The sequence below is a fragment of the Streptomyces sp. MMS24-W38 genome (assembly GCF_059889265.1).
Genome location: NZ_JCBCPP010000001.1, coordinates 3,490,786 through 3,545,108, shown reverse-complemented (window position 1 = coordinate 3,545,108; position 54,323 = coordinate 3,490,786). Strand labels below are relative to the sequence as shown.

Genomic DNA, 54,323 nt, shown 5'->3' with positions numbered 1-54,323 from the left:
GAGAAGCCGGTGCGCGCCGGTGTCGTCGGGGGCGGAGCGACCGCTCCAGACGACGGGGCGCCGCCGGGGCGCGGCCCCGCCCGGGGCGCCCATGGTGGTGACGACGGGGATGCGGGGCGCGCCCTGGGCGACGCTGAACTGCCGTGCGATCCGCGGGGATCGGGCGCGTCGCGTCGAGGCGCCCAGCTGCACGCGGAAGCTGGCGTGATTGACGATGACCTGCGCCGGATCGCTCGGCACCTTCACCATGCTCAGCGCGGGAGCGTCGTCGAGTCCCGACGAGCGGTCCCCCGTGGGTGTGCGGGGTGTTCTGGTGTCCACACTCATCTAACCGAGTGACGTGGTGATAGGACACTGTCTTGACGCGCCGGATGTGTCCGGACCGCGTCAAGCTTGTCCGGACCACCCGGAATACCCCGTGTGGGTGATGACGTCGAACGCCCGTTCAGGCGCGGCGGCGTGCCGCCTCGTACAGCACGACACCCGCCGCCACACCGGCGTTGAGCGATTCGGCACCGCCCGGCATCGGGATCCGCACCCGGAAGTCGCAGGTCTCGCCGACCAGTCGGGACAGCCCCTTGCCCTCACTGCCGACGACGATCACGACCGGGCCCGCCAGCGCGTCCAGTTCGCCGATCTCGGACTCCCCGTCGGCGGCCAGCCCGACGACCACGATCCCCGCCTTCTTGTACGCCTCCAGGGCGCGCGTCAGGTTGGTGGCGCGGGCGACGGGCGTACGGGCGGCCGTGCCGGCGGACGTCTTCCAGGCGCCGGCGGTCATCCCGGCGGCCCGCCGCTCGGGGACGACGACACCGTGGCCGCCGAAGGCGGAGACGGAGCGGACGACGGCGCCGAGGTTGCGCGGGTCGGTGACTCCGTCGAGGGCGACGATCAGCGGGTCCTGGCCCTCGTCGTGGGCGCCCGCGACGAGGTCCTCCGGGTGCGCGTACTCGTACGGCGGGACCTGGAGGACCAGGCCCTGGTGGTTCAGCCCGTTGGTCATCCGGTCGAGTTCGGGGCGGGGGGCCTCCATGAGGTTGATGCCGCCGCGCTCGGCCGCGAGCTGGAGCGCCTCGCGCACCCGCTCGTCGTTGTCGATGAACTGCTGGACGTACAGCGTGGAGGCGGGCACGCCCTCGCGCAGCGCCTCGACGACGGGGTTGCGTCCGACGACGAGTTCGGAGGTCGAGCGGCCGCCGCCGCGCCGCTGCGGGGCGCGTCCGGCGGCGCGGCGTGCCTTCGCCTGGGCGGCGCGCTGCTTGGCGTGCCCCTTGCGCATCTCGGCGGGGGGCGTGGGCCCCTTGCCCTCCAGGCCCCGGCGCCGCTGGCCGCCGCTGCCGACCTGCGCGCCCTTCTTGCCGGACATGCGGCGGTTGTTCGCGGCCATGATGTACCCGTCTCCGTGAAGTCGTCCGTGCGTGCCTGCGTGCGTGCTCATGTGCGTCCGTCCGCAGGTACCCACGCGTGCGTGTGTGTTACGTCTGTGAAGTGTGCCGCCCGGAGGCCCGGACGGCACAACCCGATCTTGGGGAACCCGGAGGTTCCAGGAGATTTCAGGAGGCGCCTCCTCCTGCCTCAGCGCGGGCCGAGGCTCCAGCGCGGTCCCTGCGGGCTGTCCTCGATGACCAGTCCGGACTGGCCGAGCTGGTCCCGGATGGCGTCCGCGGTGGACCAGTCCTTGCGGGCGCGGGCGGCCTCGCGCTGGTCGAGGACCATGCGGACGAGGGTGTCGACGACGCCGCTCAGCTCCTCGCCGCGGTCGCCGTCGCCTGCCCAGTACGCGTCGAGGGGGTCCAGGCCGAGGACCGCGAGCATGGCGCGCACCTCGGCGAGGCGGGCGACGGCCGCTTCCTTGTCGTCGGCGGCCAGCGCGCTGTTGCCCTGCCGGACGGTGGTGTGCACCACCGCCAGGGCCTGCGGTACGCCGAGGTCGTCGTCCATGGCCTCGGCGAAGGCGGGCGGCACCTCGGTGGCCGGCTCGACGGCGCCGGGGGTGCCGGTCAGCTCGCCCACCCGCTGGATGAAGCCCTCGATCCGCGCGAACGCGGACTCGGCCTCACGCAGGGCGTCCTCGCTGTACTCGATCATCGAGCGGTAGTGCGGGGTGCCGAGGTAGTAGCGGAGCACGATGGGCCGCCAGCGCTTGACCATCTCGGAGACCAGGACGCTGTTGCCGAGCGACTTCGACATCTTCTCGCCGCTCATGGTGACCCAGGCGTTGTGCACCCAGTACCGGGCGAACTCGTCGCCGTAGGCCTTGGCCTGGGCGATCTCGTTCTCGTGGTGCGGGAAGACCAGGTCGAGGCCGCCGCCGTGGATGTCGAAGGCGGTGCCGAGGTACTTGTGGGCCATCGCCGAGCACTCCAGGTGCCAGCCGGGACGCCCGCGGCCCCACGGGGTCTCCCAGCTCGGCTCGCCGGGCTTGGCCGCCTTCCACATGGCGAAGTCGCGCGGGTCGCGCTTGCCGGTCTCGCCCTCGCCGGAGGGCTGGAGCAGGTTGTCGAGCTCCTGGTTGGACAGTGCCAGGTACTCGGGGAACGAGGTGACGGCGAAGTAGACGTTGCCGTCGGCCTCGTAGGCGTGGCCGCGCTCGATGAGGCCGCGCATCATCTCGACCATCTCGGTGATGTGGCCGGTGGCACGCGGTTCGTAGGTCGGGGGGAGGCAGCCGAGGACCTGGTAGCCGTCGGTGAAGGCGCGCTCGTTCTCGTAGCCGATGGACCACCAGGGGCGGTTCTGCTCCGCGGACTTCGCGATGATCTTGTCATCGATGTCCGTGACGTTGCGGATGAACGCCACCTTCAGGCCGCGGTACTCGAACCAGCGGCGCATGATGTCGAAGTTCAGCCCCGAGCGGATGTGCCCGATGTGCGGTGCCGCCTGGACGGTGGCACCGCACAGGTAGATCGAGACGCAACCCGGCTGGAGCGGGGTGAAGTCACGGATCTGCCGGGCGCTGGTGTCGTACAGGCGAATAGTCACCCCTCCAGGGTAGTCGGCCCGGGGCGGTGCCTCGCGCCCCTTTCCCGGCCCGTGTCGTCCTCCCGGCCCGTGCCGTCAGCCGGTGTGGACGACGAGGGCGGTGGCGACGGCCATCAGTCCTTCGCCGCGGCCGGGGAACCCGAGTCCGTCGGTGGTGGCGCCGGAGACCGAGACCGGGGCGCCGGCGGCCTCGGTGAGGATCTTCTGGGCCTCGTCCCGGCGCTTGCCGATCTTGGGCCGGTCCCCCACGACCTGCACCGCGACGTTGCCGATCCGGAAGCCGGCCGCCCGTACGATCCGCGCGGCCTCGGTCAGCAGGGTCACACCGGAGGCGCCGGACCACTCGGGCCGCCCGGTGCCGAAGTGCTGCCCCAGGTCACCGAGGCCGGCGGCGGAGAACAGGGCGTTGCAGGCGGCGTGCGCCACGACGTCGGCGTCGGAGTGCCCGGCGAGTCCGGGGCCCTGGCCCTCCCACTTGAGGCCGGCGCACCACAGTTCCCGGCCGTCCTCGAAGGCGTGGATGTCGGTGCCGATGCCGACCCGCGGGAGCACCGGCAGGGGCTCGGAAGCCGACGCGAAGACCGACTCGGAGTCCGGCTCGGAGGCCAGGGGCTCAGAAGCCATCGTTGAGCCTCCTGCGGGCCAGGACCGCCTCCGCGAGGACGAGGTCCAGGGGCCGGGTGACCTTGAAGGCCTCCTCGTGGCCGGGGACGGTGACGACGGTCCGGCCGAGTTGCTCGACCATGCTCGCGTCGTCGGTGACGTCGTCGGTCACCGTCTCGTGCGCGTGCACCAGGGTGGCCCGGTCGAAGCCCTGCGGGGTCTGCACGGCACGCAGCAGGGACCGGTCCGGAGTGGCGACCACGGGCTCCGGCTCGCCGGGGGCGGCGGCCGGTTCGACCTGCTTGACGGTGTCGGCCAGCGGCAGCGCCGGGACCACGGCGGGGGCGCCGTCGCGCACGGCCGCGACGACGGCGTCCACGGTGTCCACGGGGACGAGCGGGCGGGCCGCGTCGTGCACCAGGACGATGTCGAAGCCGGGCGGCAGGGCGTCGAGGCCGAGCTTCACCGACTCCTGGCGGGTCTCCCCTCCGGGCACGACGACGAAGTCGGTGCGGTCGGGCAGCGCGTACGCGTCGAGCAGCGTCTTGACCTCCGCGGCGCCCTCGGGCGGGGCCACGACGACGACCAGGGAGACGGCGCGGGACGCGGCCATCGCGCGGACCGCGTGGATGAGCATGGGCGTGCCGCCCAGCGCGCGGAGTGCCTTGGGGGCTCCCGGCCCGAGGCGCACGCCCCGGCCGGCGGCCGGGATCACGGCCGCCGTGCGGGCGGTCGTACGGCCGGATGCGGGGTTCTGCGCCGGCGGAAGGAGCGGATCGTCAGACATCGGTTCCTGTCAGGTTGGTGTGCTCGGCCCGGGGAGTTTGACGACAGGGCCTGGGTGGGTATGGCCTGGGCGTAGCCCCTGCTCCCGGAGTGGGGGGAGTGCCGGGCGTACCGCCTTGACCAGCCCCTTCCGTGACTCTGGTCGGGCCGGCCGCCCGGACCCGCACGCCAGGGGCGGGGACACGCGTGGTGACACTTTCCCGGCGCGGCGCACGTGCCGGGAAGCGCTGCGGGGTGCGGAGCGGGTGTGTACGGCGCAGGGGTGCGGCGTACGGACCGGCTGCGGAGTACGGGTGCCACCCGGGGACGGACATGCCGCAGCGCCCGGCGACATCACATCCGTCATCGGGCACCGCGGCATTTCGACGCACTTCGACGTACGTACTGGCGACGTGAAGCTCCGCCTGCCTCGTCCGTCTCGCCTTACGAGGCGAGAACCTCGTCGAGGAGAGCCTCGGCCTTGTCCTCGTTGGTCTTCTCCGCGAGGGCGAGCTCGCTGACCAGAATCTGGCGCGCCTTGGCGAGCATGCGCTTCTCACCGGCGGAGAGGCCGCGCTCACGCTCACGACGCCACAGGTCACGCACGACTTCCGCGACCTTGATGACATCACCCGAGGCGAGCTTCTCCAGGTTTGCCTTGTAGCGACGGGACCAGTTCGTGGGCTCCTCGGCGTACGGTGCGCGCAGCACCTCGAAGACCCGGTCCAACCCGTCCTGACCGACCACATCACGTACGCCGACGAACTCCGCATTGTCCGCTGGCACACGCACCGTCAGGTCACCCTGGGCGACCTTCAGCACCAAGTAGGTCTTGTCCACGCCTTTGATCTGGCGAGTTTCGATAGCCTCGATCAGCGCGGCCCCGTGATGGGGATAGACCACGGTGTCGCCAACCTTGAACGTCATGTGACAGGTACCCCTTCCGTGGCTATCCAGGGTAACACGGATACGGCGTGTTCTGAATGACGTTTTCGCAGGTCAGGGCCATTCTCGGGGCTTGACAACAGCATCAGGAACGTGCTGCGACCACTGAGCGGAAGCACGTATTCGCAGGTCGGAGGGGCCCTCCGGGGCAGGCGAAACGCGTACGTTACACGCACCCGAAGCCCCCCGCAGGCGACCAAACGTCCCCATATGTCCACTCTCAAGCACTCGACTTCCGCTACTCCGTTCGGTGTGCGCGACAGGGTTCCGGCCGAATCCGGAATTGATCACACGCCCTCCGGGACGAGCGGCAGGTGATCAATTTCCGGACCGCCCCGGCATTTCCCGGTCCGCCGCCGCATTCCTTCACGAAATATGCGCCACTCCGAGAAGGCGCCGCGGACGATCCCGACCGCACTTATGTGAATGTCGGATGAGTGCGCGGCCGAAGTAACCGGCGAGTCACTTACTCGAGTCATCCACGGCGCCCTCTGCGGCGTCGTCCGCGGGGAGGCGTCCGCGAGTCGTCCACGGCCCCGCAGACGCCTGCGGAAACGACTGGTGATCGAGTGACGGCCGCGGTCCGCGCGCACCTTCCGGGGGAACGGCGGTCCTCTCAGGGAGGGTCGGGTGCGGGCGCGCGGGAACGGCTCGATAGCCTGAGGCCGCTGACAGACATTTGAAGGCGGCCGACCCGGTCGCCACCGCTCGCTCGAGTCCAAGGAGTTGCCGCCGCCGTGAGCAGCAGCCTTCGACGCGGCGCCATCGCCGCCGCCGCCATCGCGTTCTCAGTCGCCTCGCTCTCCGCGTGCACATCCGGCAACAACGCCCAGTCCCTGCAGATCCAGCCGGACAACGCCGCGACGAGCGTGGGCGACATCAAGGTCCAGAACGCCATCGTCGTCACCCAGCCGGACCGCGAGTCCACGGGCCCCGCCGTCGTCGCCGCGACCCTGTTCAACGAGGGCCGCACCGACCAGACGCTGGAGTCGATCACCCTCCCCGGCACCGGCAAGACCGTCGCGCTCACCCCCGCCAAGGGCGGCAGCCTGACCGTCCCGGCCGGCGGCTCGCTCATCATCGGCGGCGCGGGCAACGCCTCCGCCGTCCTGCCCAGCAGCCGTGAGGCCATCCAGGACGGCAACGCGCAGCCGGTCACGTTCACCTTCAGCAAGACCGGTGACGTGAGCCTGCGCGCGTTCGTCCACCCCGCCGAGAGCTTCTTCAGCGAGTGGGGCCCGAGCGAGATCCCGGCCGCGCCGGGCACCTCGACGGAGCCGTCGGCGGAAGCCTCCGGTGCGCCCGCCGACAACGCCTCGGGCACGCCGAGCGCCTCCGCGACCGAGGGGGCCGACGGGGCCGAGGGCTCCGCCGGCTCCGAGGCCCCGGCGGGCGCCCCGTCCGACGCGGCCTCGGCCAGCCAGTCGGCCGGCAACTGAGCACCGGCGGCACAGCCGCACACGACGGTGGGCGGGATCCCTGCTCAGGGATCCCGCCCACCGTCGTACCGACGAGTGCCGGCCACGGGTGCCGGGCAACGGCCGCCGTGGCCCGGCCGGGGTCTCAGGGCTCGAACTTGTAGCCCAGCCCCCGGACCGTCACCAGGTAGCGCGGCGCGCCCGGGTCCGGCTCGATCTTGGCGCGCAGCCGCTTGACGTGGACGTCGAGGGTCTTGGTGTCGCCCACGTAGTCGGCGCCCCAGACCCGGTCGATGAGCTGCATCCGGGTCAGCACGCGCCCGGCGTTGCGCAGCAGCATCTCCAGCAGGTCGAACTCCTTGAGCGGCAGGTCGACCTTGGTGCCGCCCACGGTGACCACGTGCCGGTCGACGTCCATGCGGACCGGGCCGGCCTCCAGGGCGGCGGGGGCGACCTCCTCGGGCTCGCCCCTGCGGCGCAGCACGGCGCGGATACGGGCGACCAGCTCGCGCGAGGAGAACGGCTTGGTGACGTAGTCGTCGGCGCCTATCTCCAGGCCGACCACCTTGTCGATCTCGCTGTCCTTGGCGGTCACCATGATGACGGGGACGTTGGAACGGCCGCGCAGCTGGCGGCACACCTCGGTGCCCGGCAGGCCGGGCAGCATCAGGTCGAGGAGGACGAGGTCGGCGCCGTTGCGCTCGAACTCGTCGAGGCCGTCGGGCCCCGTGGCCGCGACGGCGACCTCGAAGCCCTCCTTGCGGAGCATGTACGACAGGGCGTCGGAGAAGGACTCCTCGTCCTCGACGACGAGCACTCGGGTCACGGAAGGACCTCCGGGGAGGGAAGCGTTTCGTACGCGGATGAATCGGAAGCGTGGGGGGATCGGGGGGATGAGGAAGCGGACCGTCCGGCCTCGCCGTCGAGGCCTTCGGGTTCGTCCTGGTGGGACGACGGGGGGCCGCCGAGGCCGCCGCCGCGGGTGGGGGCCGCGGCGGCCTCGGGGAGTCGCAGGGTGAACGTGGAGCCCTGGCCTTCGGCGCTCCACACCGTGACCTCCCCGCCGTGCGAGGCGGCCACGTGCTTGACGATCGCGAGGCCCAGACCCGTACCTCCCGTGGCACGGGAGCGGGCCGGGTCGACGCGGTAGAAGCGCTCGAAGACGCGCTCCTTCTCCTTGTCGGAGATTCCTATGCCCTGGTCGGTCACGGCGATCTCGATCAGGTCCCCGCCCTGCTGGGCGACCCTGCGGGCCGCGATGCCGACGCGGGTGCGGGCGGGTGAGTAGTTGACGGCGTTCTCGACGAGGTTGCCGAGGGCTGCGGCGAGCTGGCCGCGGTTGCCCCACACGCGCAGGTCGACGGTACCCGCCTGGGGCCCACCGCCCTCCTGACCGGCTCCTTCGAGCCCCTCGGTCCTTTCGGGCCCGCCGGGCGCCCACACGTTCGAGGCCATGGTGATCTGCTTGGTGCCCGCCGCGTGGCGGCAGCGGTCGACGGCCTCGGCGACCAGCTCGTACACGGGGACGGGTTCGGCGTCCTCGAGCGGGTCGTCGTTCTGGACGCGGGAGAGGTCGATGAGCTCCTGCACCAGATTGGTGAGGCGGGTGGCCTCGCCCTGCATCCGGCCGGCGAAGCGCTCCACGGCCTCGGGGTCGTCGGAGGCGTCCATGACGGCTTCGGAGAGCAGGGAGAGCGCGCCGACGGGGGTCTTGAGCTCATGGCTGACGTTGGCGACGAAGTCGCGCCGTACCGCCTCGATGCGACGGGCCTCGGTGAGGTCCTCCACGAGCAGCAGTACGAGCCGGGAGCCGAGGGGCGCCACCCGCGCGGAGACGGCGAGGGCCTCGCCGCGCCCGGTGCCACGGCGGGGCAGATCCAGTTCGACCTGCCGTATCTCGCCGTCCCGCCGGGTGTCGCGGGCCATCTGCAGCATGGGTTCCACGGCGAGCTTGCCGCCGCGGACCAGCCCGAGGGCGTACGCGGCGGAGCTGGCCTTGACCACGCCGTCCGCCTCGTCCAGGACGACGGCGGAGGAGCGCAGCACGGACAGCACGGTGTCCACGCCCGGCGGAAGCACCGGGTCCGTGTGCAGCGAGGAACGCGTGGGGCGCCGTTGTTCGCGCTCGCTGAAGCGGAACGCCAGCACGGCGAAGGCTCCGGTGAGCACTCCGGCGATCGCCGCCGCTGCGGCGACCGCCGCGTTCACGTCCATGTGTCCAGGTTAGGCATGCGCCGACCGGTGGCCACAGCCACGAGAGGGCAAGCTCGAACACTCGTCGCTCAGAGTTCACCTTGGAGCCAGGGATGGTTCATTTGGGGTGGCGGAACCGGACGCGTAAGGATCGGAACGTGGGAGCGTGGGGTTTCGCACCGTCGGTCGCGCGGGGTTCGCGCCGTCGACTGCGTGGCGGAGCACCCGCCCCGGAACCCCGCGGGAGTCCGGCTCCCGAAGCCCCGAGTAGACGCATGAGAGGAACCCTGATGCGGGACGCGTACCACGAGGAACTGGATTCGATCGGCGACAGTCTGGTGGAGATGGCCCGGCTGGTCGGGTCGGCGATCGGGCGCGCCACGACGGCCATCCTCGACACCGACCTGAAGCTCGCCGAGCACGTGATCGAGGGCGACCAGAAGGTCGACGAGCTCCAGCACGACCTGGAGGCCCGTGCCATAACCCTGCTGGCGCGCCAGCAGCCGGTGGCGACCGATCTGCGGATCGTCGTGACCTCGCTGCGCATGTCGGCCGATCTGGAGCGGTCCGGCGACCTGGCGCAGCACGTGGCGAAGCTGGCCCGGCTGCGTTTCCCGGAGCGCGCGGTTCCGCAGGACCTGCACGCGACCATCCTGGAGATGGGCCAGCTGGCCCAGCGCCTGATGGCCAAGGCGGCCGAGGTGATCATCACCAAGGACGTCGACCTGGCGCTCCAGCTGGAGCAGGACGACGACGAGATGGACCTGCTGCACCGCACCCTCTTCCAGCACCTGATGGACGACCGCTGGAAGCACGGCATCGAGACGGCCGTCGACGTGACGCTGCTGGGCCGCTACTACGAGCGCTACGCCGACCACGCGGTCTCGGTCGCCAAGCGGGTGGTCTACCTGGTCACGGGCGAGCACGCGGACGAGATCCAGCCGGACATCCAGCCCGACATCCAGCCGGTGCCGGGGGCGCAGGAAGCCTGACCGGACGGCGTGAGGGGGGCGCGGGAATCGGCCGAGGGCGCACATGAGCCCCAATGCGCCGTTGATGCGCCCGCTGGAGCGGGCATCCAATGGGCACAGGCACGGCGCCAGTCTCGAGGAGGGACCCATGGCCGATTCCCCCAGCTCCCCCGGCACGACGCCCGATCCCACGCAGGAGCGGGAGACGGAGCAGCCCGCCGAGATCAGGAGTCTGACCCTGGTCGCCGCGTGCGGCTGCGGCTCCGGCTGCAGCTGTGGCTGCCAGTCGGGCAGCCCCTGCCAGTGCTGAGCACGCCCGCTGGTTGCTCGTCGCTCGTTGGAACACCCGTCCCGAAGGCCCCGGCGACCGCCGGGGCCTTCGGCATGCCGGGCGGCCGGTGCGGGCGCAGCATGGAAGTACGTACGCCCCGAGTCGGTACGTACGGCCCGGAGTGGGAAGGAGGTGCGAGGCCGTGACCCAGTTCATGGACATCCACCACGGCATGCAGGGCATCACGGCGGACCAGCTGCGGCAGGCGCATGAGGCCGACCTCGCGATACAGGAGGAAGAGAGCGTCTACTTCCGGCAGGCCTGGGCGGACCCGGAGTCCGGCACGATCTACTGCCTCTCGGAGGCACCCTCCGCCGAAGCGGTGCAACGCGTTCACGAGCGCACCGGCCACAAGGCCGACGAGATCCACGCGGTGCCGCTGTCGGTGCAGTAGGCGGACCCGACCCCGCCGGAGGCGGCGCCCCTCAGGGAGCACTGACCTCCGGCGTCTGCTGAACCCCGCCGGCCTTGCCCCCGCCGGCCTTGCCCCCGCCGGCCTCCCCCGCGTCGGTCGCGGTCTCCTCGACAGACAGGCGCCGCATCAGCAGCCCGTACCCGAGTCCGGCCACGGTGCCGATGACGGCGCACAGGCCCCACAGCCACCGCGCCCCGAGCCGGTCGATGACGAACCCCGACATCAGCGGGGCGACGAGCGCGGCGACGGCCCAGGACATGGTGTACATGCCCTGGTAGCGCCCGCGCCCGTGGGCCGGCGACAGCTGGACGACCAGCCCGGTCTGGGTGGGCGCGTTGACGATCTCGGCGAGCGTCCACACGCAGACGGTGAGGGCGAAGACGCCGACCGACCCGGCGAAGGCGGTGAGGCCGAAGCCGTACCCGGCGAGGAGCGAGGAGATCACCAGCAGCCGTCCGGGGTCCCGGTGCTCGATGAACCGGGTCACCGGAATCTGCAGCGCGACGATCAGCACACCGTTGACCGCGATGGCCATGCCGTAGTCGGCCGGGGTGAACCCGGCCGCGCCCATCGCGACGGGCAGGCCGACGGACCCCTGCTGGAAGACCAGCGCGACGAGGAAGGAGAGCCCGACGACCCCCATGAACCGCCCGTCCCGCAGGACGGTCCCCAGCCCCACGGAGTCCTCCCGCGCCTCCTCGGCACTCCGCACGGGCTTCGACTCGGGGAGCTTCACGAAGACGACGACGGCGCACACCATGGTCATCGCGGCCTCGATGAGGAACCCGGCGAGGTAGCTGTACTCGGCGATGAACCCGGCGGCCGTGGCGGAGACGGCGAAGCCGAGGTTGATGGCCCAGTAGTTGAGGGAGAAGGCGCGGATACGGTCCTCGGGCCGGACGATGTCGGCCATCATCGCCTGGACGGCGGGCCGGGACGCGTTGCCGGCCATGCCGACGAGGAAGGCGACGGCGGCGATGGAGACGGGGTCGCGCACGAAGCCGAGGGCCGCCACGGACACGGCGGTGGAGGCCTGCGCGATGAGCAGCGTGGGCCGCCGGCCGATCCGGTCGGTCATCACCCCGGCGCCCAGCGAGGAGATCACCCCGCCGAGGCCGTGCACGGCGACGACGACACCGGCGTAGGTGGCGGAGTAGCCGCGGTCGAGGGTGAGGTAGAGCGCCATGAAGGTGGCGACGAAGGCACCGAGCCGGTTGACGAGGGTGCTGGTCCACAGCCACCAGAACGCCGGGGGCAACCCGGACACGGTCTCCCGCACCGCACGCCGGACACGGACGACGGACACCACGCAACCCCCCGATGTAAGCACCTGAAAAGGTGATCACACCTTACAGAGGAACCGGAGGAGTCCTCCACTCGATTAACGGGTCCCGCCGGCCGTCCGCCCAGCGAGCGGGGGCACGGCCCGCTCACGGCTTCGATTACGCTCGGACCCATGGCCGACGTACCGTACAAGCTGATCCTCCTCCGCCACGGCGAGAGCGAGTGGAACGCGAAGAACCTGTTCACCGGCTGGGTGGACGTCAACCTCACTCCGAAGGGCGAGAAGGAGGCGACGCGCGGCGGTGAGCTGCTCAAGGACGCCGGCCTGCTGCCCGACGTGGTCCACACGTCCCTCCAGAAGCGCGCCATCCGCACCGCGCAGCTGGCGCTGGAGTCCGCCGACCGCCTCTGGATCCCGGTCAGCCGCAGCTGGCGCCTGAACGAGCGCCACTACGGCGCCCTCCAGGGCAAGGACAAGGCGCAGACCCTCGCGGAGTTCGGCGAGGAGCAGTTCATGCTGTGGCGCCGCTCCTACGACACCCCGCCGCCCCCGCTGGACACCGACGCCGAGTACTCCCAGTTCGACGACCCGCGCTACGCGACCCTCCCGCCGGAGCTGCGCCCGCGCACGGAGTGCCTGAAGGACGTCGTCGTCCGGATGCTCCCGTACTGGTTCGACTCGATCGTCCCCGACCTCCTGGCCGGTCGCACGGTCCTGGTCGCCGCCCACGGCAACAGCCTGCGCGCCCTGGTCAAGCACCTCGACGGCATCTCCGACGCCGACATCGCGGGCCTGAACATCCCGACGGGCATCCCCCTCTCCTACGAGCTCGACGCCGACTTCAAGCCGGTCGTCCCGGGCGGCACCTACCTCGACCCGGACGCGGCCGCGGCCGCCATCGAGGCGGTCAAGAACCAGGGCAAGAAGAAGTAAGCCCGCACGAATGGGCCCCCTGCCTGCGGTTCTTCCGTCGGCAGGGGGCTTCTCGCTGCACTGAGGCCGCCCCTGGGCCGCCGAGCCCCGCCCGGCTTCTCCACTGCGCCGGTCTGCCTGTCCATGGGCGACATCCCGTGCCGGTGCTTCATGGAGCCAGGAACCGCTCAGCCTTCTGTCGCAGGTCAGGCGGCAGGTCGGTCAACTCTGAGACGATCACGCCAAGCTCGCGGTCCAGTTCGGAAGAACCGGTCCAGACCGCCGGGTTCCTGGTGAGGACTGCGGACAGCAGATCACCTTCGTACATGTCCCCCTCTGCCATCGGGTTCTCCCGCAGCACCTCCAGTGCCAGCGGCAGGAGATAGGGCAGTCCTATGTCCTGCCCGATCAACAAACGCATGTCCTCGACGGTCAGCTCGCCGATCGGCCGACGCCGCAAGGCGTGTGCAGTAGCGACAAGACGGGTGGCGTCGGCCGACGGGGCCGGCCAGCGGTCGCGTTCAAGCTCTTCAAGAGAGCGGTCACGATTCAAGGGGCGCCTCACCGCCCGATTGTCCTACGCAGCCCTCGACACCTTCGAGGACGAGCTCGCCGGACTCGGCGAGACCGGCGACGAGCAGGTCTTCGCGGTGGTGGTACGCGTCGTCCCGGCCACCCGCCACGACCGCATCGTCAGACCGGTCACCCCCGTCCAGGGAACCTCAACAAGATCGTGTGACGAGTTCTACGCAGGGACGGTCATGTCTGGACGGCTTTTCCATGCGGCCCGAAATGTACCTCGCTGACAAACATTTAGGCACGTGCCCGAACAGGCTGCCATATGTGGTGCTGCAGCAAACCGCGTGTAACGCAATGGCGCTCACACGACGCAGAGCTATGTGGAAACAGGCCACAGGCCGAGGCTGACTCTCGCTACCTGGGCCGGCCCTGCCGACAGAACAGCGTCAGATCGGAAATTGTTGTGAACAACATCGACCCGGCTGCCGGGTACCAGACGTACGACCAGCCCCCGAGGCCCGACCGTACCGCGCGCAACGAGGCCACTGCGCGGCGCGCAGCCCTCACGATCTGCACGATCGCCGACGTTGCGGCAGGTCTGCTGGGCCTGTGGATCGTGCTCTACCTGCTCGACGCGAACCAGGCGAATCCCTTCGTTGAATTTGTGCACGGAACGGCGGACTGGCTGTCCGGGTGGGCACGAGACATTTTCACGATGGACACAGAAGGCCTGCGCGTTGTCCTCAATTACGGTCTCCCGGCCGTTATCTATTTGCTGATCGGTCATGGGATCGCTGCCCGGATCAACCGGGCTTGACCGCACCGGTTGGGATGGAACCGTGCTGACCGTAGGTTGCGGTCTGTGGGTCCAGTTGCCCCCGTTGAAGCCTGGACCACATTTGCTGAAGATCCGCGGTCAGTCCGGTGACTTCTCCGTCGGCGTGGCTGACCGTCGTCGGCTGAGGTTCAGACGGGTCACCGTCGTCAGCCGAACGTGGCCCCGCACCGGTCAAGGCCGGGCGGTCCCTGAGCCGTCCGAGGCCGCTCGACAGTGGCCCACGACGACCGACGGTGACCACTCAACCGCTCATGAACACCGCCCTGACCTCACAACGCCGAAGTCAGTGACGGACAGGCCCACAGGCTGCCCGACGCTCCGGAAGCTCACGGGGCCATGATCACTCACTCCGAAGCCGCTCCGCCGACCGCGCGATAGGCTCACCGCCCGTATGGACAGGCCTCAGAACCGCAGGGGGGAGGAGCGGTGCAGCTCACCGTGCACTGGTGGGACCTATGGGCGCCCGTTTCGATGATCGTTCTGAGCGTCATCCTCAGCCGGGCAACTCGTCGGCGTCGGCACAGACGGCAGACAGCAGTGAGGTGGCGCTCACGGACTCACTGGGAGTGGCTGCCGTTCATGTTCGGGCTGACCGTAGCGATCGGGGAGCTCCCGCTCCTCCTCGGTGTACCCGATCCGTGGACCACGGTCTCTGACGTGATCGCCCGTGCGCTCGCCCTCACCACCGTGTTCATGGCCGTCCGGACGGTGTTCGTCCTTTTCACGCGCGGCATCCGGCTCCTGTTCCGACGCCGAGGAGCGGACACCAGTACTGACAGCGACCGACCGCAGCCGATGCCGGAAAGTCAGGGCACTCGGCACGCGTCAAGTGACATCAGCGGCTGACACCTACAGCGGTAAACGAACGCGCATCAAAGCGGACCCCGGCGGCCACTCCAACACCGCGCGACTGCCGAATTCCAGTGCCGGGGTCCGTGATGGTCGACCTGATGAGGATGCGGCTCGAACCCGTCCCAGGCAGGGCGTCGCCCTCAACCGACGGGTGGCGCCCCACCGGCTCGACTCGGCCGTTGAGACTCCACCGGCCTCACAACCAGGGAACATATGAGACTCGCACCTGTAGCCGCCGTGGTTCTCTCGTCTGCCGCCCTGCTCGCAGGGTGTGCGCAGGAAAAGACCGATCTGCCGCCACCCAGGTCGGCGGCAGAAGGCGCCTGGTACGCGAGCAGCCAGGAGCAGCGCCAGGAGTACTGCGAGGCTTACCGCGCGCACGACCCACAGCACCCCATCCACATCCCTTCGTATCCATCAGCGGAGTCGGAGGATGAGTTCGCCGACAACTTCTACAACGTGCTGCAGGAGAAGTGCTGAGTGCGAGCGGGCCGTGTGCCAAGGGGTCGCCTTTTCCTGACATCACCTTCTGACAGCAATGATCAAGTCGACAAGCAGCAACCCGCTTCCATGCGCGTCGTCGGCGTCGGGGCACCAGAGCCTCACGTTCGCCGGGAAGCCGGGGTTGTGCACCTCGGCCCGGTACGAAGCCTGCTCCCGGAACCCCTCCACCCGCACGAGCCACGGTTCGTCCGCCTGCCCGTAGTGGATGGCGTCGGTCACCCGTTCCGAGATCACCAGTTCGCAGTCATCGACCGAGCAGGCCAGGTTGTACGGGGCGATGAACCTCCGGAACCAACGCCGGGATCGGGGCGACGAACCAACACCGGAGAGCCAACTCGCCACTCCCTGGCACTGGCAGCATGCGCCCAAGCCAACGCATTCATCCGTCTGTTGGTCGCCGACCCCGGACTCGACGGCTAACTGTCGTACGAGGAACCGGGATTCACCCGCCACTGGGCCTGAACCGACGTCATCACCAGCGCGACCGAACGACTCGACGCCTTCCAGAACTCCGGTCGACCAGCAGATCCATCCGCCTCGACGAGCCTGACCCGCCCCACCGGAAGCATGGAACCCGGCGCCCGCCCAAGGCGACAATCGGGCCGGCGGCCCGCCCACACGCCCCGACAGACGAAGAAGAGCCCGTCAGCAAGCTGACGGGCTCCCGCGAAAGGCAGAGGCTAACCTGCCATCAGGTCAGATCGTCGGTGTCTCATCGACGATCTCTTTGTGCGGTTCGACAATGAACCTCCAGCCATCGCTGGGCTCCATGAATCGCACTCGGGTCGGGTAGATGTCCAAGGCGCGGCGGTCCCGGTTCTGGCCGTTCGCGTTCTTCCGACCCCGGGCCGGCTCCTCGAACAAGTCGACCTTGACATCCGGCACCGCGAGGACTTCCTCGTTCCAGCGCTGGACGATCCCCGCGCCGAAGGCGTCCCGGGCGGCGGAGTAGAGCGACTCCAGAGATTCCTTGTTCCCGTTGGGCACGAAGAGGGCGAGATTCAGGAGGACGCCGGCATTCTGAAGAACCTCGATTTCTTCCCCTGCCTCGTCGGCAACCCAGATCCCAGGCTCCTCGGCATTGTCCGGGAGAACACGGATTTCCTGACCGAAGATCGTCCTCGCGATGAAGGAACCTCCCTCAAAATCCTTACCCGGCTCCGTAAGAGAAGCCGGGGCATAGCAGTCGAGAGGAAGGCCGTCCATCTCTGCCGAGACGAAGATTCCGTCCTGGAGACCCAACTCCGAAACCTCTTCGGCCGTAAGACGTCGAGCCGTGACCTTCTCGGTGTTCACGCCATTCCCCTTTTTTTCGTGGCGCCCTGCGAATTCATTGAAACTCTATCATGAAAACGATCACCCAGTTCCCGCTCGCTTTCCCCTGGAGGGACAGAGGAAGAATCCTCCCACGTCACCGGTGAAACGCGGCAAGCGCAGAGAAATGTCGCGATGCTCAAGAGGCTACCTGCCCGCTTCGGCGGCGCTTTCAGCGACCAAGTCAACCGTCAAGTGGAATGCGAGCAAACTTAGCCGAATGGAAAAAGCAGACAGAAGGTGCCTTGACGCTCAGCATTGCGCTGTGCTTGCGTTCCCATCACGATGGGCCGGATCCCAGTGACCCGACTGAGCGAACCGCGGCGGCCCCCTCTCCGGTCCAGGAGAGCACCTGAGCCCCGGTGCAGCTGGTGATGTGGCCCACCTTGTGGAGGCTGCACTCGAATCCGACGGCGACGATGAACCAGATGTCGAGAAGCGGGGTGTTGACGAATCTGCGCACCCCGAATGCAGTCGCCGGCCCGGCCGCCGGCGTGACCACGAAAGATGCGAGGACCAGCCAGCCCCAGGCGCCTGCCCCGACGCCAAAGGCCAGCGCGGTCACCCCGGCGCCGGTCAGCGCGAAGACGGCGGTGCAGAGCGCGCGGTGTCCGTAGCCGCCTCCAGGGTCAGCCAGCGCCACGAACAGCAGGCCGAACAAAGCACTGAGAAGGTACTGCTCATGCCCGATCGCCCAGAAGACGCATCGGCACCAGCCCGACGTCCAGGAACGCCACCGCTCTCGGCCAATTGAGCCCTGCGGGGCTGAGCGCGAACACCTTCGACAGCGCGGTCATGACCTTTCCCCGGCGAACGGACTGCGCTGCTCGCCTGCTCTCCGTGGCCACGGCTGCCCTCTCTTGCCTGACCCACCGGGTATGCCCCTTGAGTGAAGAACTCTCCGACTCTGTCGAGGTCGCCACGAAGCGACCCGCCGGTCGGCGTCCCGAAGGCGTGGCTGAGGCCGGTGAGGGGGTGCCGGAGGGCACCGTGGCAGTCAGTGGCAGTCGAAGCGCCAGTCCCACGGGAGGCCGGGGCACTGGCGGCAATGGAAGAAGTAGACGCCGCCGCAGTCGCCCAACTGTATGTCGCCGGTGATGGTCAGAAGGTGCTCCATGCGGTGTCCGCTCTCGCAGTCCGGCCAGTCGGCAGGCTGCGTCCAGGCGGGCCAGCCACCGACCTTGGTCCCGATGATGTTGGAGTCGGGTGGCCACACGGAGCCGCCCATCGGCAACCGGAAACGAGGTTCCCAGGTCTTCCGCATGTCCTCGGGCAGATCGAGCGACCTCGGAAAGTCCTCCGCGACCGTCGGGGACAACGTGGACGGTTCCGGCATGTTGTCCTCGTCGTACTCCCCTTCACCCACCCCGGGGATCTCGGACAGCAGCCCGCCGGCCACGACCTCCGTCTCGTTGCGCCAGTACAGCTGCGGCATCACCGGCCCGGGATCCTGATCATGCGTCAGCGCGCACCACACCAGCTGCAGCAGATCCTTCCCCTCCGGGAACTCCGACCCCGGCACATCCCGGGCGAACAGTTGGAGGATCGGCACCATCGGCACCGCGCCCGGGACGATCTCGGTGTGTTTGTGCCCGTCGAACCCGTACGTCCAGTGGTCCTCCTGCGCGCAGTACGGCCACGGCTCATCCGCGGGCCACAGCAGCCCGCCTCCCAGCGAGCTCTCCCGCACGCCGGGGTTGCCGGGTTCCGGGTTGAGGAGGGTGGTTTCCCGGGCAAGGGCCGCGTACTCCGGTATCAGGGTGCGCAGGTCCTTCGCGGGCAGTTCGGGTGCGTCTCCGGGCATCGAGGCTCCTCAGGCGTACAAAGATCGACGGGATGCTGCGGGCACGTTAGTACGCGCCACCGACAACCCCGTACGGCAACGGCCGCCTCGCCACACCCCCTGGATCCTGCCGCACGGGACCCACAACACGACCCCGATGCTCCGACCGTCTGTGGACCGCGAAACCAGAAGGCCGGGAACCGTTCGGTGGTCATCGACTCGGATGATCATCCGGTCGCGATCATCGAGGTGCCCGACTTCGTCGTGGACGTCACGACGCCGGCGGTTCTGGAACGCTTCCGTGTCGCCACCGACCTCCGCCTCGCCGCTCGATCTCGCCTGATCCACGAGTGACGCCGTGCCCCTGACGTGCCCGACGGAACGGGGAGCCCCGGGGAACGACAGAGCGCTGCCCGGAAACACGCAGGTCAGCGTCGCACCAGTTCACGCCGCATCCGGTTACGCGCTCTTCCGAACCAGGGCACCAGACCGTATGGAGCTAGCGTGGGAGAAGGACATCGAGCGGATGCCCGGCACCGGCCGATGAAACGGAATATGACATGGCCACGCAAGCAAGCAGGACGGACCCCAGCACCGCGCCTTCCGGTGCGCCGATTCCGATCACGAGGCCCCCCGGGCCCCGCGCCGCAGCCGAACACGTCGTCTCAAGCAATACGGTGACCGTCCACATAGGCGACCGGCGGCTCGAACTGCCACCCATGGACCAGCTCGCATTCCTCGCGGGCCTCGGCTTCCTCGCGGCACTCGAACTCATCGAGTGGCCCATCGCGCTCGCCATAGGCGTTGGGCACGAACTCGCCCGCAGCCGCCACGGCAAAGTGCTGCGCGAGTTCGGGGAAGCCCTGGAAGAAGCGTGACACGCGCTTCCTCAACGTGCCGTTGACACCTTCGCGTGGCGCCGGCGCGAACAGCTCCGGGATGCCACCCAGCCTGCTCGAGTGACCGACGGGGCGCATCCGCCAAGGCACTCGTGGTGGACGACATCAGCGGCTGACACCAGCAGGCGCGTACAGCGGCGGTCGGCGCCGAACCTGAGCGGCCGATCAGCCGCGGCTCAGCACGGTGGCCGGTGAAGCGAGGTCGCGGCTGCCGTCGGTCGTCTCCGGCTGTGCAGCAGCACAGCGTGTGCATCATGGAGCATGGGGATTGATCTGGAACTGCACTCGACGCGGCCTACCCGCACGGGGCGGAAGTCCCGCGCAACGCTCCTGCGGAGTTCCTACGGGCACGGCGAGGCGTTGGCCGATGCGCTCGGCTCACTCCAACTCCTCGGAGTATCCGGCCGGCTCACCGCCATCGACCCGTACGGGGACACGTTGATGAATGAGCAGGAGGCCGCAGTCGCCCTTCAGGAGATCCCCCAACTGAAGCAGCGATGCGGAGAGGATCGTCAGCTCGCCGCACTGGACGACCTCGCGGCGATACTTGAGCAGTGCGTGGACACCCCAGGCAGTTACCTGTGGTTCGCGGGCGACTGAAGCCCGTGCCATAGCCGTGCCGGAAGAAGCGGGGAACCACGGGGAACACCGGGCAGCAGGTTGGGGGCGGACCGGATCGCCGGCTCCTCGAACAGCAGACGCCTTCGCCTGGATGACCCGGTCCACCGAGTCGGGTTGACCGCCGGGGCAGGGGCGGTGCACTGTTTCCGCCACCCGGAGTGGTCGAGGGTCCGCAGGACGATCCTGCGAGTGCCCGTCATGGTGTGGCGAAGAGGGCGAACAGCCCCGCTCCGCCGCCCAGGAGCAGGAGCAGGAGCTGCATTGTGCCGGGGATGCGCCATCCCAAGGCGAGCAGGCCACCGCCCGTGACCACCGCGCCCCCGGCCAGGAGCCACATCGCCTGCCGGGCGACCCCAGGGGCATCCGATGGGTCGGGGGTGTCGTAGCCGTCGGACCATCCCGTCATCCCGTAGCCGTACAGCAGCCAGGCGATCACCATCAGGTCGATCAGAAGCAGCGCCGCGCCGACTCCCGCCTGCTGACCGACCGACGGCCTGCTTGCACGCTTCATCCCCACCGCCGTCCCGGCTGTCGCCCCTCGTCCGTCCACCGCATGGGAGACAACAGCATGCGGCCTCGGACCTCGCCCCACATGAGTACGCCTACTCAGACGCTCAGATGATGTGAACGCCCCTGTGAGCCGTGGAGCACGCGGACGCCTTCAAGACGTAGGTCCCCCGTCCGCCCTGCCTGCCTTCCGTCCGATCGGCCGCCGGTCACGGCACAGTGGGGAGGCATGGAGGCAGAGGGCAGGAATCTTCTGGCACGGGGACGCGTGGCGACCAGGCTGCCGGCCCAGGATCTGGAGCGGGCGCGGCGTTTCTACTCCGAGAAGCTCGGTCTGGAGCCCGTCGACGAGCGGCCGGGCGGACTGCTGTACCGGTGCGGCGGTACGGAGTTCGCCGTGTTCCGGTCGGCGGGGGCCTCGTCCGGGGCCTTCACGCAGATGGGGTGGCAGGTCGACGACGTCGAAGCGGTCGTAACGGAGCTGAGGCGGCGCGGCGTGGTGTTCGAGGTGGTCGACCTGCCGGGGTTCCGGACGGCGGAGGACGGGATCGCCGAGATCGAGGGGAACTACCCGAGCAAGGGCGCCCGCGGCGAACGCGCCGTCTGGTTCCGCGACAGCGAGGGGAACCTGCTGGGCATCGGCGAGCCCGTCGTGTGAACGCGTCCGCAGCAAGCTGGAAGTGCTCTGCTCCCTGAAGGCGGACCGGACCGCCTGCCGGATGCCGTGGGGCAGGCGGTCCTCGGCCGTCAGTGCGGGAAGGGGCCGCCGAGGTTCTTGTACGACAGCTTGAGCGATTTCACCGTGAACGTCTTCGAACCGGTGCCGGTGGTGCCGGTCTTCGAGCCCTTCAGCAGGTGGACCATTCCCCAACGGGTGTTGTCCAGCTGATCGTTCGTGTCGACGACCAGGTCGGCGCGGCCGTCGCGGGTGTAGTCGGTGAGCTTGAGGTTCCGGCCGAAGTAGTCGTCGTTCTCGATCGCCCCCGCGATGCCGGAGGTGTTCTGGTGGTACGCCTTGGCCCCGGTGCCGGACAGGCCGCCCGCTCGGCCGAGCAGGACCGTGACCGACCCGCCCTGCCGCTTGCCCGCCAGGTCCTCGCCCGGAGCGCCGACGGCCAGGTCCGCGTATCCGTCACCGTTGACGTCGCCCACCGCGATGGCCGCGCCGAAGTAGTCCTCCTTCTCCGAGGTGCCGGGCACGCCCGCCGTGTTCTGCGTGAACTTCACCGGCTTGCGTGAGGTGTTCGGGCCGGAGGAACCGCCGTAGTGGACCGTGACATAGCCGCGTTCCCCGTCCGGCTGCTCGTATCCGCGGCCGATGGCGAGGTCGCCGTAGCCGTCCTTGTCGAAGTCGCCGATGGCGGTGACGGGGCCGCCGCCGAGCTGGTGGCCGCCGTCGTCCGGTACGTGTATCTCGTGCGCGCGCCGGGCGAAGGAGCTGCCGCCGCGGTGGAAGTAGGCGCTCAGGTCGACGTCGCCGCGTCCTTCCTGGAGATCGTCGCCGAGGATGTACAGGTCGGTGGCGGTACCCGCGTCGACCCGGCCCGCCGCCAGTTGGGAGGCGTGCAGGTAGCCGTAGTCGCCGCCGAGGGACTGCCAGCCGCTCTTTCCGCCGGCGCGGGTGAAGGGGCCCTTGAGGAGGATCACGCCGGCCCGGCTGTCGCTGATCGCGGTGAGGTCCTGGTCGCCGTCGCCGTCGAAGTCGCCGGCCACGACGTCCAGCCCGAACTGGTCGCCCGAGCCCGCGTACTCCGGTGCGATGGGCGAGTGGAAGACGGTGCCCGAGCCGAGTCCCTTGGCTCCGCCCCACACCACGGTCAGTCCCCCGCGCATCCGGATGTCGCCCACCGCCTCCCCCGGAGAGGCGACGACCAGGTCGGCGTAACCGTCGCGGTCGAGGTCGGCACTGGTCGCGGCGAATCCCCAGGCGTCCTCCTTCTCCACCACGCCGGGTATGCCGGGCGAGTCCTGGTGGATCGTCTGGACGCGCGTGCCGGGGCCGGTCGACGTGCCGTAGACGACGGTGACCCGGCCGTCCTTGCCGTGTGTCCCGCCGAGCATGACGAAGTCGCGGTAGCCGTCGCCGTTGAAGTCGTCGGCGAGCTTGGCGGGGGCCGCGGCCGCCGTGGGTGCGGTGAGGAGCGGGGTGCAGACCGCTGCCGCGAGGGCGACCGCGGTGGCGAGGACGGTGCGTGGGGCGCGCATGACTCTCCGTTGTCCGGTAAGGGCGTCGCAGGTGTCTGCAACTGCGGTAACTGCGATCTTGAGATCTCGGACATTGGACGCATAGACATGCTCAATGGTTGTAGGGCGGAAGGCACTCCCCGTGGTCGGCGGGCCCGGTGATCGCCATCTCCGCCCAGACCGTCTTGCCCACGGGTTCCCGGGGCTCCCAGCCCCAGCGCTCGGCCAGGACGTCCACCAGGAGCAGGCCGCGGCCGGACTCGCCGTCGGGACACGAGGAGGGCGAAGCCGCCGGTGACCGTTTCGCGGCGGCGTCGGCGACCTCGATCCGCACCAGGCCCGCCGCCTCGTCGAGGACGAGGCGGAGACGGAAGTCGTGCCCCGGGACGCGGCCGTGCCGCACGGCGTTCGCGGCGAGTTCGCCGACGACCAGGGCGACCGTGCACGACACGTCCGAGGCCGACGGGTGCCCCCACTCCTCCATGCACCGCACGGCGAGGCGCCGGGCGAGCCGCGCGCCGCAGGGTGTGGAGGCGAACTGGGCGGCTCGCTCACGGTCCTCACCCTGCCGGACGGTTCAGAGGTCGCCTACACCGAAGGGGCGCACTACGGCCAACTCATCGAGGATCCGGACGAGGTGAGGAAGTTCTCCCTGACCTGCGATCGGCTGCGGGCGGCAGCTCTGCCCCCGCTCATGTCGCTCGGCATGATCCGAACCGTGATGGAGGACAACCATCGTGGAGCGAACGTCCCGTCCCGATCAGAACGGCGCCGCCTGGCGCAGGGGCAGCTACAGCAATCAGGAGGGCGGCAACTGCGTGGAGGTGGCCCCCGGATTCCCCGACGTCGTCCCCGTCCGTGACAGCAAGGCCCCGGACGGTCCCGCTCTCTGCTTCGCAGACGGCTCCTGGGCGGCGTTCATAGGGGAGTTGAAGGCCGGCCCGCACCGGATCTGAGGCGGCCGGGTGCCGGTCACGTCGCCTCTTCCCGGCCCGCCGGTTCCTCGTCCGCGAGAAACCGGTGGGCTGCTGAACTTCCCAAGGACCGGGGAAAGAACTACCTCCGCGTCCCGCTTCCGGGAAACGCCCCTGCCCCCGCCGCCCCGGGTTCCGCTCCCGCCGACCGTGCTGCCGTCCCAAGACGACGGGAGTCGCCGGTGGAGGCCTGGCGAGTCACCGGTGATTTCACGGCCCGCGAAAAAGCCGAAATGCCTTTGCCTGGCTATGAGTTCACGGCCGAGGGGTCGGTCGATCGGCTGTCCTATTCTTCTGGCATGGCGAAGTGGTGGCGGTCTCTGGGCAAGGCGTTCTGGGCTCTGGACCGGGTCCTGGGTGGGCAGCAGCCTCCGACCCGGCTCCAGCAGTGGGTGGCCCGTCACCCGGTCGGGGTCGGTCTCTGCCTGGCCGTTCCCCTCACGCTCCTCTTCTGGCTGACAGCGCCCGAGGGAGAGCCCGGTTCTCTTCTGTTCGCCGTGATCTTCGCGCTGCCCATGGGACTTGTCTTCGGGCTCACGGCCGTCTTGGAGCGGCTTCGGCAGCGTCGGCTCAGGCGGCTGGGGATATGGGACGGGTCGTGAGCCGGTGGTGATCCGTCGGAGTCGGGGGCGGTCGGCGCTGCCGGATGCCGGAAGGCCGCGGCGTGACCTCTTTGCCGTACCGGGCGGGTGCGGAGGCCCGGCCGAGCGATCATCATGACGGGTGATCATTTCCGATCGGGCCGTCGGTCACGTCGGTCACGGCCCTGACCGGGTGCGCGTGAGGCGGTGGGGCAGATGCTCGAATTCATGACTGAGCCGGCGGACATGGCCGTGGGCGTGTTGATGCTGGTCGTGGCGGCGGGTTGCACACGACTGGGATGGACGTTTCTGCGTCGGCCCCGGGAGTCTCCGGTGATCATGCGGGGACCCGGGTGGCTCGTCCGCGCCCGGGGCCTCTGCTACCCGCTGCTGGGGTTGGGCCTCGCCGCGGGGGAGATGGGCCGGACAGCCGGTGAGGAACCGACCTGGACGTTGAACCTGATCCGCTGGATCGCCGGGCCGCTGGCGGCCCTCCCCCTGTTGGCCGGAGAGGTCCGACGGCGGCGGGAGCACCGCACCGGCCGGGTGGCGTGCGAGGGGCGGCGGGTGTGAACCGGCGCGTCTCCTGGGGCGAGGCCCTGCTCGTGGCCCTGGCCTGCTGGGCGGTCAGCGGCCTGGGGTACGCCGTGTTCGCCGCTCTGGACGAGCCGGGCCTCGCGGTCGCACCCCTCCTGGGCATGGGGCTCGTCCAGTGGTTCTGGACGCGTCACCGCGTCTGGCCGGCCGCGATCGCGGCGGCTTTCGCGGGGTTCGTCGTCCTGTTCGGGGCCGTCGACCTTCTGCGCCCGGACCTGGGCCGGTACGTCGGTGACGCGCTGGCCACCGGACTCGGCGCGACGGCGGCCCTGGTCGTCTTCACCCTGACGTGCCGCATCCGCACACGGACCGGCGACCGAAACCACTGAGCCTGACCGGGCGGGGACGTTCCGTTCGCCCGCGTGGCCGGCCGGAGCATCTGGGCGCCGGACGTGCCCGGCATACGGTCCGACCGTATGCCGGGCCGCAGGACCGCCGTTACGATCACGGCCCATGGACTGGGCAGAGCGCGCAGCGGAGTTGAGGCAGTGGAGCAGGAGCGGGGTCCGGGCCCCGCACAAGCCGTTGCTCCTGTTGTACGCCCTCGGCCGGTTCCAGGAGGACGCCGAAGGCGAGTTGGCCTACAGCGCGGTCGAGGAGGACCTGAAGCGGCTGCTGGCCGAGTACGGGCCGCCCCGTCCGACCACGCCCGCCTACCCGTTCCACCACCTGGTCAGCGACGGGGTGTGGGAGGTGCGGAGCGATCGCGGGGCCGGTAGCCCCGGTACCGGGGTGCGGGAGCTGCGCGCGACCGGCGCCACCGGACGGCTCGTACCGGAGTTGCGGGTGGCGTTGCGGCGGGAGCCGTCGCTGCTCGGCCGTATGGCACAGGTGCTGCTCGACGCCAACTTCCCGCCCTCGCTGCACGGCGAACTGTGCGAGGCCGTCGGCCTGGAGCTGGAACCCGCGGAGACGACCCGTCTCACGGCCGTCCGGCGGCAGCGGGACCGCCGGATGCGGGAGCTGGTGCTGACCGCGTACGAGCACCGGTGCGCCTTCTGCGGTTACGACGGCCGGATCGGGAGCGTGCCCGTGGGGCTGGAGGCGGCGCATGTGCGCTGGTGGGCGTTCGACGGTCCGGACGACGTCGACAACGGGCTGTGCCTGTGCTCGCTGCACCACAAGCTCTTCGACAAGGGCGTCCTCGGAGTCGGCGAGGGCCACCGCGTCCTGGTCTCACAGCGTTTCGTCGGGCACGGCGCCGCGGCCCGCGCGCAGGTCACCGAACTCTCCGGACGGCCCCTCATCGGCCCGCAGCCGGGAACCGCCCCCGTCGCGGCACCGCACCGCGCCTGGCACCTCACGCAGGTCTTCCAGGGCGCCCCGCGTCCGGCCGACGCGACCTGGTAGGCGCGCCGATACCACGAGTACGGTCGCTTGTACGGCGACCAAGAAGGTGACCGCGACGATCCCCGAGGACCTCCTGGAGGAGATCCGCGAGAAGGCCGCCGTACGCGGACTGTCCGCGTACGTCACCGATGCGCTGCGCCTCAAGAGGGACCGTGACCGGCTCCGGGGACTGGCCGACCGGCTCCAGGAGGAGTACGGCCCGGTCACCGCCGAGGAGCACGCGGCCGCGCTCGCGGCGCAGAGGCCGAAGACAAACTGACCACCGTCGGCAGAGCCCTGGCCGCCGTGCCCCACCTGCACTCCCCGAAGGGGATCAGCGGGCCGTCCACGTCAGGAAGAGGAGCGGGCGAGGCGATGGCACCGGCATGCGCTCACCGTCTCACGGGTGCATCCTCGCCCCCTTCAGGACCTTGTCCACCGCGTTCCTCGGGCCGTGGACCGCCAGGCCGACCAGGTCCAGGTCGGGGGTGCCGACGGCGCGGACCGCCGCGCGGTTGGCCTCGTCGTGGCCCGTGGAGAAGAGGTCCGAGGTGAACAGCGCGCGCGGCAGGGCGCGGGAGAGGGCGCGGGTGTGCGCCGCCTTCAGGGTCTCCTTGGCGCCCTCGAAGACCAGCACCGGCTGGCGGAACATCGGCAGGTAGGGCACGCCGTCCGCGTCCTCGTAGGGCTCGCCGATCAGGTCGGGTACCTGGGTACCCAGGCCGCTGATCAGGAACGCGGTGACGTTGAGGCGCTGCCAGGTCTCCAGGTCCTCGCGCAGCAGGACGGCGATCTTCGTGTCGAAGCGAGTGCTCATGCCTCGAGACTGCCGATCGGCGTACGTCCCGGTCTTGTACGTTGTTTGCATGCCCGCAGCGCGCGCGGATCGCCCCCGGCGCACCGTTTCCGCCTGGCGGCCCCGGGTCCCGGGCGTCGTGGAGGTGTTCCACGCCTCCTTCACCGGGTACGCCTACCCGATGCACGTCCACGACGCCTGGACGCTGCTGATCGTCGACGACGGCGCCGTGCGGTACGACCTCGACCGGCACGAGCACGGCACCCCGCACGACACCGTGTCGCTGCTGCCACCCCATGTCCCGCACAACGGCGCCCCCGCCACCCCGGACGGCTTCCGCAAGCGGGTGCTCTACCTCGACGGCACCCACCTCGGGGACGGCCTCATCGGGGCCGCCGTCGACCGGCCCGACCTGCGTGATCCCCTGCTGCGGCGGCGCGTCGGGCAGGTGCACGCGGCACTCGTGGGACCCGGTGACGAGTTCGAGGCGGAGAGCAGGCTGACGCTCGTCGGGGAGCGGCTACGGGCCCATCTGCGGTCCCGGGACGATGCCGCGCGGGCGCCCCGGCGGGACCCCGTCCTCGCCCGGCGGCTGCGCGAACTGCTCGACGCACGGGTCGTGGAGGGGCTCGGTCTGGCGGAGGCCGCGGGGCTGCTGTCCGCTCATCCCGCGCACCTGGTACGGGCGTTCAGCCACGCCTACGGCATCGCGCCGCACCAGTACCTGCTGTCCCGCCGGGTGGGCCGGGCCCGTCGGCTGCTGCTCGACGGGGGGTCGCCGAGCGAGGTCGCGGTGACCACCGGTTTCTACGACCAGGCCCATCTCACCCGGCACTTCCGGAAGTTGGTCGGAGTCACACCGGGCCGCTACCGAGCGGAAGGCCGGTAGCCCTGCCGCGACCTGCGCGGTCCCTACTCGTCCGAGGGGCGCTCGGTGAGTCGGGTGAACGCGTCCAGGTTCCGCGTCGACTCCCCGCGCGACACCCGCCAGGCGTGCTCCTTGCGGATCGCGGTGGCGAAACCCAGTTCCAGCAGGGTGTTGAAGCTGCCGTCGGCGGCCTCCAGGACCTGCCCGAGCAGCCGGTCGACCTCGTCCGGGATCACGGCGGCCAGCGGGAAGCGGCCGGTGACGTAGATGTCGCCGAGCGGGTCCACGGCGTAACTCACGCCGTACAGCTTGAGGTTGCGCTCCAGGAGCCAGCGGTGGACGGCGGCCTCGTTCTCGTCGGGGTGACGGATGACGAAGGCGTTGAGGGAGAGCGAGTGCCGGCCGACGATGAGGGAGACCGTCGTGGACAGTTTGCGGGTGCCGGGGAGCTTCACGACGTACGTGCCGGCCGCCGGGCTCTCCCAGTCGAGTTCGGCGTCCTTGAGGACGCCCTCGATGACCTGTGCCGCCGCCTGCCGCTGTTCCGCTTCAGCCATGCTGGGAGCGTACGTGACGGCGGTGGGCCTGCGTCGCGGCCGTGTAGACGTCGGCCGTGGCGGCGGCCGACCTGTCCCAGCCGAAGGACCGGGCGTGCCGGGCGGCGGCCTCGCCCATCCGGTCGGCGAGCTCGGGCCGGTCGGCGAATTCGAGCAGCACGCGCGCGTAGGCCTCGGGGTCGTGCCCCTGGACGAGGAAGCCGGTGTGTCCGTCCCGTACGGCCACCGGCAGGCCGCCGACCGAGGCGGCGAGCACCGGGGTGCCGGCGGCCTGCGCCTCTATGGCGACCAGGCCGAAGGACTCGCTGTAGGAGGGCATGACGAGGACGGACGCGGCCCGGAACCAGTCCGCGAGCTGTTCCTGCTCGACCGGCGGACAGAACCGTACGACGTCGGCGACGCCCAGGCGGGCGGCGAGTTTCTGCAGTCCCTCGGGCTTGGCGAGGCCGCTGCCGCTGGGGCCGCCGACCACGGGGACGCAGAGCCGGGAGCGCAGCTCGGGGCGCTCGTCGAGCAGCGCGGCGACCGCGCGGAGCAGCACGTCGGGAGCTTTGAGCGGCTGGATGCGGCCCGCGAAGAGCGGGATCAGGGCGTCCTGGGGCAGCCCGAGGCGGGCGCGGGCGGCGGCCCGCCCGTCGGACGGGCGGAAGCGGGACAGGTTGACGCCGGGATGGACGACGGCGACCTTGTCCGGGTCGGCCGAGTAGTGCTGTACGAGTTCCTCGGCCTCTCCGGCGGTGTTGGCGATCAGCCGGTCCGCGGCGGCCACTATCTGGGTCTCGCCGATGACCCGGGCGGCCGGTTCGGGCGTGTCGCCGACGGCGAGGTTGGCGTTCTTGACCTTGGCCATGGTGTGCATGGCGTGCACCAGGGGGACGCCCCAGCGCTGGGCGGCGAGCCAGCCCACGTGGCCGGAGAGCCAGTAGTGGGAGTGGACCAGGTCGTAGTACCCGGGCCGGTGGCCGGCCCACGCGTGCATCACACCGTGCGTGAAGGCGCACAGCTGGGCGGGCAGCTCCTCCTTGGCCAGGCCCTCGTAGGGGCCGGCGTCGACGTGCCGGACGAGGACGCCGGGCGCGAGTTCGACGGAGGGCGGCAGGGCTGCGGTGGTCGCGCGCGTGAAGATCTCGACCTCGATGTTGATCGCGGCGAGGCGCTGCGCGAGTTCCACGATGTAGACGTTCATGCCGCCGGCGTCGCCGGTTCCCGGCTGGTGCAGCGGGGACGTGTGCACGGAGAGCATCGCCACGCGGCGGGGCCTGCGATGCAGTCGCAGCCGCGGGGGTGCGGCGGGGGAGCGCCGCCCGAGCCTGGCGATGTACTGGCTCACGTGGCGTTCCTCCTCGTTGTGGGCCTGACTTTCCGGCATGGTTTTCGGGGGCGTGCGGGCCCTCCAGCTCCCCAACACCGGAGGGGCCCGCTCCCATTTCCGGGTGACCTCTCCGGATCGGGTCTTTGCCGAATCATTACCGAATGTCGCTCAACCGTTCGAGTGCCGGGTGCGTAGGCGCGGGGCCGTCGTCCGGCGCCCCCGGTCGATTCCCGGCGGGCTCGCCCGCCCGCATACCCTCGTACGCATGACCGCCCGCGCCGCCGCCCTCCCCCACTCCCGGAGGTCCCCCGTCGTGGGCACGGTGACGCGCGGGACGACCAACCCCAACCGCCTGCGCCGCATGGACCGCTGGATCGCGGCCACGCACGGCACCGCGCTGCGCCGCACCGACCACCCCGTCGCCGTCGACCTCGGCTACGGCGCCGCCCCCTGGACGGCGGTCGAACTGCTGCACCGCCTGCGCACCGTGGCCCCACGCGCGCGCGTGGTCGGCGTCGAGATCGAACCGGCCCGGGTCGCGGCGGCCCGCCCGTACGAACGTGAGGGGCTGGCCTTCCGGCACGGCGGCTTCGAGGTCCCGCTCCCCGGACGTCCGACGCTGATCCGCGCGGCGAACGTCCTGCGCCAGTACGACGAGGCCGAGGTCGCCGCCGTCTGGCAGCGGCTGTGCGCGCGACTCGCCCCGGCCGAACCGGCGAGGGGCTCACGCGGCGGACTGCTGGTCGAGGGGACCTGCGACGAGATCGGGCGGCGGCACGTATGGGTCGCCCTCGGCCCGGAGGGACCGCGCACGGTCACCTTCGCGACCCGGCTCGGCTCCCTGGAACGCCCCTCGGACCTGGCGGAACGCCTGCCGAAGGCACTCATCCACCGCAACGTCCCCGGCGAACCGGTGCACGCCTTCCTGCGCGACTTCGACCGCGCCTGGGCCGCCGCCGCGCCCTACGCCTCGTACGGTGCCCGTCAGCGCTGGATCCGTACGGTGCGGGATCTGACCGCCGACTGGCCGGTGACGGACGGGCCGGCCCGGTGGCGGCAGGGCGAAGTCACGGTGCGGTGGGAGGCCTTGGCGCCACGGGGGTGAACTCCGGGAACGATCTCCGTGAGTCGTTCGTCACATCGACGGGGCGAGCGCCATAACAGGGAGGGGCGGCCGGGAAGCGTCACCTCTGTCACTTCGGGCGCCGGCATGGCAACATCCCCTGACGAAGGATGTTACTGACGGTTAATCAGTTTGGGGGCGGGTCATGGAGACGGGCAAGCGCATGCTGACCACGGCGGCAGTGGCCGTGGTCTGCGCGATCACCGTGCTGGCGGCGCCGGGCACGGCGTTCGCGGCCCCCACTCCCCCGCCGCCCCCGGCGCCGAGCGCGAGTGCGAGCTCCGACGTCGCGCCGTCCAAGGACCTCGAAGCCGTGCGCAAGAAGCTCGACAGGCTCTACCGCGCCGCGGCGGTGGCCACCGAGGAGTACAACGCCGCCGAGGAGAAGGCTGAGCAGCAGTCCACCGAGATCGCCCGGCTGGCCAAGAAGATCGTCAAGGGCAGGGAGAAGCTGGACGAGTTGAAGGACCGCGCGGGCGCCGCGGCCGCGTCCCAGTACCGCGGTGGCGGACTCCCGCCCGAGGCCCACCTGATGCTGAGCGACGACCCGCGGGAATTCCTCGTCGGTGTGGGCCGGATCCGTCAGGGCCAGCACGCGACCAAGGGCCTGCTCGGTGAGATGAAGCGCACCCAGGAGGACTTGGAGCAGTACGCGCAGGACGCCGACGCCCAGTGGCGGAAGCTGGAGGCGGGCCGCAAGGTGAAGGCCGAGGCGCAGAAGAAGATCGAGAAGCAGATCGCGGCGGCCGAGAAGGTCGAGTCCGAGCTGGAGCAGGAGGAGAAGGAACGGCTGGCCGAGCTGGAGCGGCGGGCCGCCGAGGAGGCCCAGTCCGCCTGGCTGAACTCCGGCGTCCTCGACGGCATCGGGGCGGAGGCGACCGAGCAGGGCAGGAAGGCCGTCGCGTACGCCACCGCGCAGATCGGCAAGCCGTACGAGTGGGGCGCCGAGGGCCCGAAGACGTACGACTGCTCGGGGCTGACCTCACAGGCGTGGAGAGCGGGCGGGCAGGGCATCCCGCGCACCTCGCAGGAACAGTGGAAGCAGCTGACGCGCGTCGCCGTCACGGAGATGCGGCCCGGCGACCTCGTCATCTACTTCGACGACGCCAGCCACGTCGGCATGTACATCGGAGACGGAGCCATCGTCCACGCCCCGCGCCCGGGACGGGCGATCACGATCGCGGGAGCCGGTTCGATGCCGATCCTCGGGGTGGTCCGCCCGGACCCGAATGCCGACGAAAACGGCAATGACGACAAGGCCGGCAAAGCCGGCAAGGTCGACAAGAGCATCAAGAAGGGCGAGAGCGGCGAGAACGCGGACGCGAACTGAGCGACCCGTGACCTGCGCCATGTGACCCGGTCCACGCCGATGACGCGGCCGCACCCCTGCGGGCGTGACGTTCGTCATCCCGGCCACATCGCCGACGTGCCCAACTACTGCCCATAACGCGGCATATGACACCGGCTGATGGCCGAGCGGCGTGCTCCACACCATTCCGCTGCGGCGCCGACACCCGCTATCGTCCCCGCTGGAAGGGGCGCCCCCTGCTCGTCCGAAGTGGAGAGCACGGGGTGCACGGGCCGAGATCCCGCGCCCCCACCACGCCCTCGGGGGGAGGGAAGGAACCCGGAAGAATGCCCGCACCCGTACCGCGGCAGAGAACGCTCCCGGCCGCGGAAAGCGGTCAGACGCACGCCGCATCACCGAACGGTGGCCCCGCCGAGGACGCCTCGGAGGCCGGAGCGACGGCCCCGCGCACGGCGGAGCACACCGAGGACGACGCCAGGAACGAGGCGACCTCGACCGCCCCCACCAACCTCACACTGCTGCTGATCGAGGACGACCCGGCGGGCTCACCGATCGTGCCGGACCTGCTCGACCAGACCGGCAAGCCGATCCGTGTGCGCACCGCCCGCAACCTCACCGAGGCCGAGCGGCTGCTGACCGACGACGTCCACTGCATCCTGCTGGACCTCGCACTGCCCGCACCCGGCAGCCGGGCGGGCAACGGCAACAGCGGTGGCAGTGCCGGCGACAACGACGAGCTCGCCGTGCTCAAGCACGTGCTGGAGCTCGCGCCCCGGCACGCCGTCCTCGCGCTGACCGCGTCGGGCGACGCCGAGCGCGGCGCGGAGGCGGTGCGCGTGGGCGCCCAGGACTACCTCTTCCGCGACGAGCTGGACGGTCGGCTGCTGAGCAGGGCGATCCGGTACGCGGTGGAACGGAAGCGTTCCGACACCGCCGAGCGGCGGCTCGCCGAGGGCAGGCTGCGCGCCCAGGAGAACGCCCGCCTGGAACGCGGCCTGCTGCCGACCCCGCTCCTGGACGGCTCCCCGCTCCGCTTCGCCGCCCGCTACCGTCCGGGCCGCTCGCGCGCCCTACTCGGCGGTGACTTCTACGACGTCGTCCGCACCCCGGACGGCACGGTGCACGCCATGATCGGCGACGTCTGCGGCCACGGCCCGGACGAGGCCGCCCTCGGCGTGGAGCTGCGCATCGCCTGGCGCGCGCTGACCCTGGCGGGCCTGTGCGGGGACGAGCTGCTGGGCACGCTGCAGCAGGTGCTGGAGCACGAGCGCGCGGACGACGAGATCTTCGCGACCCTCTGCGCGGTGGACATCTCCCCCGACGGCCGCCGGGCGGGCCTGTGCCTGGCCGGCCACCCCTCACCGCTCCTCGCCCGGCCGGACCGACCCGCGCGACTGCTGCCGTACGACAACAACGGCCCGGCACTCGGGCTGCTGCCCGGCGCCCGCTGGCCGCGTACGGAGGTGGAACTGGGCACGGAGTGGAGCCTGATGCTCTACACGGACGGCCTGATCGAGGGCCGGGTCGGCGACAGCGGGGAACGGCTCGGCCAGGACGGCATGGTCGGCATGGTCCACCGCCAGCTCACGGACGGACTGCGGGGCGAGGAACTGCTGCGGGCGGCCGTCAACGAGGTCCGCGACCTCAACGGCGGGGAGCTGACGGACGACGTGGCGGTGCTGCTCCTGGACCGGGTGCCACCGCAGCGGCCGTGACGGGGAAGGGGGCTCTGCCTCCTCACCGTCCGCCGTTGTACGGGCCGTAGGGGCCGTCGCTGCTGGAGCCCCGGTGGCTGCGCCCGCCGCCGGAGAGGCCGCGCAGGGCGGGACGGACGTCGACCATGTACACGATGGTCGCGATCAGCCCGATGATCGGCAGGAACGACAGGATGTTGAAGATCAGGTTCACCACGAAGGCGAGCCCGAGGATGATCAGCCAGAACGGCTTGGTCTTCTTGTCCGCCGCGCGGTAGGCGTCCTCGCGGCGGATGGCCGCGTCGATCAACGCGAAGCCGCTGAAAACGATCAGGGCCATGCTCAGCAACCACATCAACCCCTCGAAGCCCTGCATCAGCACAACGTCCACCACCCGACTCGGCTCGTCCTTACGCGGTCACCGTACCCGCAACCGCCGGCGGGCTACCCAGTAGAACGGGCCGGACACCGCGAGAGTGCCCGGCCCGTACCACTCGTCGGCACCGCTGCCGCTCGTTCCCACGTTCCTACTTGGCGGGCGGCGTCTTCTTGGCCGTCGTGGGCTTGCGCGTCGGGGCCTTCCTGGCGCCGGGCTTCGTCGCCCCGTTGGCGCTGTCCCCCCTGTCGCCCTCACCCCCCACCGACTCGAGCTTCGGCGTGGTCACGGCCTTCGGTCCGGCCGCGGGCCCGTCCTTCGGCTCGACGGCGACGGCGACGTCCTCGACGGCGACGGCCATGTCCTCGATGCCCTCGGCGGCCTCGCCGCGCCAGTTCTTCACGGCCTGCTCGCCGTGCTCGGCGACCTTCTCGTAGGTCTCGCGGGCCTTGACCGCGTACTCGGCGGCGACGCCGACCCCGCGCAGGGCCAGGTCCTGGGCGGTCTCGCCGAACTTCTTCAGGTCGGTGTCGAGCGAGCCAAGGAACTCGTTGACCTTGGCCTGGACGGTCTCCTGCGTCTCCCTGACCCGGATGGTCGCCTTCTCCTGGACGGCCTTGGGGTCGGTGTTGCGGACGGCCTCGATGCGCGAAGGAGCCTCGGCGCGGATCTGCTCGACCAGGCCCGGAACCTTCCTGGCCTGCTGCAGGGCGAGGTCGGCGGTGCCGGCGGCGAAGTAGAGCGGGGTCGGGTCGCTGAAGGTCTTGCGCAGGTCGTCGGTGATGGCCATGGTGAGGGTCCTCCCGGATTCGTTTTCGGCTGAGGGTTCGTGTGATCCGCGGCGGCGGCCGGTGCCCTGGTCCGGCTCAGCCGTCCGTCCGCCGCGGATCGATGTCACTGCTGCTGTTGCTGTTGTCACTGCTGCTGTTGCTGTTGTCACTGCTGGTGTTGTTGCCGGAGGGGCCCCGGCGCCCGGCGTCCGTACCGCCACCGGCCTTACGGCCGCCCCGACGTATCGCGGAACCACCATCAGAGCCGCCGCTCCCGTCGGCACTTCCGGAAACCTCCGAGGCCTCCGCCCCTTGAGCCACCTCGACAGCACCAGTGGCACCGACGACACCGGCAGTCCCGGTCGCCTCACCGTCCTCGGCGCCCCCAAACCCGTTCTCCTTGCGGAAGGACTCGTAGATCTGGAGCAGTACCTGCTTCTGACGCTCGCTCAACGTGGGATCGGCGAGGATGACGGCCCGCGTCTCCACTTCCTCCCGGTCCCGCTCGGCGTCGAGGATGCCGGCGCGCACGTACAGCGTCTCGGCGGAGATCCGCAGCGCCTTGGCGACCTGCTGCAACACCTCCGCGCTCGGCTTGCGCAGCCCGCGCTCGATCTGGCTCAGATACGGATTGGACACCCCGGCGGCATCGGCGAGCTGCCGCAGCGACAACTGCGCGTTGCGCCGCTGCTCACGGAGATACTCACCAAGATTGCCGACATTGAGTGACGCCATGCCCCCACCCTGCCCCACCCCGCTAACTATTGCAAGCACCCGCTTGCAATAGTGCGCCGTGCCGATCCGGATCAGCAGGAACGTCAGAGTCCCTACGGTGTCCTGTCTCGCTGAAGCCGAGGCAGTCTCGGTCTATGTGAGGCATCGGGTCGTACATCTCGCTCAATCTCGGGCATCTGCTGCTGTGTCTCAGTCAATCTGAGGTACCGGACACCCCTGGTGCCTACGGTCGCCGTACCCGGAAAGCGCCGAGTGGGGGTGGCGGGTGGATGCCGAGGATTTCCAGCTGGAGTACGTCGATTCCCGGGGCGAGTTGCGACAGGGGCCGATTGAGGCGATGTGGCCAACCCGTTTCGAGGTGGCCGAGCCTGTGCGGGCTTTCCCGTCGTGCCGGGGTCTGCGGAACTTTTCCGGCTGGTACTGGGCGGCGACCGGTGCCACGGACGTCGGTTACGAGTCGTGGGTCGAGCTGAGCCACTTGATGCGGCTGGACTCCGAGCCGTCGGTGGCGGCAATGGCTTCGCAGCCGTTCCGGTTGTCGTGGCGGGATGGCAGGCGGGGCCGGCGGGTGAGGCACACGCCGGACTACTTCGTACGGCATCGGGACGGCACCGTCGTGGTGCTGGATGTGCGTCCGGACGATCTGATCCCGCCGGAGGACGCGGAGAAGTTCGCGGTCACGGCCGTGGCCTGTGCTCAGGTCGGCTGGGGTTACGAGCGTGTCGGAGTGCTGGATTCAGTGTTGGCGGCGAATCTGCGTTGGCTGTCGGGCTACCGGCATCCGCGAGTGAGGCGGGAGCCGGTGGTGGCCGCGCTCACGGCGGTGTTCACCGAGCCGTGCGGGCTGCTGGCCGGGGCCCGCGCGGTCGGCGATCCCATTGCCGTGCTGCCCGTGCTCTTTCATCTGATCTGGCGCCGGGAACTCGCCGTCAAGCTGGAGGACGAGCTGCTGTCTGCGGCCACGCTGGTGCGGCCCGCGACCGTGTTCGCGAGGGAGGTGGGTAGTGATGCCGACGCGTCCGATGCTGCTGTCGCTGGGTGACCGAGTGCGTTACGACGGGCGTGAGCACACCGTCGCGGCTCTGCACGGCACCTCGGTACGGCTGGTCGACGATGCCCAGGCCCCGAGCGTCGTCCTGCTGGGGCATCTGCTCGCCTCCGAGGGCTTCACGGTGGTCAGCAGCATCGGCCCGGGCCGTCCGCCGCTGCCGGAGGAAGGGGTGCTGGAGGGGCTGCCCGAGGAGGCAGTGACGCGGGCCCGGTGGTGGCAGCGACACCTGACCGAGCTGCTCACGGGTCGCCCGGACGGTGATCCGCATGCTCAGGTCCGGGCCGAGTACGACCCGGCGGTGCACTCGCTGCGGCAGCGGGAGCTGACCAAGCTGGCCGAGCTGCGGGAGGCCGGCGAGGACGTGGGCTTGAGCACCCTGCAGAGGCTTCGCACCCGTTTCGAGAACGAGGGGGTGACAGGTCTGGTGGACGGGCGGATACGCAAGCCCGCCACCGGCACGAGCCGGGCCGATCCCAGGGTGATGGCCGCGATCGAAAAGGTGATGGACAGCCGGGTGGAGGAGGCGACGGTCTCCGCACAGGTGTTGCGGCGGAAGGTGGAACGGCTCCTGGCCGCCGAGCACGGCGCCGGAGTGGTGAAGATGCCCTCCCGGGCCGGGTTCTATCGCCTGCTGGAGGCGGTTTCCACGGGGCGCCATCTGTTCGGGTCAGCCCGCACCCGCCGGTCGCTGGGCAAACAGCCGAAGAGGATGTTCGGGCAGTTGACGGCGGGGCGGCCGGGCGAGGTCATGGAGATCGACTCGACTCCGCTGGACGTCCTGGTCGTCCACGACGACGGTGAGGTGGACACCTGCGAGTTGACCGGGCTGGTGGACCTGGCCACGAGGACGCTGGCGGCGGTGGTGCTGCGGCCCTCGACGAAGGCAGTGGATGCCGCGTTGCTGCTGGCCCGGGCGATGACGCCAGAGATGATGCGGCCGGGCTGGCCAGATGCCCTGCGCCTGTCGCGGTCGGTGCTGCCCTACGCCTCACTGCTGCCGCTGGACGAGCGGCTGGCCAAGGCCGCGGCCGTCCCCGTGATCGTTCCGGAGATGGTGGTCAGCGACCGCGGGAAGGCATTCGTCTCCGACAACTTCCGCAATGCCTGCCGCCACTTGGGGATCTCGTTCCAGCCCGCCCACCCGGACACCCCGACCGACAAACCGCACATCGAGCGGACCCTGGGATCGGTGGCGACCCTGTTCGCCCAGTACGTCGCCGGCTACAAGGGCCGCAGCGCCGAGATGCGGGGCAAGGGCCCGGAAGCCCAGGCGGCCTGGTCCATCCATGAACTTCAGGAGCTTCTTCAGGAATGGGTCGTCGTCGTCTGGCAGACCAGGCCACATGACGGGCTGCGAGACCCGCTGATGCCCGGACGGCCATTGAGTCCGAACGAGAAGTACGCCGCGCTGGTGTCGGCGGCCGGATACGTGCCGGTCGCGCTCAGCGCCGAGGAGTACGTCCAATTGCTGCCCCGGAAGTGGCGGGTCATCGGTTCCAGCGGTGTGAGGATCAACAGCCGCATCTACGACTCCCGCGCTTTCGGCCCCTACCGGCGCCAGCCCTCTGGGGCCGGGCCGGACGGTCGGCTCTGGGAGGTCCACTACGACCCTTACGACATCTCCCGTGTCTGGGTACGGGATCACCGAGGAACTGGCTGGATCACCGCGACCTGGCGCCATCTGCGCACGTCGCCGGTCCCGATGGGCGAGTTGGTCTTTGACCGGGCTCATCAGGTGCTGAGCGAACGCACCCAGCGCAAGCCTCAGGAGCAGGAGATCGCCCAGGTCGCGGCCGAACTGCTGGACCGGGCCTCCGACGGCCCGGAGAAGCCACCTGCACCCCGGCGACGCAAAGGCGATCCGGCAGTGCGGCGGGACCGCAAGGTCGTCGCCCGCACCCATGCCACCAGCACGCCGTCCTGGCCGCGTCCAGAACCAGCGGCGAACGAGTCACGGAAGCCTGAATACGCAGATGAACCCGAACCAGCTGATGAAGAGGTGGAGTTGGCCAAGGTGGTGCCACTGGGGATCTTCGACGCGCGCGAGGAGGCGAAGCGGTGGCGGTGAAACCCGGCGACGAACCTGGACTCGTCATTGACGACGAGCGAGTCGAGCCGCCCACGACTCTGGCCGGGTGGCGCCGCTTCGTCGAGAAGGACACCGCCACCTATCAACTCGCTTCCGCAGAAAACCGGAAGGCGATGAACGACAGCGCACGCGACGCCGATGACGAGCTGCGCATCGATTACCACTCCGAACTGCAGGTCGTGCGGACGTCCACGGTCGAAAAGGTCTGCCACCAGGGGCGGCTGCTGACCCTTTTGAACCGTCGTGAGCACGGAGCCCGCCGGGGCCTGATCCTCTCGGGCGAGCGAACCACGGGGAAGACCACCGCACTGCGGCAGCTCGGCCGGACGCACGAACTGCGGACCCGCCAGCGTTACCCCTCGGGCAGACGGATCCCGGTGGTCTATGTCACCGCCCCGCCGAAGGGCTCCCCTCGCAAACTCGCCATCGAGTTCGCCCGGTTCCTCGGCTTGCCGGTGATCTCTCCCCGCCACAACACCGTCGACATCACCAGCACCGTCTGCCAAGTACTGATCGAGGCCCGGACCGACCTCGTGCTGGTCGACGAGATCCACCTGATGAACCTGGCCACCAGCTCGGGCGAGGAGTTGTCCGACCACCTCAAGTACTTCACCGAGCACCTGCCCGCCACCTTCGCCTACGCGGGAATCGACGTCGAGAACTCGGGTCTGTTCACCGGCATCCGCGGCGACCAGCTCGCCGGCCGCTGCACGCTCCTGCACACCGGCCCGTTCCCGCTCAACGACGAGTGGGAGGGCCTGGTGGCGACGATGGAGTCCACCCTGCGGCTGCACCATCACGTTCCCGGAACACTGCCGGACCTGCACAAATACCTCCACCAACGCACGAGCGGAATGATCGGCAGCCTCTCGCACCTGATCCGGGCCGCGGCCATCTCCGCGATCCTCGACGGAAGCGAACGCATCACCCGCCGACAGCTGAACTCCGTCCACGTCGACTACGCCAGCGAGCGAGCATTCCGGGGCGGGGACAGGGAAGCCGGATGAACCGCCAAAGAGGGCCCGCGGCCGTCAAGTCGCTTCCGTTCGATCCAGTCTTGCTGCGGCCACTGCCACACCCGGTCACGCCGTTCCCCAACGAGACATTGGATTCCTACCGGCATCGTCTCGCTGTCGCGAACCAGTTGCCCGATCTCCGTGCGGTCCGCACGCCTTCACGCTGGCTTCTCTGCCAGCTCGACGAGTTGGAAAAGCTGGCACTCCTCAGCAGCCACCCCCGCAGAGCACTCCTTTGGGCCATCCCGGAACTTCGTCACTACGATCCCGACATCGCGCCGGAGCACCGGCGACGCACCGGGCTCCTCGTTCGTCGGGCCTGCGACCTTTGCGGTTGGCGGTCCGGGAGCGACGGCGAGCCCATCTACGTGCACATACGCGGGTTCCACGACAACGTCTGCATCCGACACCGGCGCTGGCTGGGCTGCGGCAAGGTGAACCCCGAAGGACAGATCAGTCTGGAGCACGCTCCCGAAGTCGTCCGGGCCCAGATCGTCCTCAACCGACTGGAGATGAAATACAAGGGCCGAGCCTTTGGCCTGTGTTACCAGCTCTGCGAAAGCTTCTGGAGCGAGATAGACCACCGGGCGCTCGTCCGAAAGGACAGCGAAAGCACCTTCGAGCGAATTTACCGTCCGGACCCGGACGACCTCCCGAACAGATTCGGCCCCGTCCAACGATTTCGGAGAGCCGCGGCTTACCCCCGCCTCGCCCTGCTCATCCAGCTCGTCATGAAACTGGCACTGCAACCAGAACTTGACCGCAAAGCCGAACAGATCACCGGAGGCACCTTCGCCGCCTTCGAACGGTCTTTCCGTCTGGACTACAAGCCCCGCACCACCACAGGCCCGTGGATCCGCGGCAAGTTCAACTCGCTCGTCGAAGCCACGGCCAAATACGCCGCTACCTCGGGTTGAGAGCATCCAAGGGCGGGCTCGCCCATAAGGCAGGCGGGCATCGGGAGCGCAACCAGCGACATACGGAACGGCGGAATGCAAGACACGCCACACGGTGTGCCTTCATGAATTAAGCCGCAAGGCCATGGCTCACCAAGTAAGTCAAGACTTATCTTCAGGGAACTTCGACCGTATGGTGTGGCTCGAATCGAAGGAGCCCCCTGTTGTCGAAAATGAATGATCCCTCTGCGCGTGCGGTTGCATCGGAGCAGGATTATGTGTCCTCCTTATATGAGTTGCTCACCGAGCGGCTTTCCGAGGCGCGAGTGCACCGAGCGAGCGTGCTGAAGGCCCCGGCGGACAGCGCCGGTGAGGCATACGAGAGAGAAATCGCCGCCGAGCGTCTGGCCAAGGAAATCGGCCGGCTGGAGGGCGCCGAAAAGGGGCTGGTCTTCGGGCGCATCGACTGGACGGACGGCACGGCTCTGCGCATCGGGCGGATCGGACTGCAGACGGAGGAGGATGACCTGCCTCTGCTCGTGGACTGGCGCGCGAACGCGGCGCGGCCCTTCTACGAGGCGACACCGGTCCACCCGATGGACCTGCGGCGGCGCCGGCACCTGCGCCTCGAGGAGCGCACGGTCATCTCGGTGAGCGACGAACTGCTGGACGGGACCGCCCCGACCGACGAGGACGTCGTGGGGGACGGCCCGTTGACCGAGGCTCTGTCGGCACGGCGTACGGGCCGGATGCACGCGGCCGTCGCGACACTGCAGGCCGAGCAGGACGAGATCGTCCGCTCCGCCCACCGCGGGGTGACCGTGGTGCAGGGCGGGCCCGGCACCGGCAAGACGGTGGTCGCCCTGCACCGGGCGGCCTATGTCCTGTACGCGTTCCCGCGCACCGCGGAGGAGGGTGTCCTGGTGGTGGGCCCGAACGCCCGGTTCCTCGACTACATCTCCCAGGTCCTTCCCTCGCTCGGAGAGAACGACGTCGTTCTGGCGACCTGCCGGGAACTGGCCGGAGTGTCCACGGACACGGCGGGCCCGCTCGAGACGGCGCGTCTCAAGGGAAGGTCCGACCTCGCCGACGCCCTGGCCGGCCTGCTGCGCGTCAACCAAGCCCCCGCCGGTGACTTCACCGTGCGGGTCGGACAGGAACTGGTTCACCTTTCCGGGGAGGAAGTCGCCGCGGCGCGCGATGCCGCCGTGGCAGCCGTATCGGGGCACAACCCCGCGCGCCAGGTGTTCAAAGAGCTCTTGGTCGACGCCGTCACCGACGCGATGCAACGAGACATGGGCGACCTTCTGGAGCAGATCGACATCGATGCCGAAAGGATGACGGGTCTGAACCTCGACCGGTTCACGGGAGTCGCCCAGCGCCGTGCCGAAGGTGCGGCCGACCCGGGGCCGGTCCACGAGCTGGACCTGGACGCCATCCGAGCCGATCTGCTCGAGGACGCCGGCGTCGACCGAGCGGTCGAGGTGTTGTGGCCGCGGCTGGTACCCGGTGACCTCGTGAAGGCGCTCCTGACGGACGCCGGCGCTCTTGCCGAGCGCCTGCCCCGCCTGACCGCGCAGGAGCGGTCCCTTCTGCTGCGCGGTGCGGACGACCCGTGGACCGATGCCGATGTGCCGTTGCTGGACGAGGCGGCGAGCCTGGTCGACGGCCCTCCCGAGCGGACGTACGGGCACGTCGTCGTCGACGAGGCGCAGGAACTGACTGCCATGCAGTGGCGGATGATCGTCCGCCGCTGTCCGGCACGGTCGATGACGCTGGTGGGTGACTTCGCCCAGGCAGGCCCGGTCGCGACAGCACGCGACTGGAAGGAAGCACTGAGCCCCCACGTGGGACCGCGGTTCAAACTGCACAACCTGACCGTCAGCTACCGCACCACGCAGGAGATCCTGGAGAGCGTCCGGGACCTGCTCACGCGGATCGCTCCGGACCAGAAGCCCACACGGTCACTGCGAAGCGGTGAGAGCCCTCGCACCGTGACCACACCTGCGGACGGGTTGGTCACCGCCGTCGTCCAGGAACTCCGCGCCCAGAGCACCGCGCACCCGGGCGAGCTTCTGGGAGTGATCTGCGCGGACACCAGGGTGAGCGAGCTGACGGCCCAGGGCGTCGCTCACCACGCACGCATCGTGCCGGCGTCCGAAGCACGCGGCCTGGAATTCGACGGGGTCGTCGTCGTGAACCCCGAGGAAATCATCACGGTCCGTCCCGGTGGGGAAAGGGACTTGTACGTAGCCCTGACCCGGGCCACCAAGCGCCTCTGCACCATCACCGTCCAGCCCGCCTGACGACTCGGCGCCCGCGTCGTCGCCGTGGGCGCACGATGGGACAGCAGGTGAGTTTCGGCTGAATGCCTCAGTTTGAGCGAGACCGGCAGCATCTCTGCGTCTCGCTCAATCTGAGGCACCGCAGGTCAGAGCTTCGTCATGCCTCACTTTGAGCGAGACGGGACAGAGTCCCTACCGAACCCGGGACGGTTCACGCTGAGCTGAGCTCCGAATTGGCCAATGGACGTCGCGCGACGAAGACGAACTCCTTGCCTGGCCTGTCAGGCGCGTCGCGAACGCCCTCTACCTCATAACCCTGCGCGATCAGCTCCGTTTCGGCCTCCTGCCGCTCGCGGAAACGCAAGGTGGAGTCCGATGTCAGCACTTGCCCGTCGGCAGCGAACACGTAGGTCCAGCGGAACGTCACCAGCGGCTCGCTCACCTCCACCACCTGGACCCAGCTCTCGACGGCGCCGACACCCGGGATCTCCGTCACGCGATACGTGGCTTCGCGGTTCCACTCCTCCCAGGCGCGTCCGGCCGGAACCCGGGTCTCGAACACCAGACGGCCACCAGGCCGTAGTGCTTCGTACGCGCCACGCAGGGTCTCCCGCCATGCCTGCGGATCGAGAATCTGCTGGGAGACGTTCGCCGTCATGGTCGCCAGGTCGACCCGCAGCGGCGGGAGCGTCGTCGCATCGCCACAGATCCAGCGCACTCGCTCGCTGCCCGGCTTGGCTCGGGCCACGTCGATGGACGCCTGGGCGGGGTCGACCCCGACGACCTCGAGCCCGCGTTCGGCCAGCGCAAGTGCGAACACGCCTGTCCCACAGCCGATGTCCAGCACCTGACGTGCCCCGAACTCCTCCGTCATCTCCCCATACGCATCGAGATCGCTGCGATCGGGGTCGAGGGGGTCATAGATCGCGGCGAGTCGTGGATGCCCGAAACACTCGTCAGCCATGCGGCCGAACGTATGGGGGTCGAGCTTGCCTGCCCAATCAATTTCCCGGATCGACCGGGACAGCCGAGTGGCAGCTGTCCCGGTCATGGACCCCGGCCCTCCGCCGGGGTCGGCGACGGTGGCGAGGGGCGCGAGCAGCCTTGGTTGACCCTCACCTTGGGGGAAGCCACAGCATGGTGGGGCCGGGCGAGGTGCCCGGCATGAGGAGGAGCGAGCATGGGGCTGCTGACCATCGGGGCGTTCGCGAAGGTGTCCCGACTGTCGCCGAAGGCACTGCGCCTGTACGACGAACTCGGCCTGCTGACCCCCGCTCGGGTCGACCCGGTGACCGGCTACCGCTACTACGCACCGCAACAACTGGACCGGGCCCGACTGGTCGCCTGGCTCCGGCGCCTGGGGATGCCCCTCGCCCGCATCCAGCACGTCTGCACGCTGGAGGCGGGCCCGGCGGCTCAGGAGATCCGCGCGTTCCGGGCCCAGGTCGAGGCCGACACCGCCGCACGGCGGGACCTGGCCACCTTCCTCATCGACCATCTCGCCGGGAAGGACCCCGCCATGCCCCCGACCACCGAGCCCCTGGGAATCCGTTACGCCGCACTGTCCGACACGGGCCTGGTCCGCGAGAGCAACCAGGACACCGCCTACGCCGGTTCCCGCCTGCTCGCCGTCGCCGACGGCTACGGCAGTCGGGGAGCCGTTGCCAGCGCGGCCGCCGTCGACGCGCTCAAGCCCCTCGAAACCGACGGCATCCCGGCGGGCCCTCTCCTCAACGTCCTCGAGGACGCGATCGACCGGGCCGAGCACGCGGTGCACGGTGTCACCGGGAACAGCCCCTCCCCCGAAGAGGCCGGCACCACACTCACCGCGATGCTCTGGACCGGCTCCCAGCTGGCCCTCGTCCACATCGGCGACTCCCGGGCGTACCTCCTGCGCGGCGGAGAGCTGTCCCTGATCACCCACGACCACACCGTGGTGCAGTCGATGGTCGACGAAGGACGCCTCAGCCCGGAAGAGGCCGCCTCCCACCCCCAGCGGTCGCTGCTGATACGAGCCCTGGGCCGAGGAGCCGATGCCACCCCCGACATGCGCCTGCACGACGCCCGGCGGGGAGACCGGTACCTGCTCTGCTCCGACGGTCTGCCGGCCGTCGTGCCGGCCGAGGAGATCCACCGGGTGCTCTTCGGGACCGGGGAGCCCGAGCGGGCGGTCCGCGAACTCATCGCCCTCGCCAACGGCTCCGGCGGCCCCGACAACGTCAGTTGCCTGGTCGCCGATGTCGTGGCGCTCCGGCAGTGAGCGGCACGCACTTCGAGTTGCACCGGATCCGCTCCCGGGAACTCGTCCGTGAAGCCGACGCGTACCGGCTCGCGCGACACGTCGGGAAGGCCAGGCGCTTCAGACGGTGGGGGCGCCGAACCACCGGGGCAGGCGGCTGAGGAGGTCCTGCTGGTCGTCGCCGGCCCATGCCACGTGGCCGTCCGGCCGCAGCAGCACCGCGGGGACGTCCAGGTCCTCGCCGACGTCGACGACGTGGTCGACGCGGTCGGCCCAGCCCACCACCGAGAGCCGGCCGGTCCGGTCGAGCAGCAGTCCGCGGCCGCCGTGCATCAGCTCGTAGAGGCGGCCCTGCTTCAGCCGCACGTCCCGCATCCGTCGGCCGAGCAGTTCGTGTCCCTCGCCGAAGTCGTAGCGGACTCCGGTCGCGGTGATCATTTCGGTGACGTACCGGTTCACCTCCTCGAAGTCCATCAGCTTCGAGAGCAGTTCCCGCAGCGCGGTCGCGCCCGGGTCGGTTCCCAGCAGCGCGATCTGCGCGCGGGTGTTGTCCAGCACGGCCGCGCCGACCGGGTGCCGTTCGGCGTGGTAACTGTCCAGCAGTCCTTCCGGTGCCCAGCTGGCCACCGCGGCGGCCAGCTTCCAGCCGAGGTTGAAGGCGTCCTGGATGCCGAGGTTGAGGCCCTGCCCGCCGGTCGGCGGGTGGATGTGCGCCGCGTCGCCGGCCAGCAGCACCCGGCCGACCCGGTAGCGCTCGGCCTGCCGGGTGGCGTCGCCGAACCGGGACAGCCAGCGCGGGGAGTGCACGCCGAAGTCGGTGCCCGCGCAGGCCCTCAGCCGCTGCTTGAACTCCTCGAGGGTCGGCGCGGTCGCGCCGTCCCCGGCCACAGCGTCGGCGGGCACGATGACGCGGAAGACGCCCTCCTTCCCGTCGTCGTTGGGGATGACGCCGAACCGCAGCTGGGTCTTGCGGACCTCCGCGACGACGGCGGCGACCGTCTCCGGGCCCTCGGTCATCTCCATGTCACCCAGCAGCGTCTCGACCGTGGCGGGCTCGCCGGGGAAACCGACGCCGAGCCGCTTGCGCACCACACTGCGGCCCCCGTCGCAGCCGACAAGGTAGCGGGCGCGCAGCCGCGCGCCTCCCCCTCCCCCGGCGGCCACGCCCCCATGGCCGGGGAGACCCCCACTGGCCAATTCGACGGTCACCCCGTCCTCGTCCTGGCTCAGGCCGACCACTTCGCAGCCGCGCCGGATCTCGGCACCGAGCTCGAGGGCACGCTCGCCCAGCAGCCGCTCGGTGACCGGTTGCAGGGTGGAGAGGCCGTACGGGTGAGCCGTGTCCAACCGGTCCGGCCACGGCTTCATGATGCCGCCGAAGAGACCGCCGACCTGGAACTTCTCACTGACCGCGAGGAACCGGTCCAGCAGGCCGCGCTGGTCCATCATCTCGACGCTGCGCGTGTGCAGGCCACGACCACGTGACTGCTCGGTCGGCTCGCTCAGTCTCTCCAGCACGACCACACGCACGCCGTGCAGCCGCAGCTCGCCCGCCAGCATCAAGCCGGTCGGCCCGCCGCCGACCACGATCACGTCGATGACGTCGTTGACGTCCGTCACGGAACCCCCATGAACGATGTCGATTGCCGGCCGGCTCTCCGCGTCGCGCCACGGGCCCCGCACAGGACAAAAGAGCGCGCACTTCGCGGACACCTGATTTCCCCAGGTCCGGCCTCGGGCGACGATTCTGCGTCACGACCCGGGCCTTGCCGCAAGCCCCCCGGTGCGCTATACGTTGAGAGTGGCAAGGAGCGGGCGAACCTCCTTGCCTTTTCCTTTGCCGGCGGTCTTTTCCTTTGCCGGCGGTCCTTACTTCACCGGCCTCAGAGCATCAGCAGCAGCCGCGTGTTCGCCACGAGCTTCCGGTTCACGCTGGTGCTCTGCACGAAGATCGTGAAGTCGTCGTTGTGGTCCGGCTTGACGCGGACCTCCATGTCCGGCAGGCCGAGCAGGGCGCGGGCCTCGGGCCCCGTGTACACCCGGTCCGTCTTCTTCTCCAACACCGCGATCTGCTTCTGCGCCTGGACCTTCTCCGACTTGCTCAGCTGGTAGAACGCACCACCGGTACGGTAGGCGTGCCCGCATTCGATGACCCACTCCCGGATTCCCGCGTCACGGGCCACCGGGATCAGCTGGTACTTCGACGGATCCACCGGGGCGAGGCCGGCCGCCTTGATGGTGTCCTTGTTGACGGCGTCCGCGCCCGTGGAGAACACCGCCCGCGATCCCCGGATGCCCTGGGTGCGGCCCACCATGAACTTCTCGGTGGCCTGCTGGATGACCTGGCCGGCCTCCTCCAGCCCCTGGGTGCTCGTGGCGTCCCAGATGGCGATGTTGTCCTTCGGGAAACCGCACTGCATGGCCTCGCGCTTGCCCATCTGGTCCGGCACGAGGACGGCCAGCGTCCAGTTGTCCTCCTGTGTCTGGAACATCTCGGCCACGGCCCCTATCAGCTCACGCTGATCCCTGGCAGGGGCGTCCGGGCAGCGATGGCTCGCGTTCTCCTGCCCGTCGGTGAGGACGAACGTCAGGAAGCTGTGGTCGCCGTACAGTTGGGCCGTCTGCGCCAGCTCCCGCTGGGACTTCAGTGCGGCCGCCAGCAGAGCCGTCATCCCCCCGACCCGGTACATCTGCTTCAGCGACGGCATCCGCAGCACGTCCTTGTCGTAGATGACGCACTCCACCTTGTCGGCGAAGACGTACACCGTGACGCGGGTCTCCTGGTCCAGCTCCCTCGACCGGCGGGCGAGGTACGCGATCTGCTGGTCGGCGACTTCGACGACCTTGCCGCTCAGGTGCGACATGGACGAACTGGCGTCCAGGACAAGGGCGACGTGGTTGATGTAGTTCTGGGTTCCGGACATGACAGATCCCCCCTCTTTCCGAACTTTCCGGCTTTCCGGCTTTCCGGCTCGATGGTCCTACCGTCTCACCCGCCACTGACAATCGGCCTTGCTCCCGGGCCGGGGCCGCACCACCCCCGCCCCGCACCCGGCTGCACCAGGGCGCGCGCCAGATGTGGAATCCTCGGCTGTCCGGCCCTACCGCCACCCCGTCGCGGCGGCGTACATGACGGACCGGCCGCAAACGGCATCCCGGCCGTCCCCTTCGCCGTGGACAACGTCCACGCGGAGTCCGACCGGCTGCGCGAGCTCGGGGTGCGGTTCGTCCAGGAGCCGCTGGAAATGGGCCAGGTCACCACCGCGGTCTTGAACGACACCTGCGGCAACCTGCTCCAGATCGTGCACAGTAAGTGAGCGCGTGAGGGCGTCCGCGCCCCGCCCGCCGGGGAGAACAACACCACCGCTTGCAGCCACCGCTCCTGGCCTACAGGGCTGTGGACCGGCGCCACTGCGGGACAGTCGCCAGTTTCCACAGGTCGTCGAAGTGCTTGACCCAGGTGGCCACCGTGACCTCGGCGACGGGCGTTCCTTCGCGTGACCAGACATTGAGTTCGGTCTTGTAGCCCTTGGGATCGAAGTATTCCGGACCCGAGGATTCCAGGCGCATGCGTGCGGAGACGTCGTAGAGACCGTGCAGGACCTGGGTCCGGTTGAAGATGCAGAGCTTGTCGCGAGGGATGCCGGGGTAGTACCGGTACTCGCACTGGACGACGACCCGGCCGGCGCTGGTGAGCTGCTCCGCGATGTCCGAGAGGGTGCCGTCGTAGTCCCGGCAGCGCTGAAGCATCCGGTTACGGAATGCGGGGTCGTCCACCGGCCGGTCGCCGGGACCCACCCTGGCCGGCACGGTCATCGGCTGCTCGAAGTCGGGCACCAGCATCCGCACGGAGACATGTCTCGTCGGACCCGGGTCGTCGAGCAGGTCACGGAGGCGGTGGTAGAGCTCGGTATACAGGGTCTCCCCCGTGTAGCCGAGGAAACCGATCTCCACTCTGCGTGTCTGCAAGGCATCACCGACGAAGCCCCCCAGCTCGCTGGAGCCGACCAAAGCACGCGTCGGAGGCCGCATCGACGAGGACAGCGACGTCACGGCGTCGTAGAGCACGTAGGCGACCAGGCTGAGCAGGGCACCGCCGAGGAAGGCCTTGCCCTCCAGGGCGTCGCCCACGGGCTGAACGAACTGTGCGGTCAGTCCCGTCACGAAGATGGTCAGCAGGACGACGCGGGTCACCGCGGGCTCGAAGCGTTCCTGAAAGCGCCGCAGCCGTCGGCCCACACCTCGCCCCGCCGCCCCGTTCACGCGCTCCGGCATACCGAACCCCCTCCGCGCACAACGGTCGACGGGGCGTCATGCCCCTGTGACCGAACCGACTTGCGAAGGATTCATGGTCCACCTACACCAGGGCACGGACAAGACGGGGATTGGTGGTGGAACGGGTCGGCAGGCCGAGCGAACCGGTCGCCACCGCCAGCGTCATCGCGTACGAGTCCACCGCCCGCTGGACGTTGGGAGCGTCCAGGCTCTCGCCGGTCACGATGCGATCGAGGTCGACGTAGGCGGAGCGCACGATCTCCAGCAGGCGGTACACCTGCCAGTCCTTCCGCCAGTCACGGGTGTACTCCGACGGCAGCCCGCGTTCCCAGCGACGGAACATCCGCTCGCGGATCTCCGGGCGGGTGGGCGTCAGGTGCATGTGCCGCACCAGGTCGTAGAGCGGGTCGCCGACCAGGGCCATCTCCCAGTCGATGAGGGTCAGCGCGAAGGCGTCGTCCCTGCGCACCAGGTTCCACGGATTGAGATCGCCGTGCAGCAGGGAGGGACTTCGGTCGCTGACGGCGCGGCGGGACAGGATCTGGTCGAGGCGGTCGGCGTCCGGCAGCCCGAGATGCCGCGCCAGCCGCTGTGACCTCTCGGGCAGCTCGGCCACCAGCAGGACCAGTCGGTCTTTGAGCCAGCGGTGGAAGCCCCTCGCCCCCGCCAGCGGATCGAGTGGCCTGTAGTCCACCTGTGTCAAGGCGCGAAGCTGGTCCACGAGACCATCCGCTTCGTGCGGCAGCAGGCCGTTGACCGGGTGGCCAAGGGGGCGGCCGATGTCGTCCGGCCCCACGTAGGTATGGATGGCGAAAGGGTCCTCCGGATAGCTGACGCCCAGCGCCAGGGCCCTGGGCGCGGCCACGGAGACGAACGCCCCCTCGATGGCCCGCAGCACGGCGTGCTCACTGAGGACACTGCGTTCCCTTCGACACTCCTCGGGCAGCTTCCTCCGGACGACCACGGGACGGTCGAAACCCGACACGCGCACCACCGAGTTGAGGTGCGCGGTCCCCTTGAACACCCGACTCGCCGGAGCCGCTCCCTCGAGCGCCAACGCGTCGCGCACCGCGGACTCCGGAAAGTCCACCGGCTGCTCGAGGCGCCGGTCCGGTTGCCAGGTGAAGGCTCTGGCCCTCAGGCTGCGACCGGCCCCGCTCTCACCGGCGCGGGCCGCCAACCAGCGGAACAGCGCCCGCTCGATCTCCCCCTCCCCCGGCACGCTCCTGAGCCGCAGCGGCTCGGCAGCCGCCTCCAGCGCTCTGCGCACCTCCGCCGTCGCCTCGTCCAGTCTGTTCTGAGTGAACGACTCTTCAAGGGACCACGCCGCCCTCATCACGTCGGGATACACGGACTGGGCGCGCTCGAAGGCCAGGTAGTGGCGCAGGTCCTTGCCCAGACCGTTGACGGCGACCGGACGGACCTCCCGCATGGCGTCCGCCCAGGCGTCCACCACTTCGGAGAGCTGGTCTGCCGGATAACGCATCCGTACCAGATGGGTCGCCAGGTCGTGCAGCGGATCACCGTAGGTCGCCAGCTCCCAGTCGACGCAGATGGGCGGCCGGTCGCCGGCGTACGACACGATCAGGTTGTCGCGGTGCAGGTCGGCGTGGAGCAGGCTGTAGGGTCGCCGCGCCATGGCGGGAACCCGCTCGCCCAGCCTGAGCAGAGCGTCCTCGGGAATACCCAGCGCCACGAACAGCCCGCCGAAGGCGGCCCAGTTGGGCTGCCTGATCTGTTGGTCCGCAAGATGCGTCAACGTGCGCAGGAAAGCCTGGCTGTCCGTGTCGTTGCGGGGCCAGGCGGGTGGCAGTGGAGGAAGCCCGTTGCGGCGCACCTGAGCCGTTCGGGACAGGAGCCGGGCAAGTTCCTGGACGAGCAGGGAGTCGACGCGCTTGCCGTTCCCGCAGACGCTGGAGAGCGGGACCCCTTCCACATAGCTGTGGATCGCGAAGCCGTCTCCCCTTGCCAGGACCTCCGGCACGTACGGCAGGGTCCCCTTGACGGCGCTGAGGATCTCCTGCTCGTTCCGCCAGGTCCTGATCACCACCGGCAGTACCTTGAGGCGCAGGATCCGTACGACCACGGAGGTGCCGGCCTCACGGCCCAGTGCTTTCGCCATGATCGGTGTGACCGGTACGACGTAGTTCTGGTTGTGGTGGCCGCTGATCGCCTGCCCCACCCGGCCGGCCAGGTCGACGAAGGAACGGTATTCCGAGGAGGGCGCGGAACGTTCCCCGAGGGCGGGACGGGGGAGGGGAGGTGCACCCACTGACCACTCCGGTAGTGCGAGGGGAGTCACGACGTGGCAATCGGTAAACATGAGGCTGGTGTCACGCACGATAAACGGCGCGCGGCAAAGGAGCGCGCCGGGCGCACCAGGTGGTTCACCACCTGGTGCGTGAAAGCCTCGCAAGTTCGTTCGAGATCGGCTTTCGGCCTCTTGACACGAACGGCGAGGAGCGCTTGCTCAGTCGGTGCGGGCATGCCGACGGAAGCCGACCCGGCTCAGGCATCGGTGGAGAGCAGGTTCCATACCGAGTCGAACCACTGCCGCATGCTGTCCACGAAGACGGATCCCGAAGACGTCGGGTCCGCGTCCTTCACGTGGTGGGTGAGGGTGGCGCCAAGGCCCAGCACGTCGAGGACCGTGATCACCTCGCCGGCCTCCAGCTCTGTCGGCCGTTCGATCACCTCGTACATCCCGTGCAGGGCTTCGACGTCGTTGAGCAGGTAGACCTTGAACGTGGGGGTCAGCGGCGTGTGACGGATCCGCAGGTCGACCGAGGGCACCAGGCCTTCGGTCTGCAGGTCCTTCAACGCTCCCTGCAGCAAAGCGGTGTGCGAATCCGTGATGGTCCGCAGCCGCGCCCTCAACCGCGGATCGCTTCTGTCGTCCTTGACCCTGGGATACGGCAGCTCGAGCTCCGGGTCCGGCAGGAGCATGCGCAGCGTGATCCGCTGGGGGGAGATGTAGCGGCTGCGGATACGTTCTGCCTGGAGCCTGATGTGCGCGTCCAGTGACTCGGACGTCAGCGTGTAGACGTCCAGGGTGACTTCGGGCTGCTCGAAGACCTCGCTGATGAACGGCGCCAGGGTCGCTTCCCGTTGCGGTCCGGTCGCCTTCGCGGACTGTATGCGTTGTGTCTTGATCACGCGTGACCCGCTGCCCTGCCGCGACTCGATCCAGCCCTCGTTGACCAGTTCCCGCAGGGCTCGCTGCACCGTGTCGCGCGAGACCCCGAGCTTCTCCGCCAGCTCACGCTGCGACGGCAGGAAGGAACCCAGCCGATAGGTCCCGTCGGCCATCCGGTCGAGCACATGGTCGGCGACCCGTTGGAACTCCCTGCCCCCGCCACCCTCACCGGTCTGCTGTCCGTCCACCTGTGGACCGTACCGCTTCCAGTCCACCGGGAAACCGATAACCTTCAACCGCTCAGCCATATTGGACTGTTGACTGCATGTCGCTGGTCAAGGGATCAAACAGGCCGGGCAGACCACCTTCACGACAAACAGTCCAATTGGACGGCTGGTTGGCCGCTTCACCGGAAGTGGAGGGGAGGTGGTCGGTCGTGCCGCTGTTCCAGGTGCTCGCGGGGCTCGGCGAGCTGGTGGTGGGTCTGCTCGCGGAGTCGAGGCTCGGCGCGGTCGGTGTGGGGCTCCTGTTCCTGATCGGCGTGTGGACGCGGGCCCGGCGGGACGGGCCCGCCGTGGGGGCGGCCGTGGTGCCGGCCCTGCTGATGGTTCAGGCCTGAGGGCCGGAGCGGATGTGCTCGAGCACGGGTTCCAGTGAGGACAGGATCGTGGTGGCGCCCGCGTCCCGCAGCACCTTTTCCTTCCGCTCGTTGCGGGCGTAGCCGACGAAGGGCACGCCGGCCGCCTCCGCGGCGTACAGGTCGGAGGGGGTGTCGCCGATCATCAGGGCGGAGTCCGGGGCCGCGCCCATGGCGTTCAGGGCGCGGTTGACGCAGTGGGGGTCCGGTTTGAGCAGGCTGAGCTGCTGGGTGCGGCCGTAGACGTGGGGGGCGAAGCAGCCGAGGAGGTCGTGGTCGGCGAGGTACCTGCGGACCACGCGGGGGGAGTTGTTCGTGGTGATGGCCAGCCGGGAGCCCGCCGCGGTCCAGGCGCGGATCAGCGGGTCGGCGTAGGAGGTGGGCAACGCCGAGGAGGTGGCCCGCAGTTCCTCCTCGGTGAGCCGTGCCTCCAGCTCCTCCACCAGGTCACTGCCCGGGTGCCGGCGGTCCACGGCGCGGAGCACCACGTGCGGGTCCAGGGACTCGCGTTCGGCCTCCGTCAGCAGGCCGTGCAGGCCCCGCCCCTCCAGCCAGTCGACGAGCTCCTTCGCCACCCGCTGCGCCGAGTGGCCCGCGAACAGTCGGCAGACCGGGCCGTCGAAGTCCCACAGCACCACACGGGCGCCCCTGATCAGATCGTTCAGTTCGCTCAGCTCGCTCGGAACATTCGGATCCATGGAAGGCTTCCGGTCCTTCTCGGGCTCGTGTGTCACCGGATCGGTCCGCGTCGCATCAGAAGTCACCAGGAGAGTGTCAGGTCCGTCGTGATGGTTTCCCAGAGGGCGTCGAACCACTTCTGCGATTCCTCCACGAACG

The 54,323-nt window shown here is 69.7% G+C and carries 59 protein-coding genes and 4 pseudogenes (2 of these 63 only partly in view); 31 read left to right on the top strand and 32 right to left on the bottom strand.

Going from position 1 to position 54,323, the window contains the following annotated elements:
- The 6 genes from AC6F7H_RS15075 to AC6F7H_RS15050 all read right to left on the bottom strand — a co-directional run.
- Positions 1–327: the 5' portion of a DoxX family membrane protein gene (locus AC6F7H_RS15075; protein WP_500757494.1), read on the bottom strand. The gene continues 1,407 nt to the left of window position 1, outside the view; 327 of the gene's 1,734 nt are visible here — the first part of the coding sequence; the start codon lies at positions 325–327; the stop codon falls past the left edge of the window.
- 118 nt (positions 328–445) lie between these two features.
- A complete protein-coding gene (rlmB, locus tag AC6F7H_RS15070) occupies positions 446–1,387 on the bottom strand; it encodes a 23S rRNA (guanosine(2251)-2'-O)-methyltransferase RlmB (protein WP_500757493.1) in 942 nt (313 codons plus the stop codon).
- Between the two features lie 188 nt (positions 1,388–1,575).
- The gene (cysS, locus tag AC6F7H_RS15065; protein WP_500757492.1) at positions 1,576–2,982 is read right to left on the bottom strand and encodes a cysteine--tRNA ligase; all 1,407 of its coding nucleotides are present in this window, start codon (positions 2,980–2,982) and stop codon (positions 1,576–1,578) included.
- 75 nt (positions 2,983–3,057) lie between these two features.
- The gene (gene ispF / locus AC6F7H_RS15060) at positions 3,058–3,606 is read right to left on the bottom strand and encodes a 2-C-methyl-D-erythritol 2,4-cyclodiphosphate synthase (protein ID WP_500757491.1); all 549 of its coding nucleotides are present in this window, start codon (positions 3,604–3,606) and stop codon (positions 3,058–3,060) included.
- Entirely contained in the window at positions 3,596–4,372 is a 777-nt protein-coding gene (gene ispD, locus AC6F7H_RS15055) for a 2-C-methyl-D-erythritol 4-phosphate cytidylyltransferase (RefSeq protein WP_500757490.1), read from the bottom strand. The genes ispF and ispD overlap by 11 nt, the downstream gene beginning before the upstream one ends.
- A 422-nt stretch (positions 4,373–4,794) precedes the next feature.
- Positions 4,795–5,277, bottom strand: a complete 483-nt coding sequence (locus tag AC6F7H_RS15050) for a CarD family transcriptional regulator (RefSeq protein ID WP_042168913.1) — start codon at positions 5,275–5,277, stop codon at positions 4,795–4,797.
- A gap of 755 nt (positions 5,278–6,032) precedes the next feature.
- Here AC6F7H_RS15050 and AC6F7H_RS15045 point away from each other — a divergent pair.
- A complete protein-coding gene (locus tag AC6F7H_RS15045) occupies positions 6,033–6,734 on the top strand; it encodes a copper chaperone PCu(A)C domain-containing protein (protein WP_500757489.1) in 702 nt (233 codons plus the stop codon).
- 124 nt (positions 6,735–6,858) lie between these two features.
- On the opposite strand, the gene phoP is transcribed toward AC6F7H_RS15045, so the two are convergent.
- Positions 6,859–7,530, bottom strand: a complete 672-nt coding sequence (phoP, locus tag AC6F7H_RS15040) for a two-component system response regulator PhoP (protein ID WP_465269179.1) — start codon at positions 7,528–7,530, stop codon at positions 6,859–6,861.
- Positions 7,531–7,535: 5 nt separating this feature from the next.
- On the bottom strand, positions 7,536–8,927 hold the full coding sequence (gene phoR, locus AC6F7H_RS15035; protein ID WP_500757488.1) for a two-component system sensor histidine kinase PhoR: 1,392 nt from the start codon (positions 8,925–8,927) through the stop codon (positions 7,536–7,538).
- A gap of 269 nt (positions 8,928–9,196) precedes the next feature.
- On the opposite strand from phoR, the gene phoU reads away from it, so the two are divergent.
- From phoU to AC6F7H_RS15020, 3 genes are all read left to right on the top strand, one after another.
- Positions 9,197–9,898: a phosphate signaling complex protein PhoU gene (gene phoU / locus AC6F7H_RS15030; protein ID WP_500761826.1), complete on the top strand. Its 702-nt coding sequence runs from the start codon at positions 9,197–9,199 to the stop codon at positions 9,896–9,898.
- A gap of 127 nt (positions 9,899–10,025) precedes the next feature.
- Complete coding sequence (locus tag AC6F7H_RS15025; protein ID WP_363034073.1) at positions 10,026–10,187, top strand: hypothetical protein; 162 nt, start codon at positions 10,026–10,028, stop codon at positions 10,185–10,187.
- 163 nt (positions 10,188–10,350) lie between these two features.
- The gene (locus tag AC6F7H_RS15020) at positions 10,351–10,602 is read left to right on the top strand and encodes an SCO4226 family nickel-binding protein (protein ID WP_202278323.1); all 252 of its coding nucleotides are present in this window, start codon (positions 10,351–10,353) and stop codon (positions 10,600–10,602) included.
- Between the two features lie 31 nt (positions 10,603–10,633).
- Here AC6F7H_RS15020 and AC6F7H_RS15015 read toward each other — a convergent pair whose 3' ends face one another.
- Positions 10,634–11,929: an MDR family MFS transporter gene (locus AC6F7H_RS15015; protein ID WP_500757487.1), complete on the bottom strand. Its 1,296-nt coding sequence runs from the start codon at positions 11,927–11,929 to the stop codon at positions 10,634–10,636.
- Between the two features lie 150 nt (positions 11,930–12,079).
- On the opposite strand from AC6F7H_RS15015, the gene AC6F7H_RS15010 reads away from it, so the two are divergent.
- Positions 12,080–12,841 (top strand): phosphoglyceromutase, encoded by a 762-nt coding sequence (locus AC6F7H_RS15010; protein ID WP_500757486.1) that lies wholly within the window; start codon positions 12,080–12,082, stop codon positions 12,839–12,841.
- Between the two features lie 148 nt (positions 12,842–12,989).
- Here AC6F7H_RS15010 and AC6F7H_RS15005 read toward each other — a convergent pair whose 3' ends face one another.
- Both AC6F7H_RS15005 and AC6F7H_RS15000 read right to left on the bottom strand, forming a co-directional pair.
- Positions 12,990–13,373, bottom strand: coding sequence for a contact-dependent growth inhibition system immunity protein (locus AC6F7H_RS15005; protein ID WP_500757485.1), 384 nt, complete (start codon positions 13,371–13,373; stop codon positions 12,990–12,992).
- Entirely contained in the window at positions 13,363–13,503 is a 141-nt protein-coding gene (locus AC6F7H_RS15000) for a hypothetical protein (protein ID WP_500757484.1), read from the bottom strand. Before AC6F7H_RS15000 ends, AC6F7H_RS15005 begins: the two co-directional genes overlap by 11 nt.
- A gap of 299 nt (positions 13,504–13,802) precedes the next feature.
- Between AC6F7H_RS15000 and AC6F7H_RS14995 the strand changes: the two genes are divergently transcribed.
- Positions 13,803–14,156 (top strand): hypothetical protein, encoded by a 354-nt coding sequence (locus tag AC6F7H_RS14995; RefSeq protein ID WP_500757483.1) that lies wholly within the window; start codon positions 13,803–13,805, stop codon positions 14,154–14,156.
- Positions 14,157–15,266: 1,110 nt separating this feature from the next.
- On the top strand, positions 15,267–15,509 hold the full coding sequence (locus tag AC6F7H_RS14990) for a hypothetical protein (RefSeq protein WP_500757482.1): 243 nt from the start codon (positions 15,267–15,269) through the stop codon (positions 15,507–15,509).
- Positions 15,510–15,569: 60 nt separating this feature from the next.
- Here the strand turns inward: AC6F7H_RS14990 and AC6F7H_RS14985 are convergent.
- Positions 15,570–15,812, bottom strand: a pseudogene (locus AC6F7H_RS14985) (ATP-binding protein); the annotation flags it as partial.
- Between the two features lie 25 nt (positions 15,813–15,837).
- Here AC6F7H_RS14985 and AC6F7H_RS14980 point away from each other — a divergent pair.
- A pseudogene (locus AC6F7H_RS14980) lies at positions 15,838–15,950 on the top strand (DUF1152 domain-containing protein); the annotation flags it as partial.
- A 279-nt stretch (positions 15,951–16,229) separates the two neighbouring features.
- On the opposite strand, the gene AC6F7H_RS14975 reads toward AC6F7H_RS14980, so the two are convergent.
- From AC6F7H_RS14975 to AC6F7H_RS14965, 3 genes are all read right to left on the bottom strand, one after another.
- On the bottom strand, positions 16,230–16,829 hold the full coding sequence (locus tag AC6F7H_RS14975; RefSeq protein WP_500757481.1) for a hypothetical protein: 600 nt from the start codon (positions 16,827–16,829) through the stop codon (positions 16,230–16,232).
- A 298-nt stretch (positions 16,830–17,127) separates the two neighbouring features.
- Positions 17,128–17,508: a hypothetical protein gene (locus tag AC6F7H_RS14970; protein WP_500757480.1), complete on the bottom strand. Its 381-nt coding sequence runs from the start codon at positions 17,506–17,508 to the stop codon at positions 17,128–17,130.
- A gap of 336 nt (positions 17,509–17,844) precedes the next feature.
- Positions 17,845–18,651, bottom strand: a complete 807-nt coding sequence (locus AC6F7H_RS14965) for a YwqG family protein (protein WP_500757479.1) — start codon at positions 18,649–18,651, stop codon at positions 17,845–17,847.
- 186 nt (positions 18,652–18,837) lie between these two features.
- On the opposite strand from AC6F7H_RS14965, the gene AC6F7H_RS14960 reads away from it, so the two are divergent.
- From AC6F7H_RS14960 to AC6F7H_RS14950, 3 genes are all read left to right on the top strand, one after another.
- A complete protein-coding gene (locus tag AC6F7H_RS14960; protein WP_500757478.1) occupies positions 18,838–18,984 on the top strand; it encodes a hypothetical protein in 147 nt (48 codons plus the stop codon).
- Positions 18,985–19,349: 365 nt separating this feature from the next.
- The gene (locus AC6F7H_RS14955) at positions 19,350–19,508 is read left to right on the top strand and encodes a hypothetical protein (protein ID WP_500757477.1); all 159 of its coding nucleotides are present in this window, start codon (positions 19,350–19,352) and stop codon (positions 19,506–19,508) included.
- A gap of 282 nt (positions 19,509–19,790) precedes the next feature.
- Positions 19,791–20,129 (top strand): hypothetical protein, encoded by a 339-nt coding sequence (locus tag AC6F7H_RS14950; protein ID WP_500757476.1) that lies wholly within the window; start codon positions 19,791–19,793, stop codon positions 20,127–20,129.
- 217 nt (positions 20,130–20,346) lie between these two features.
- Here AC6F7H_RS14950 and AC6F7H_RS14945 read toward each other — a convergent pair whose 3' ends face one another.
- A complete protein-coding gene (locus tag AC6F7H_RS14945) occupies positions 20,347–20,661 on the bottom strand; it encodes a hypothetical protein (protein ID WP_500757475.1) in 315 nt (104 codons plus the stop codon).
- Positions 20,662–20,886: 225 nt separating this feature from the next.
- On the opposite strand from AC6F7H_RS14945, the gene AC6F7H_RS14940 reads away from it, so the two are divergent.
- Positions 20,887–21,315 (top strand): VOC family protein, encoded by a 429-nt coding sequence (locus tag AC6F7H_RS14940; RefSeq protein WP_500757474.1) that lies wholly within the window; start codon positions 20,887–20,889, stop codon positions 21,313–21,315.
- Between the two features lie 89 nt (positions 21,316–21,404).
- On the opposite strand, the gene AC6F7H_RS14935 is transcribed toward AC6F7H_RS14940, so the two are convergent.
- Both AC6F7H_RS14935 and AC6F7H_RS14930 read right to left on the bottom strand, forming a co-directional pair.
- The gene (locus AC6F7H_RS14935; protein ID WP_500757473.1) at positions 21,405–22,862 is read right to left on the bottom strand and encodes an FG-GAP and VCBS repeat-containing protein; all 1,458 of its coding nucleotides are present in this window, start codon (positions 22,860–22,862) and stop codon (positions 21,405–21,407) included.
- A gap of 91 nt (positions 22,863–22,953) precedes the next feature.
- Positions 22,954–23,388, bottom strand: a pseudogene (locus tag AC6F7H_RS14930) (ATP-binding protein); the annotation flags it as partial.
- On the opposite strand from AC6F7H_RS14930, the pseudogene AC6F7H_RS14925 reads away from it, so the two are divergent.
- The 7 genes and pseudogenes from AC6F7H_RS14925 to AC6F7H_RS14895 form a co-directional block, all read left to right on the top strand.
- Positions 23,308–23,496: pseudogene (locus AC6F7H_RS14925) on the top strand (hypothetical protein); the annotation flags it as partial. The pseudogenes AC6F7H_RS14930 and AC6F7H_RS14925 sit on opposite strands and share 81 nt — an antisense overlap.
- Before the next feature lie 82 nt (positions 23,497–23,578).
- The gene (locus tag AC6F7H_RS14920; RefSeq protein WP_500757472.1) at positions 23,579–23,797 is read left to right on the top strand and encodes a DUF397 domain-containing protein; all 219 of its coding nucleotides are present in this window, start codon (positions 23,579–23,581) and stop codon (positions 23,795–23,797) included.
- A gap of 317 nt (positions 23,798–24,114) precedes the next feature.
- Positions 24,115–24,417 (top strand): hypothetical protein, encoded by a 303-nt coding sequence (locus AC6F7H_RS14915; protein WP_500757471.1) that lies wholly within the window; start codon positions 24,115–24,117, stop codon positions 24,415–24,417.
- A 207-nt stretch (positions 24,418–24,624) separates the two neighbouring features.
- Positions 24,625–24,969 (top strand): hypothetical protein, encoded by a 345-nt coding sequence (locus AC6F7H_RS14910; protein WP_500757470.1) that lies wholly within the window; start codon positions 24,625–24,627, stop codon positions 24,967–24,969.
- Positions 24,966–25,322 (top strand): hypothetical protein, encoded by a 357-nt coding sequence (locus AC6F7H_RS14905; RefSeq protein WP_500757469.1) that lies wholly within the window; start codon positions 24,966–24,968, stop codon positions 25,320–25,322. Before AC6F7H_RS14910 ends, AC6F7H_RS14905 begins: the two co-directional genes overlap by 4 nt.
- Positions 25,323–25,446: 124 nt before the next feature.
- The gene (locus AC6F7H_RS14900) at positions 25,447–26,343 is read left to right on the top strand and encodes a phosphorothioated DNA-binding restriction endonuclease (RefSeq protein WP_500757468.1); all 897 of its coding nucleotides are present in this window, start codon (positions 25,447–25,449) and stop codon (positions 26,341–26,343) included.
- A gap of 46 nt (positions 26,344–26,389) precedes the next feature.
- On the top strand, positions 26,390–26,602 hold the full coding sequence (locus AC6F7H_RS14895; RefSeq protein WP_500757467.1) for a hypothetical protein: 213 nt from the start codon (positions 26,390–26,392) through the stop codon (positions 26,600–26,602).
- Between the two features lie 120 nt (positions 26,603–26,722).
- Here the strand turns inward: AC6F7H_RS14895 and AC6F7H_RS14890 are convergent, their stop codons facing one another.
- On the bottom strand, positions 26,723–27,190 hold the full coding sequence (locus AC6F7H_RS14890) for a DUF2000 family protein (RefSeq protein ID WP_500757466.1): 468 nt from the start codon (positions 27,188–27,190) through the stop codon (positions 26,723–26,725).
- Between AC6F7H_RS14890 and AC6F7H_RS14885 the strand changes: the two genes are divergently transcribed.
- Positions 27,189–28,007 (top strand): helix-turn-helix transcriptional regulator, encoded by an 819-nt coding sequence (locus AC6F7H_RS14885; RefSeq protein ID WP_500757465.1) that lies wholly within the window; start codon positions 27,189–27,191, stop codon positions 28,005–28,007. The two genes, AC6F7H_RS14890 and AC6F7H_RS14885, sit on opposite strands and share 2 nt — an antisense overlap.
- A 23-nt stretch (positions 28,008–28,030) precedes the next feature.
- Here the strand turns inward: AC6F7H_RS14885 and AC6F7H_RS14880 are convergent, their stop codons facing one another.
- Both AC6F7H_RS14880 and mshA read right to left on the bottom strand, forming a co-directional pair.
- Complete coding sequence (locus AC6F7H_RS14880; protein WP_500757464.1) at positions 28,031–28,543, bottom strand: type III secretion system chaperone family protein; 513 nt, start codon at positions 28,541–28,543, stop codon at positions 28,031–28,033.
- Positions 28,536–29,873 (bottom strand): D-inositol-3-phosphate glycosyltransferase, encoded by a 1,338-nt coding sequence (gene mshA, locus AC6F7H_RS14875; protein WP_500757463.1) that lies wholly within the window; start codon positions 29,871–29,873, stop codon positions 28,536–28,538. The genes AC6F7H_RS14880 and mshA overlap by 8 nt, the downstream gene beginning before the upstream one ends.
- Before the next feature lie 247 nt (positions 29,874–30,120).
- Here mshA and AC6F7H_RS14870 point away from each other — a divergent pair, with 247 nt between their 5' ends.
- From AC6F7H_RS14870 to AC6F7H_RS14860, 3 genes are all read left to right on the top strand, one after another.
- Complete coding sequence (locus tag AC6F7H_RS14870; protein WP_500757462.1) at positions 30,121–30,960, top strand: class I SAM-dependent methyltransferase; 840 nt, start codon at positions 30,121–30,123, stop codon at positions 30,958–30,960.
- A gap of 163 nt (positions 30,961–31,123) precedes the next feature.
- Positions 31,124–32,308 carry a C40 family peptidase gene (locus tag AC6F7H_RS14865; protein WP_500757461.1) on the top strand — a complete coding sequence of 395 codons (1,185 nt, stop codon included), beginning with the start codon at positions 31,124–31,126 and terminating at the stop codon, positions 32,306–32,308.
- 305 nt (positions 32,309–32,613) lie between these two features.
- Entirely contained in the window at positions 32,614–34,002 is a 1,389-nt protein-coding gene (locus tag AC6F7H_RS14860; protein ID WP_500757460.1) for a PP2C family protein-serine/threonine phosphatase, read from the top strand.
- Between the two features lie 22 nt (positions 34,003–34,024).
- Here AC6F7H_RS14860 and AC6F7H_RS14855 read toward each other — a convergent pair whose 3' ends face one another.
- From AC6F7H_RS14855 to AC6F7H_RS14845, 3 genes are all read right to left on the bottom strand, one after another.
- The gene (locus AC6F7H_RS14855) at positions 34,025–34,357 is read right to left on the bottom strand and encodes a DUF2516 family protein (RefSeq protein ID WP_500761824.1); all 333 of its coding nucleotides are present in this window, start codon (positions 34,355–34,357) and stop codon (positions 34,025–34,027) included.
- Between the two features lie 151 nt (positions 34,358–34,508).
- Complete coding sequence (locus AC6F7H_RS14850) at positions 34,509–35,147, bottom strand: hypothetical protein (RefSeq protein ID WP_500757459.1); 639 nt, start codon at positions 35,145–35,147, stop codon at positions 34,509–34,511.
- Between the two features lie 76 nt (positions 35,148–35,223).
- Positions 35,224–35,862, bottom strand: coding sequence for a helix-turn-helix domain-containing protein (locus AC6F7H_RS14845; RefSeq protein ID WP_500757458.1), 639 nt, complete (start codon positions 35,860–35,862; stop codon positions 35,224–35,226).
- A gap of 265 nt (positions 35,863–36,127) precedes the next feature.
- On the opposite strand from AC6F7H_RS14845, the gene AC6F7H_RS14840 reads away from it, so the two are divergent.
- The 5 genes from AC6F7H_RS14840 (at position 36,128) to AC6F7H_RS14820 (ending at position 43,220) form a co-directional block, all read left to right on the top strand.
- Positions 36,128–36,904 carry a TnsA-like heteromeric transposase endonuclease subunit gene (locus AC6F7H_RS14840; protein ID WP_500757457.1) on the top strand — a complete coding sequence of 259 codons (777 nt, stop codon included), beginning with the start codon at positions 36,128–36,130 and terminating at the stop codon, positions 36,902–36,904.
- On the top strand, positions 36,870–38,981 hold the full coding sequence (locus AC6F7H_RS14835; RefSeq protein WP_500757456.1) for a transposase: 2,112 nt from the start codon (positions 36,870–36,872) through the stop codon (positions 38,979–38,981). Before AC6F7H_RS14840 ends, AC6F7H_RS14835 begins: the two co-directional genes overlap by 35 nt.
- Positions 38,972–40,009, top strand: a complete 1,038-nt coding sequence (locus AC6F7H_RS14830) for a TniB family NTP-binding protein (RefSeq protein WP_500757455.1) — start codon at positions 38,972–38,974, stop codon at positions 40,007–40,009. Before AC6F7H_RS14835 ends, AC6F7H_RS14830 begins: the two co-directional genes overlap by 10 nt.
- The gene (locus tag AC6F7H_RS14825) at positions 40,006–40,935 is read left to right on the top strand and encodes a TniQ family protein (RefSeq protein WP_500757454.1); all 930 of its coding nucleotides are present in this window, start codon (positions 40,006–40,008) and stop codon (positions 40,933–40,935) included. Before AC6F7H_RS14830 ends, AC6F7H_RS14825 begins: the two co-directional genes overlap by 4 nt.
- 212 nt (positions 40,936–41,147) lie before the next feature.
- The gene (locus AC6F7H_RS14820) at positions 41,148–43,220 is read left to right on the top strand and encodes a HelD family protein (protein WP_500761822.1); all 2,073 of its coding nucleotides are present in this window, start codon (positions 41,148–41,150) and stop codon (positions 43,218–43,220) included.
- 190 nt (positions 43,221–43,410) lie between these two features.
- Here AC6F7H_RS14820 and AC6F7H_RS14815 read toward each other — a convergent pair whose 3' ends face one another.
- Positions 43,411–44,163 (bottom strand): class I SAM-dependent methyltransferase, encoded by a 753-nt coding sequence (locus tag AC6F7H_RS14815; RefSeq protein ID WP_500761820.1) that lies wholly within the window; start codon positions 44,161–44,163, stop codon positions 43,411–43,413.
- A 216-nt stretch (positions 44,164–44,379) separates the two neighbouring features.
- On the opposite strand from AC6F7H_RS14815, the gene AC6F7H_RS14810 reads away from it, so the two are divergent.
- The gene (locus tag AC6F7H_RS14810) at positions 44,380–45,459 is read left to right on the top strand and encodes a MerR family transcriptional regulator (RefSeq protein WP_500757453.1); all 1,080 of its coding nucleotides are present in this window, start codon (positions 44,380–44,382) and stop codon (positions 45,457–45,459) included.
- Between the two features lie 99 nt (positions 45,460–45,558).
- Here AC6F7H_RS14810 and rox read toward each other — a convergent pair whose 3' ends face one another.
- Both rox and AC6F7H_RS14800 read right to left on the bottom strand, forming a co-directional pair.
- Positions 45,559–47,058, bottom strand: a complete 1,500-nt coding sequence (gene rox / locus AC6F7H_RS14805) for a rifampin monooxygenase (protein WP_500757452.1) — start codon at positions 47,056–47,058, stop codon at positions 45,559–45,561.
- Positions 47,059–47,321: 263 nt separating this feature from the next.
- Complete coding sequence (locus AC6F7H_RS14800; RefSeq protein WP_500757451.1) at positions 47,322–48,362, bottom strand: vWA domain-containing protein; 1,041 nt, start codon at positions 48,360–48,362, stop codon at positions 47,322–47,324.
- Between the two features lie 51 nt (positions 48,363–48,413).
- Between AC6F7H_RS14800 and AC6F7H_RS14795 the strand changes: the two genes are divergently transcribed.
- Positions 48,414–48,755, top strand: a complete 342-nt coding sequence (locus AC6F7H_RS14795; RefSeq protein WP_500757450.1) for a VOC family protein — start codon at positions 48,414–48,416, stop codon at positions 48,753–48,755.
- A 70-nt stretch (positions 48,756–48,825) separates the two neighbouring features.
- Here AC6F7H_RS14795 and AC6F7H_RS14790 read toward each other — a convergent pair whose 3' ends face one another.
- The 3 genes from AC6F7H_RS14790 to AC6F7H_RS14780 all read right to left on the bottom strand — a co-directional run bounded on the left by AC6F7H_RS14790 (position 48,826) and on the right by AC6F7H_RS14780 (position 53,097).
- Positions 48,826–49,713 carry a hypothetical protein gene (locus AC6F7H_RS14790; RefSeq protein ID WP_500757449.1) on the bottom strand — a complete coding sequence of 296 codons (888 nt, stop codon included), beginning with the start codon at positions 49,711–49,713 and terminating at the stop codon, positions 48,826–48,828.
- Positions 49,714–49,795: 82 nt separating this feature from the next.
- Positions 49,796–51,985: a phosphotransferase family protein gene (locus tag AC6F7H_RS14785; RefSeq protein WP_500757448.1), complete on the bottom strand. Its 2,190-nt coding sequence runs from the start codon at positions 51,983–51,985 to the stop codon at positions 49,796–49,798.
- Positions 51,986–52,221: 236 nt separating this feature from the next.
- A complete protein-coding gene (locus AC6F7H_RS14780) occupies positions 52,222–53,097 on the bottom strand; it encodes a GntR family transcriptional regulator (protein ID WP_500757447.1) in 876 nt (291 codons plus the stop codon).
- Between the two features lie 188 nt (positions 53,098–53,285).
- Between AC6F7H_RS14780 and AC6F7H_RS14775 the strand changes: the two genes are divergently transcribed.
- On the top strand, positions 53,286–53,468 hold the full coding sequence (locus AC6F7H_RS14775) for a hypothetical protein (protein WP_500757446.1): 183 nt from the start codon (positions 53,286–53,288) through the stop codon (positions 53,466–53,468).
- Here AC6F7H_RS14775 and AC6F7H_RS14770 read toward each other — a convergent pair.
- Together AC6F7H_RS14770 and AC6F7H_RS14765 are read right to left on the bottom strand one after the other, a co-directional pair.
- A complete protein-coding gene (locus tag AC6F7H_RS14770; RefSeq protein WP_500757445.1) occupies positions 53,459–54,301 on the bottom strand; it encodes an HAD family hydrolase in 843 nt (280 codons plus the stop codon). The two genes, AC6F7H_RS14775 and AC6F7H_RS14770, sit on opposite strands and share 10 nt — an antisense overlap.
- On the bottom strand, positions 54,247–54,323 hold the end of the coding sequence (locus AC6F7H_RS14765) for a GntR family transcriptional regulator (RefSeq protein WP_500757444.1). It continues 808 nt past the right edge of the window; only the last 77 of its 885 coding nucleotides appear in the window; its start codon lies beyond the right edge, outside the window; the stop codon is at positions 54,247–54,249. Before AC6F7H_RS14765 ends, AC6F7H_RS14770 begins: the two co-directional genes overlap by 55 nt.

What these genes read in the sequence shown, in the direction of transcription:
- rlmB (WP_500757493.1), bottom strand. Translation starts at nt 1,387, where the DNA reads ATGGCCGCGAACAACCGCCGCATGTCCGGCAAGAAGGGCGCGCAGGTC.
- ispF (WP_500757491.1), bottom strand. Translation starts at nt 3,606, where the DNA reads ATGGCTTCTGAGCCCCTGGCCTCCGAGCCGGACTCCGAGTCGGTCTTC.
- ispD (WP_500757490.1), bottom strand. Translation starts at nt 4,372, where the DNA reads ATGTCTGACGATCCGCTCCTTCCGCCGGCGCAGAACCCCGCATCCGGC.
- AC6F7H_RS15050 (WP_042168913.1), bottom strand. Translation starts at nt 5,277, where the DNA reads ATGACGTTCAAGGTTGGCGACACCGTGGTCTATCCCCATCACGGGGCC.
- phoR (WP_500757488.1), bottom strand. Translation starts at nt 8,927, where the DNA reads ATGGACGTGAACGCGGCGGTCGCCGCAGCGGCGGCGATCGCCGGAGTG.
- phoU (WP_500761826.1), top strand. Translation starts at nt 9,197, where the DNA reads ATGCGGGACGCGTACCACGAGGAACTGGATTCGATCGGCGACAGTCTG.
- AC6F7H_RS15025 (WP_363034073.1), top strand. Translation starts at nt 10,026, where the DNA reads ATGGCCGATTCCCCCAGCTCCCCCGGCACGACGCCCGATCCCACGCAG.
- AC6F7H_RS15010 (WP_500757486.1), top strand. Translation starts at nt 12,080, where the DNA reads ATGGCCGACGTACCGTACAAGCTGATCCTCCTCCGCCACGGCGAGAGC.
- AC6F7H_RS14965 (WP_500757479.1), bottom strand. Translation starts at nt 18,651, where the DNA reads ATGCCCGGAGACGCACCCGAACTGCCCGCGAAGGACCTGCGCACCCTG.
- AC6F7H_RS14955 (WP_500757477.1), top strand. Translation starts at nt 19,350, where the DNA reads ATGGACCAGCTCGCATTCCTCGCGGGCCTCGGCTTCCTCGCGGCACTC.
- AC6F7H_RS14950 (WP_500757476.1), top strand. Translation starts at nt 19,791, where the DNA reads ATGGGGATTGATCTGGAACTGCACTCGACGCGGCCTACCCGCACGGGG.
- AC6F7H_RS14945 (WP_500757475.1), bottom strand. Translation starts at nt 20,661, where the DNA reads ATGAAGCGTGCAAGCAGGCCGTCGGTCGGTCAGCAGGCGGGAGTCGGC.
- AC6F7H_RS14940 (WP_500757474.1), top strand. Translation starts at nt 20,887, where the DNA reads ATGGAGGCAGAGGGCAGGAATCTTCTGGCACGGGGACGCGTGGCGACC.
- AC6F7H_RS14935 (WP_500757473.1), bottom strand. Translation starts at nt 22,862, where the DNA reads ATGCGCGCCCCACGCACCGTCCTCGCCACCGCGGTCGCCCTCGCGGCA.
- AC6F7H_RS14915 (WP_500757471.1), top strand. Translation starts at nt 24,115, where the DNA reads ATGGCGAAGTGGTGGCGGTCTCTGGGCAAGGCGTTCTGGGCTCTGGAC.
- AC6F7H_RS14910 (WP_500757470.1), top strand. Translation starts at nt 24,625, where the DNA reads ATGACTGAGCCGGCGGACATGGCCGTGGGCGTGTTGATGCTGGTCGTG.
- AC6F7H_RS14900 (WP_500757468.1), top strand. Translation starts at nt 25,447, where the DNA reads ATGGACTGGGCAGAGCGCGCAGCGGAGTTGAGGCAGTGGAGCAGGAGC.
- AC6F7H_RS14885 (WP_500757465.1), top strand. Translation starts at nt 27,189, where the DNA reads ATGCCCGCAGCGCGCGCGGATCGCCCCCGGCGCACCGTTTCCGCCTGG.
- AC6F7H_RS14890 (WP_500757466.1), bottom strand. Translation starts at nt 27,190, where the DNA reads ATGCAAACAACGTACAAGACCGGGACGTACGCCGATCGGCAGTCTCGA.
- AC6F7H_RS14880 (WP_500757464.1), bottom strand. Translation starts at nt 28,543, where the DNA reads ATGGCTGAAGCGGAACAGCGGCAGGCGGCGGCACAGGTCATCGAGGGC.
- AC6F7H_RS14870 (WP_500757462.1), top strand. Translation starts at nt 30,121, where the DNA reads ATGACCGCCCGCGCCGCCGCCCTCCCCCACTCCCGGAGGTCCCCCGTC.
- AC6F7H_RS14865 (WP_500757461.1), top strand. Translation starts at nt 31,124, where the DNA reads ATGGAGACGGGCAAGCGCATGCTGACCACGGCGGCAGTGGCCGTGGTC.
- AC6F7H_RS14860 (WP_500757460.1), top strand. Translation starts at nt 32,614, where the DNA reads ATGCCCGCACCCGTACCGCGGCAGAGAACGCTCCCGGCCGCGGAAAGC.
- AC6F7H_RS14855 (WP_500761824.1), bottom strand. Translation starts at nt 34,357, where the DNA reads ATGCAGGGCTTCGAGGGGTTGATGTGGTTGCTGAGCATGGCCCTGATC.
- AC6F7H_RS14850 (WP_500757459.1), bottom strand. Translation starts at nt 35,147, where the DNA reads ATGGCCATCACCGACGACCTGCGCAAGACCTTCAGCGACCCGACCCCG.
- AC6F7H_RS14845 (WP_500757458.1), bottom strand. Translation starts at nt 35,862, where the DNA reads ATGGCGTCACTCAATGTCGGCAATCTTGGTGAGTATCTCCGTGAGCAG.
- AC6F7H_RS14835 (WP_500757456.1), top strand. Translation starts at nt 36,870, where the DNA reads ATGCCGACGCGTCCGATGCTGCTGTCGCTGGGTGACCGAGTGCGTTAC.
- AC6F7H_RS14825 (WP_500757454.1), top strand. Translation starts at nt 40,006, where the DNA reads ATGAACCGCCAAAGAGGGCCCGCGGCCGTCAAGTCGCTTCCGTTCGAT.
- AC6F7H_RS14820 (WP_500761822.1), top strand. Translation starts at nt 41,148, where the DNA reads ATGAATGATCCCTCTGCGCGTGCGGTTGCATCGGAGCAGGATTATGTG.
- AC6F7H_RS14815 (WP_500761820.1), bottom strand. Translation starts at nt 44,163, where the DNA reads ATGGCTGACGAGTGTTTCGGGCATCCACGACTCGCCGCGATCTATGAC.
- AC6F7H_RS14810 (WP_500757453.1), top strand. Translation starts at nt 44,380, where the DNA reads ATGGGGCTGCTGACCATCGGGGCGTTCGCGAAGGTGTCCCGACTGTCG.
- AC6F7H_RS14800 (WP_500757451.1), bottom strand. Translation starts at nt 48,362, where the DNA reads ATGTCCGGAACCCAGAACTACATCAACCACGTCGCCCTTGTCCTGGAC.
- AC6F7H_RS14795 (WP_500757450.1), top strand. Translation starts at nt 48,414, where the DNA reads ATGGTCCTACCGTCTCACCCGCCACTGACAATCGGCCTTGCTCCCGGG.
- AC6F7H_RS14790 (WP_500757449.1), bottom strand. Translation starts at nt 49,713, where the DNA reads ATGCCGGAGCGCGTGAACGGGGCGGCGGGGCGAGGTGTGGGCCGACGG.